Origin of the sequence: Streptomyces hygroscopicus subsp. hygroscopicus (genome assembly GCF_030269125.1) — a bacterium.
GTDB lineage: Bacteria > Actinomycetota > Actinomycetes > Streptomycetales > Streptomycetaceae > Streptomyces > Streptomyces hygroscopicus_C.
The window spans coordinates 228,390-285,478 of the sequence record NZ_BSSM01000011.1 but is presented as its reverse complement, the minus strand read 5'-3'; the positions used below and the strand labels follow the sequence as shown (position 1 = coordinate 285,478).

The following is a 57,089-nucleotide window of genomic DNA, read 5'->3' as shown; positions in this document are numbered from 1 at the left end:
GAGGGTGCCGGCGTGGCCGACGCGGCGGGTCCTGGCGATCCCGCGCATCTTGGCGACCACGTCGTGCGAAGTGAAGCCCGACGGCTTGTCGACGATGACAAGGCCGTCGGGCGTGGTGTGCTTCTGGGTCATTCCGCGGCGTCGCCGTCCGTCTCGTCGTCGCCCGGCTTGCGGTACGGGTCCGCCTCGCCGGCGTACGTGGCACCGGTGGCGCTCTCGCGCACCTTGGCGTCCGACTGCCGTGCCTTGTCGAGGAGGTCCTCGATGGTCCGGGCGGTGTCCGGCAGGGCGTCCGCGACGAAGGTCAGGGTCGGGGTGAACTTCACCCCGGCCGCACGGCCCACCTCGGAGCGCAGGATGCCCTTGGCGCTCTCCAGGCCCGCCGCGGCGGCCTTGCGCTCCTCGTCGTCCCCGTACACCGTGTAGAAGACGGTCGCCTCCCGCAGGTCACCCGTGACCCGGGTGTCCGTGATGGTGACGTGCGAGCCGAGCCGCGGGTCCTTGATCCCGCGCTGCAGCTTCTGGGCCACCACCTCTCGGATGAGGTCCGCCAGCCTTTTCGCCCGCGCGTTGTCGGCCACTGGTCCAGCTCCCGTTCTTTCCTTGTTCCTGGGTCTTTGTCTCTATGGTCCGCGGTTCCACGGTCTGGGGTCCGTGGTCCGTGTCAGTCCTCGTCGCCGTGGAAGCGGCGCCGTACGGACAGCAGCTCCACCTCGGGGCGGGCGGCGACCAGCCGCTCGCACCGGTCCAGTACGTCCGTGAGGTGCGCCGCGTCGCCGGAGACCACGGCCAGGCCGATGATCGTGCGTCGGTGGAGGTTCATGTGGTCCACCTCGGCCGCGCTCACGGCGTACTTCCGCTGGAGTTCGGCGACGATCGGGCGGACGACGGAACGCTTCTCCTTCAGCGAGTGGACGTCGCCGAGGAGGAGGTCGAAGGACAGAGTCCCCACGTACATGTGTGTATGCCGGTTCACCCGCCGGTACGGGATCGATGGCCCCTGGGCCGGGTGGCCGGGGACATCAAGAAACGGTACCGCGTAGCCGGTGGTGCCTCGACAGGGTTTCGGCACGGACACCCCCGACGACGACCACCGCCCTCGCCCACCGGCCGACGGCCACCCGGGAGTCGGGACTCACGGTGCCGGCCGAGGAGCGGAAGCCCGCTGCCCGGACCGGCCGCGGCCGTTCTTCCGACCGGCTCCGAGCCCGCCGTCCGGTCCGCCCGCCGGCCGAGCCGGGTGGGTGAACCGGAAGGGCGGGGTGGGGCCCCGGACGGTCCGGGAACGGCACGCTGGCCGACGGGAACACGTCCCGTCGGCCAGCGTGCACCGCGGCCGGATTACGCCCGCGGCTTCTCGCGCATCTCGTACGTCGCGATGACGTCGTCGACCTTGATGTCGTTGAAGTTTCCGAGGTTGATACCACCCTCGAAGCCTTCGCGGATCTCGGTGACGTCGTCCTTGAAGCGACGCAGACCCTCGATGGTGAGGTTCTCCGCGACCACCTTGCCGTCCCGGATGAGGCGGGCCTTGGTGTTGCGGCGCACCTCGCCGGAGCGGATGAGGACACCGGCGATGTTGCCCAGCTTGGACGACTTGAAGACCTCGCGGATCTCCGCCGTACCGAGCTCGACCTCTTCGTACTCCGGCTTGAGCATGCCCTTGAGGGCCGCCTCGATCTCCTCGATCGCCTGGTAGATGACCGAGTAGTACCGGACGTCGACGCCCTCGCGCTCCGCCATCTGCGCGGCACGGCCGGCCGCACGGACGTTGAAGCCGATGACGATGGCGTCGGAGCCCATGGCCAGGTCGATGTCGGACTCCGTGACCGCACCGACACCGCGGTGCAGGACGCGGATGTCGACCTCTTCGCCGACGTCCAGCTGGAGCAGCGAGGACTCGAGGGCCTCGACCGAACCGGAAGCGTCACCCTTGATGATCAGGTTCAGCTGCTGGACCTCGCCGGCCTTGAGCACCTTGTCCAGGTCCTCCAGGGAGACGCGGCGCGTGCGCTTCGCGAAGGCCGCGTTGCGCTCACGGGCGGCACGCTTCTCCGCGATCTGGCGGGCCGTACGGTCCTCCTCGACCACGATGAAGTTGTCGCCGGCACCCGGGACGTTGGTCAGACCCAGGACCTGGACCGGCGTCGACGGGCCGGCCTCGGCGACGGTGTTGCCGCTGTCGTCCAGCATCGCGCGGACACGGCCGTACGCGTCGCCGACCACCATGGTGTCGCCGACCCGCAGGGTGCCTCGCTGCACCAGGACCGTCGCGACCGCACCGCGACCGCGGTCCAGGCGGGACTCGATCGCGATACCCTGCGCGTCCTGGTGGGGGTTGGCACGGAGGTCCAGCGCCGCGTCCGCGGTGAGGACGACCGCCTCCAGCAGGCTGTCGATGTGCAGACCCTGCTTGGCGGAGATGTCGACGAACATGGTGTCGCCGCCGTACTCCTCGGCCACCAGGCCGTACTCGGTCAGCTGACCGCGCACCTTGGTCGGGTCGGCGCCCTCGACGTCGATCTTGTTGACCGCGACCACGATCGGCACGTCGGCCGCCTTGGCGTGGTTCAGGGCCTCGACCGTCTGCGGCATGACGCCGTCGTTGGCCGCGACGACCAGGATGGCGATGTCCGTCGACCGGGCACCACGGGCACGCATGGCGGTGAACGCCTCGTGACCCGGGGTGTCGATGAAGGTGATCGCCCGGTCCTCGCCGTTGACCTCGGTCGCGACCTGGTAGGCACCGATGTGCTGGGTGATGCCGCCGGCCTCGCCCGCGATGACGTTCGTCTTGCGGATGGCGTCGAGCAGCCGGGTCTTACCGTGGTCGACGTGACCCATGACGGTCACGACCGGCGGACGGACGACCAGGTCTTCCTCGGTGCCCTCGTTCTCGCCGAACTCCAGGTCGAAGGACTCGAGCAGCTCGCGGTCCTCCTCCTCGGGGCTGACGATCTGAACCGTGTAGTTCATCTCGCCGGCGAGGAGCTGCAGCGTCTCGTCGGAGACGGACTGCGTGGCGGTGACCATCTCGCCGAGGTTCATCATGACCGCGACGAGCGACGCCGGGTTGGCGTTGATCTTCTCCGCGAAGTCGGTGAGCGACGCGCCGCGGGAGAGACGGATGGTCTCGCCGCTGCCGCGCGGCAGCATCACGCCGCCGACGCTCGGGGCCTGCATGGCCTCGTACTCCTGGCGACGCTGCCGCTTCGACTTGCGGCCACGACGCGCCGGACCACCGGGACGACCGAAGGCGCCCTGCGTGCCACCACGGCCACCGGGACCGCCGGGACGGCCACCGAAGCCGGGACGACCGCCGCCACCGGGGCCGCCGCCGAAGCCGCCGCCACCACCGGGACGACCGGCGAAACCGCCGCCACCGCCCGGACGGGCACCGCCGCCACCGCCACCGGGACGACCCGCGAAGCCGGGACGACCGCCGCCGCCACCGCCACCGGGACGACCGGCACCGGCCGGACCGCGGCCGCCGGGGCCGGGACGCGGGCCGGCAGCGGGGCGCTGCGGCATCATGCCGGGGTTCGGACGCGGACCGCCCGGACGGGGACCGCCCTGCGGACGGGGCATCGAGCCCGGAGTCGGACGCGGACCACCGGGAGCCTGCGGACGCGGACCGCCGCCCTGGGCGCCGGGCGCCTGCGGACGGGGACCGGCGCCGGGAGCGCCGCCGGGACGCGGGCCACCCTGCGGGCGGGGCGCCTGCGGGCGTGCCATGCCGGTGGAGCCGCCGGAAGTGAACGGGTTGTTGCCCGGACGCGGGCCGGACGGACGGGCACCCGGACGCGGGGCCTGACCACCGGGACGCGGCGCACCCTGGCCCGGACGGGCCTGACCCTGACCGGAGGCCGGACGGCCACCGGGCTTGGGGGCACCGGGACGGGCGCCACCGGGACGCGGACCCTGCGCGGCCGGGGCCTGCGGAGTCTGGGCGGCCGGGGCCGGCGGAGCGGTGAACTCCGGGGCGGCCGGAGCCGGACGCGGCGCGGGCTTGGGGCCCGGGACCGGACGCGGACCCTGGGCCGGCGCGGGCGCCGCCGGAGCCGCCGGCGGCTGCGCGGCGGGCGTCGGGGGCTTGGGGGCCCCGGGCTTCGGGGCAGCCGGACGTGCCGCCTGCGCCGGAGAGGGCGCGGCGGGCTTGGGGGAAGCCTTGCGCGGGGCGGGCTTGGCGGACTTGCCGCTGCCACCGCCCTGGAAGGCGTCGGTCAGCTTACGTACAACCGGCGCTTCGATGGTCGAAGACGCCGAACGGACGAATTCACCGAGTTCCTGGAGCTTGGCCATGACGACCTTGCTCTCGACACCGAACTCCTTGGCGAGTTCGTAGACCCGGACCTTAGCCACTTCGCTCCTTTGAGGTCCGGGTTGAAGCCGGACCGTCGCTAGTTCATGGGCGTACTCATCGCGTACTCATCGAGTGCTCATCGCAATCTCGACCTGCTTTCGACTCGCGAGGTACCAGACCGCACGGGGTTCCGTACGGCATGTCTTACGGCGTTGCCTCCTCGGCAACTGTTGCCTGCTCGACGTATCGGCGCAACGCCTTTGTGTCGAGCGCTCCCGGGGCGCGCAGTGCCCGCGGCAACGCCCGGCGGCGTACCGCCTGGTCGAGACAGACCAGGGCGGGGTGCACATACGCACCCCGGCCGGGCAGCGTACCGCGCGGATCAGGGACACATTCGTCCTCGCTCCGCACGATCCGCAGGAGGTCGTTCTTGGCCGCCCGCTCCCGGCACCCCACACAGGTGCGTTCAGGGCATGCTCCGGCATGCGTCCGGCCAGACACGGCTAAGTCTACCTCCCCGCACCGACCTCACCCCGTCGGGGGAAAGATCGAACGGCTGTTGTCGTAATCCAAGCCACCAGCGGCCTGGATTCATTCCCTCGCTGCGGCGCGCCTACTCCGCCGGCTGCTCGGTGTCGGGCCGGATGTCGATGCGCCAGCCGGTGAGCCGGGCGGCGAGACGGGCGTTCTGCCCCTCCTTGCCGATCGCCAGCGACAGCTGGTAGTCCGGCACGGTCACCCGGGCGGAGCGGGAGGCGAGGTCCACGACCTCGACCTTGCTCACCCGAGCGGGTGACAGGGCGTTCGCCACCATCTCGGCCGGGTCGTCCGACCAGTCGACGATGTCGATCTTCTCGCCGTTCAGCTCGCCCATCACGTTGCGCACCCGGCCGCCCATGGGGCCGATGCAGGCACCCTTGGCGTTCAGACCCGAGCGGGTGGAGCGGACGGCGATCTTGGTGCGGTGGCCGGCCTCGCGGGCGATGGCCGCGATCTCCACCGAGCCGTCGGCGATCTCCGGCACCTCGAGGGCGAAGAGCTTCTTGACCAGGTTCGGGTGGGTGCGCGAGAGGGTCACGGACGGTCCGCGGACACCCTTGGCGACCCGGACGACGTACGACCGCAGGCGCTGGCCGTGCGGGTAGGTCTCGCCGGGCACCTGCTCCTGCACCGGCAGGATGGCCTCCAGCTTGCCGATGTCGACCAGCACGTTCTTCGGGTCGCGGCCCTGCTGGACCACGCCGGTGACGATGTCGCCCTCACGTCCCGCGTACTCGCCGAGCGTCGCGTCGTCCTCGGCGTCGCGCAGGCGCTGCAGGATCACCTGCTTGGCGGTGGTGGCGGCGATCCTGCCGAAGCCCGAGGGGGTGTCGTCGAACTCGCGCGGCTCCTGCCCCTCCTCCAGGTCCTCGGGGTCCTCCTTCGCCCACACGGTCACATGCCCGGTCTCCCGGTTGAGCTCCACGCGCGCGTGTCGGCGGCTTCCCTCGGTGCGGTGGTAGGCGATGAGGAGGGCCGACTCGATCGCCTCGACCAGCAGGTCGAAGGAGATCTCCTTCTCCCTGACCAAGCCCCGCAGGGCGCTCATGTCGATGTCCACGGCTACGCCTCCTCCTCTTCCTTGTCCTTCTTGTCCTTGCGGTTGAACTCGACCTGCACGCGCGCCTTCGCGATCTCCGGGAAGGCGATCCGGCGGCCGGTGGCCTTGCGGCCCTTGACGCCGGGCACCTCGACGTCGAGTCCCTCCTCGTCCACGGCCAGGATCCGCGCGACCAGCTCGCCGTCCTCGGCCAGCTGGAACTTCACGAGCCGGTCCACGGCGCGCACGAAGTGCCGGTGTTCGGTGAGGGAGCGCTCCGCGCCGGGGGTTCCGACCTCCAGGTCGTACGCGTCCTCGCCCATCGCGTTGGTCTCGTCCAGCTTCGCCGAGAGCGCGCGGCTCACATCGGCGATCGCGTCCAGGTCCGCCCCGGCGTCGGAGTCGACGACCACGCGCAGCACCCGCTTGCGTCCGACGGAGTCGACAGCGATCTCTTCGAGATCCAGCCCCTGGGAGGTGACGAGCGGTTCCAGCAGCTCTCGCAGCCTCTCGCTCTGGGTGGTGCTCATCCGGGTGACTCCTCGGCCGCGTGTGCTGTTGTGGGATGGGTCGCGTGTCTGGTGAAAGGGTATCCGGTCGCGGGGTGTGTTGCCGTCCACCTGTGGACAACCCGGCGCGGGACGGGTAAGCGGGCGGTGCCGGTGAGTGGTGTCGGACACGTGCGCGGGTACGGTGATCACGGGCGTGCCGTCGGTCGCCGCTCTTCTTCTTGTCGTACGAGTTCCCCGAGGACGTCTGCCGTGCCGTACCCCTCGCCACCGCGCATCCCCTCGGGGCCGCGCAGAAGAACCCTGCTCGCCTCGGCCGCCGGCGCCGCCCTGCTCGCGGGCTGCACGGCCGGTCCGGACTCCGGCGGCGACGGCCCCTCGGCCACCGCGCGGGCACGGGCGCGGGCCGCCGGTGACAGCAGGGCGCTGCTGGCGCGCTACGACGCCGTGCTCGCGGCGTTCCCTGGCCTCGCGCAGCGGCTGCGCCCGCTGCGCACGGAGGTCGCGGCGCACGTCACCGCCTTCACGGACGGTACGGCCCCCACGGCGTCCCCCTCGGGCTCCGCCTCCCCCTCCGCCCCACCGGCTCCCGTGCCGGCGACCGAGAAGGACGCCCTCGCCTCGCTGGCCGCCGCCGAGCGGGCCCTCGCCGACCAGCGGGCCGGGGCGCTGCTGGACCTGCCGGGCGAGCCGGCGCGGCTGCTGGCCTCGGCGGCGGCGGCCGGGGCCGCGCACGCGTACCTGCTGACGACGGGGGAGGCGAAGTGAGCGGCGGGGACAAGAAGGCCGAACTGACCGCGCTCCAGGCCGCGTTGGCGGCGGAGCACGCGGCGGTGTACGGGTACGGCGTCGTCGGCGGCCGCGTCGACGACCGGCGCAGGACCGAGGCGAAGGCGGCGTACGACGCCCATCGGGCCCGCCGGGACGCGCTGGCGCGCGAGGTACGGGACCTGGGCGGCCGGCCGGTGGCGGCGAGCGCGGCCTACGCGCTGCCGTTCGCGGTGCGCGGTCCGGCCGACGCGGTACGGCTCGCCGCCCGGCTGGAGGAGGGGGTGGCCGGTGTCTACGCGGACCTGGTGCGCTCCTCGACCGGCGCGCGCCGGGCCTCGGCCGCGGCGGCGCTGCGGGAGGCGGCGGTGCGGGCGGTGGGCTGGAGCGGACGGAGCGTAGCCTTCCCGGGACTCGCCGAACGGGCGGGCGAGGGGACGGGCACCGGTACGGGCACGGGCGCGGCGGGTCCGGCGGACACGTCGGGTGCGGCACCGTCGGGATCGGCGTCGGCGGGCCGCTGAGCGTCGTACGAGAGGATCTGCGGCTCACGGGACCCGCGCGTCGCACGGGATGGACGAGGAAGGGAACGGCTCGCGCATGGCTTTCGAACCGCCGCGGCGCCTGGTGCGGGCGCTCGGGGAGACGGCACCGGCCGGGGACGACTGGCTGGCCCGGTTGCCCGGGATCGCCGAACGGGCCGTGGCGCGGCTGGAGTTGACCGTCGAGCGGGTGCAGGTGCCGGGCGGGCGCAGCAGCCTGGTGGTGCTGGTGCGGCGTGCGGACGGCACGCCCGCGGTGCTGAAGCTGGCCCCGCCGCGGGCCCGCCCGGAGGGCGAGCGGGCGGCGCTGGCGCACTGGGGCGGACGGGGTGCCGTACAGCTGCTGTCGTCGGACGCGCAGGACCGTGCGGAGGGTGTGCTGCTGCTCGAACGGCTGCACCCCGATGTCTCCGTGCGGTCGCTGCCGGAGGCGAAGGCGCTGCTGGAGGCGGCGGGCACCTTGCGGCGGCTGTGGGTGGAGCCGCCCGCGGACCACGCCTTCGAGACCGTCGCGGAGCGCACGGGGCGGCAGGCGGTGGCGATGCGGGCCGGGGCGGAGCGGGAGCCGGAGGTGGCGCCGCTGGTGGACGCGGCGCTCACGGCACGGGACGCGTTGCTGGTGGCACCGCCGGAGGAGCGGTTGCTGCACGGCACGTTCCGGCAGAGCAAGGTGCTGGCCGGGGAGCGGATGCCATGGCTCGCGGTGGGTCCCGACCCGGTCGTCGGGGAGAACGCGTTCGATCTGGCGCGGCTGGTGCGGGACCGGGTGGAGGACCTGATCGCCTCGCCCGCCGGGGCGTCGATCACCCGGCGGCGGATCAAGCGGCTCGCTCAGTCGCTGGAGGTGGACCAGGAGCGGTTGCGGGGGTGGACGCTGTTCCGGGCGGTGGAGTCCGGGGTCCGCGCGGTGCGGGTGGGACGGCCGAAGGACGGCGAGCTGCTGCTGGAATTCGCCGGGTGGCTCTAGCCGCGCCGGCGCGGGCCGCACGCGAGGACGCCCCCGGGGAAACCCCCGGGGGCGTCGCTTCGGCGGTCCGGTGTCACGCGGTCAGGCGGGCGAGCGCGTCCTCGACGGACAGCTCCTCGCGCTCGCCGGTCTTGCGGTCCTTCAGCTCCAGGACGCCCTCGGCCGAGCGGCGGCCGGCGACGAGGATCTGGGGGACGCCGATCAGTTCGGCGTCGGTGAACTTGACGCCCGGGGAGACGCCGGCGCGGTCGTCGACGAGGACGCGCACGCCCGCGGCGGCCAGCTTGCCGGCGACGTCGAGGGCCAGCTCGGTCTGCAGGGCCTTGCCCGCGGCGACCACGTGGACGTCGGCCGGGGCGATCTCCTTGGGCCAGCACAGGCCCTGCTCGTCGGCGGTCTGCTCGGCGAGCGCGGCGACGGCGCGCGAGACGCCGATGCCGTAGGAGCCCATGGTGACGCGGACCGGCTTGCCGTTCTGGCCGAGGACGTCGAGCTTGAGAGCGTCGGCGTACTTGCGGCCCAGCTGGAAGATGTGGCCGATCTCGATGGCGCGGTCCAGCTTCAGGCCGGTGCCGCACCGGGGGCAGGGGTCGCCCTCCTGGACCACCACGACGTCCACGTACTCGTCGACCTCGAAGTCACGGCCGGCGACGACGTTCCTGGCGTGCGTGTGCTCCTTGTTGGCGCCGGTGATCCAGGCGGTGCCGGGGGCCACGCGCGGGTCGGCGATGTACTTGACCTTCTCGCCGAGGCCCTGGGGGCCGACGTAGCCGCGCACCAGGTCGGGGCGGCCCGCGAAGTCCGTCTCGGTCACCATCTCGACGGTGGCCGGGGCGAAGTGCTCCTCCACCTTGCCGAGGTCCACCTCGCGGTCGCCGGGCACACCCACCGCGACGATCTCGCCGTCCACCTTGACCAGCAGGTTCTTCAGCGCGTCGGAGGCCTGGACGCCGAGCGAGGCGGCCAGGGTCTCGATGGTCGGGGTGTCCGGGGTGGGGATCTCCTCCAGCGCGGGCACGGCGGAGCCGTCGACGGGCTGGAGCGTGTAGTTGATCGCCTCGGTGTTGGCGGCGAAGTCGCAGTTCGGGCAGTCCGCGAAGGTGTCCTCGCCGGCCTCGGCGGGGGCCAGGAACTCCTCCGACTTGGAGCCGCCCATGGCGCCGGCGGTGGCCGCGACGATGCGGTAGTCGAGGCCGAGGCGCGCGAAGATCCGCTGGTAGGCCTCGCGGTGCAGGGCGTAGGACTCGGCGAGGCCCTCGTCGGCGAGGTCGAAGGAGTACGAGTCCTTCATCAGGAACTCGCGGCCGCGCAGGATGCCGGCGCGGGGGCGGGCCTCGTCGCGGTACTTGTTCTGGATCTGGTAGAGGATCACCGGCAGGTCCTTGTAGGACGTGCACTGGTCCTTGACCAGGAGGGTGAAGATCTCCTCGTGCGTGGGGCCGAGGAGGTAGTCGCCGCCCTTGCGGTCCTTGAGCCGGAACAGCTCCTGGCCGTACTCGTCCCAGCGGCCCGTGGCGTCGTAGGGCTCGCGGGGCAGCAGGGCGGGGAGCAGCACCTCCTGGGCGCCGATGGCGTCCATCTCCTCGCGCACGACGCGCTCCACGTTGGCGAGGACCTTCTTGCCCAGCGGCAGCCAGGACCAGACGCCGGCGGCGGTGCGGCGCACGTAGCCGGCGCGGACGAGGAGCTTGTGGCTGAGGACCTCGGCGTCCGCCGGGTCGTCGCGCAGCGTCTTCGCCATCAACTGGGACATGCGCTGGACCTGTGCGTTGGCCATGGTTCTCGTACTCCTACAGATAACCGGTGATGGCATAGGAGGTTAGCCGGGCTTGCCGCGAGGGCGGAAATCGGTTATCGCCTGCGCAGCGGTAGCGGGGCCCCCATGACCGCGTACGGGCGCGCCGCGCTCGGGAAGTGGACACGGCGGGCGAGGTCGACGTAGCCCAGGGAGTGGTAGAGGCCGCGGGCGGGGCTGTCGGTGTCGATCGCGGAGAGGATCGAGCGGGGTTCGGTGGCGGAGTCCGTGATCCTGGTGATCAGCCGGCGGCCGATGCCGCGGTTCTGGTGGTCCGGGTGGACGTGCAGCTCGGTGATCACGAAGGAGTCGTCCAGCCAGAAGTCGTTGCCGGCCGCGCGCAGGTACGGCTCGACGACCGTCGACCACCAGTGGGTGCGCGAGTTCGGCATGCCGTAGACGAAGCCGACGAGGAGCCCGCCGACGGTCGCGCCGAGGGCCCGTGCCCCCGGGAACTGCATGTGGCGCTGGACGATCTGGCGCCGTACGGCGACTTCGTCCGGGCCGAGGCCGAAGGCCACCGCTTGGACCGCCAGGGCCTCGTCCACACGGGCCGACAGGTCCAGGGGGCCGATCGCTAGATCCATGCCGGGAGGGTACCGGGGTTCAGAACAGCACACTCATGAAGGCGCCGATCTCCTGGAAGCCCACCCTGCGGTACGTGCGGCGCGCGGCGGTGTTGAAGTCGTTGACGTACAGGCTGACCACGGGGGCCACGTCGGCCAGGGCGTAGCGCAGGACCGCCGCCATGGCCGGGGCGGCGAGGCCCTTGCCCCGGTGTTCGGGGGCCACCCACACGCCCTGGATCTGGCAGGCCTGGGGGGTCGCGGCGCCGATCTCGGCCTTGAAGACGACCTTTCCGTCCTGGTCGAGGCGCGCGAAGGACCGCCCGGAGCCGACGAGTTCGGCGACCCTGGCCTGGTAGAGCAGGCCGCCGTCGCCGGCGAGCGGGGAGACGCCGACCTCCTCGGTGAACATCGCCACGCAGGCCGGCATGATCGTCTCCATCTCGTCCTTGCGGACGCGGCGGACGTACGGGTCCGGGGCGATGTCCTCGGGCATGCGGTCGGTGACCATCAGCGGCTGGTGGGACCTGACCTCGCGGGCCGGGCCCCAGTGGGGTTCCAGCAGGCGCCACAGGGCGGAGGTGGCGTCCTCGGGACCGACGATGGAGGAGCAGCGGCGGCCCGCCCGGCGGGCGCGGTCGGCGAAGCCGCGTACGGCGCGGGGGGTGGCGCAGATCGGGACCAGGTTGGCGCCCGCGTAGCACAGGGACGTGAGCAGGCCGTCCTCGTACCAGCCCCACATCTCGCCGCCGAGGCGCCAGGGGTCGAGCCCGGCGATCTGGACGCGGGCGGACACGAAGGCGTTCGCGACCGGCTCGCGGTCGAGGACGGCGAGCGCGGCGTCGAGGTCGCTCGGGTCGAGCACCCGGGAGGTGGTCTGGGTCAACAAGTGCGGGGGCCTCACCCTGGGGTTTGCGCTGGTCTTGGCACTATAGCCGCGCCGGCCGGGTGGTGTTGCGTTCCGCTCGGGGCTCGGCTTCCGCCGGCGGGCGCGGGCTCGTCGTGGCTGGTCACGCCCATGCGGCGGAGCACCGTCGAACAGAGCCCCGCGCCCCCTCGGGGCACGGGAGCGCGTGCTCGCTACTGCTGGCCCCCGTTGACCTGGCGGTCCCGCTGGTACGCCTGCTGGGCCCAGCCCGCGATCTTGCGCAGCTCGGCCTTGAGGCCGTCCCAGGTCTTCATCGAGTCCCCGATCAGCCGGATCTCCATCGGGATCACGTCCGCGCCCTCGACCTCGTGCGGCGCGATCTCGTTCATGCCGCCGAACACCCGCTGCTGGGACACCCCCGCCGCGCCGCCCAGGGCCGACTGCGCGTAGGTCTCCAGGGACACCGGCTCCAGACCGGGGAGCACGCGTTCCGCGTTGTCGTAGAAGGTGGCCTGTGCCCCGGTCGCCGTCGTCTCGTGGAACCCGGACAGCCGCTCGATGATGTCGTCGTGGTTCGCCGCCAGGTAGGCCCTGATCTCGGGGTCGAGCAGCCCGTACGCGTCGCTCAGCTGCGAGCGGGAGAGGAACGAGGTCCAGTTCTTGATCTGCCCCTGCGGCGCGGCGAAGCGGTCGCGCTGCCCCTGGGCGACGGCGACGTAGTCCGCCATGGCGGTGACCTGCGTGTAGACGAGCTGGAGGTAGCCGTCGAGCGCCGTGGTGTCGGCCGCCGAGTGGGTCGCCTGCACGAAGTGCGCGACCTCGGCCGCCGCGAACGGCCGGGCCTGCGTCAGCCGGTGCTCGGCGTCCGGCAGCACCGGTGCCTTGCCCTGGGCCTGCCGCTGCTGCGCGTCGGCCCGGTAGAAGTCGAAGAACGCCGGCATGCCGGCCAGCGGCACGCCGACCGAGTAGTGGACGAACAGGCCGTCGCCCTGGCCCGGTCGACCGGCGCTCTCGGTGTAGCCCTCGCTGCTGAGGCTCACGCCCCTGGTCAGCAGCCGCAGGTCCAGCTTCAGGGCCGACAGGCGGGTCCCCTCGGTCGCCGCGTAGAACCCGTCGCTCACCCGCTTGATCTCGTCGGCCATCCGCTCCAGCTCGTCCGGCCCCGCGTCCGCCCGCGTGCCCACCACCTGCACGGCGCCGGTGACGAACTCGATGTTGGAGTAGCTGCCGCCGCCGGGCAGGCCCCGCGAGTCCGAGACGACCTTGAAGTTCGCCCTCTTGCTCTGCGCGATGTCGGTGTCGCCGGGCAGCTTGTCGCCCTTCTGCGACTTGACCCGCTTGTCCCGCTCCGCCTCGAACCCCATCATGCGCTGGACGGGCCGCCCGGCTCCGCCGCCGGCGGCGGACGACTCGGCCGGGGCCGCCGTGTGCTCCCCGGCCGGCCGGGACATCACCCGGGTGGCGACCTGCTCCGCCTCGCGCTCGAACCGGTCCGAGGGATGCGACACGGACAGCCCCGCACCGTTGTCGGTGCCCGTCACCGGGCCGCTGCGCTGCTGGACGACGTGGACCAGCTCGTGGGCGAGCGTGTGCCGGTCCCCGCCGCCCTCGCCGACGACCACGTGGCTGCCCGAGGTGTAGGCGCGGGCGCCGATCTCCCGCGCCGACCGCCCCGCCGCCGCGCCGGTGTGGATCCGGACGTCGGAGAAGTCCGCGCCGAGCCTCGCCTCCATGTCCGCCCGGGTCGCCCCGTCCAGCGGGCGCCCCGGCGAGCGCAGCACCTCGTGCACGGCCGACCGCTGGACACGGCGCTCGCCGGGTTCGGCCGCGTCCTCGCGGTCCTCCCGCCGGGCCAGCATCCCGACCACGGCGGCATTGCCGACGACGCGCTGCAACGCCAGCAGGTCCGCGGGCGCGGGGGCCTTCGCGGTGCCAGCCGTCCGGGCCGCCCGTCCGGCGGGCTCCCGCGACTCCTTGCCTTGCGGTTCGTGACGTGCGTGCATGATCAGCTCCGTCCGTTCGAGGCCGTGTACGGGTGCTGCACCGCGTGCCTATCGCGGTTTCGGCGTCCAGTTCTCCGGTACGAGTGGTGCGGGCATCAGGTATGCGGCGAAGGCGATCTGACACAGGATCTGGAACACCAGCGGCTCGGGTGCGCTCGCCCCCACGAGAGGCCACGCGAAGAACGCCATCGGGAAGGCCAGCGCGGCCCGGAACTTGGTGACGTCCATCCGCGTGTGCGCCGGACCCGCGACGAGGGCGAGGACCAGTGTCGGCGCGCCGACGAAGGCGAACATGCCCAAGCCGAGCCCGGTGTCCTCGGTGAACGAGTACTCCCCGCGCAGGGTGAGGGCGATGACCACCCATGTCACGGCGTACAGGACCACGTACGTCAGGACCAGTCGCCCGATCCGCCCCAGCACCCGGCGCACGCCGGGACCGGCCGAGGGCGGATACCGGCGACTCAACCCCGCACCAGCCCCAGGAATGCCTGCCAGGCGGTGGTCGGCACGGTGAGGGTGGGGGCGGTGGTGGGGTCCTGCTTGGAGTCACGGATGTGGATGGTGGTGGGGCAGGTGGCGATCTCGACGCACTGGCCGCCATCGCCCTGGCTGTAGCTGGACTTGCGCCAGGGGAGGGCGACTTCGAGGCATTCGCCGCCACTGCCAGTGCTGTAGCTGCTCTTGAACCATGTAAGGTTCGACGGCTTCTCGACGCTCATGTCTCTCCCAGCAACTTCTCTACGAGGGCTAGCGACTTGCGCGGCGTGAGGGCCTGGGCACGCAGGATGCCATAACGCTCCTCCATCTCCCTCACCGTCTGCTCGTCAGAGTAGAGACGGCTGCCCTTGTACGCGTCTACGTACGCGATCCTGCGCCCTTTCGCTGTACTGATCAAGGTGAAGGTACCGGAGAGCGCCGGATGCTCCTCACAATCGCTCGGCATGATCTGGATCTCCACGTTACGCCGTTGCCCGGTGAGCAGGATCTGCTCCAACTGGCCCCGCATGACTGCCTGTCCGCCAAGCCCCTTACGCAAGAGGGCTTCCTCCATAACGAAGCTGACGGTAGGCGTGGACTTCCTCTCGAAGATCTCCTGCCGAGCCAGCCGGGCGGCAACCCTCTGCTCCACGGTGTCCACGTCCAGCAGAGGACGCCAGTTGGTGAACACAGCCCGCGCGTACTCCTCCGTCTGCAACAGACCGTTGATCACCAGCGCGTCGTACATGTGCAAACCGACCGCTTCCTTTTCCAGCTTCGCCGCATCCCGGAAGAACGCCGGATACTGCGCCCTCTCCATGTCCTCGACGAAGTCGATCAGCAAACCGCCCGCGTCCAGCACCTCGTCCGCCTGCCGGATGAACTTCGCGTTCGGGATGCGCCTGCCCACCTCGTACGACGTGATGGTCGCGGCCGAGTAACCGGTTCGGCGGCCCAACTCCGCGCGTTCCACGCCCGCTTGGACGCGCAGCCGCTTCAGCACCCGTCCGAAGACGAGCGGAATGCCCGAGCCCGGCGCTTCCTGGTCTTCCTGTGCTTCCTCGCTCACGTACACCCCCAATGCCCTCGCGCCGCCCTCGGTCACGGTGCGCTCGTGTACAGCGGCACCTCGCCCTTGTACAACGCCTGGTGGTCCTGGTGCGGCCGCTGTTCAACGCTACTGAGCGTGCGGGACCGTAACCGCGTGAAATCAGAAATCTCCACCCAGGAATTCGCCCTGCGCTTTACCTCCACCCCGCGCGGCGCACGGCTCGCCCGGCGGCTGGTCTCGCTGCGGCTGGACGAGTGGGGGCATCCGTACGACGGCCGGGTCAACGAGGCCGTCACGCTGATCGCGGCCGAGTTCGCCGCCAACGCGGTACGGCACGGCCGCGTTCCCGGGCGGGACTTCCATCTCCGGCTCACCGGGGACGACGACGTCGTACGCGTGGAGGTCTCGGACACCCTGACGGAGCGGCTGCCCGAGCCCCGGGTGCCGTGCGGGGAGTCCGGCCGGGGGCTGGTCCTGGTCGAGGCGCTCGCCGACAAGTGGGGGGTGGCGCCCCGGCAGCCCGGCAAGACCGTCTGGGCGGAGGTACGCGTGAGTCCCGCCACCGCGGGGTGACGGGACTCACGGAAGGCGGAGGGTCAGCCCGCGACCGAGACCGACGGCTCGCCGGACTCGACGCCCTCGTCCTGCATCTTCTCGGCCAGCTTCATGGCCTCCTCGATGAGGGTCTCGACGATCTTGGACTCGGGGACGGTCTTGATGACCTCGCCCTTGACGAAGATCTGGCCCTTGCCGTTGCCGGAGGCGACGCCGAGGTCGGCCTCACGGGCCTCGCCGGGGCCGTTGACGACGCAGCCCATGACGGCGACGCGGAGCGGGACCTCCATGCCGGTGAGGCCCGCGGTGACCTCTTCGGCGAGCTTGTAGACGTCGACCTGGGCGCGGCCGCAGGAGGGGCAGGAGACGATCTCCAGGCCGCGCTGGCGCAGGTTCAGCGACTCCAGGATCTGGGTGCCGACCTTGACCTCCTCGACGGGCGGCGCGGACAGCGAGACGCGGATGGTGTCGCCGATGCCCTGGGAGAGGAGGGCGCCGAAGGCGACGGCCGACTTGATGGTGCCCTGGAAGGCGGGTCCGGCCTCGGTGACGCCGAGGTGGAGGGGGTAGTCGCACTGCGCGGCGAGCTGGCGGTAGGCCTCGATCATCACGACCGGGTCGTTGTGCTTGACCGAGATCTTGATGTCGCGGAAGTCGTGCTCCTCGAAGAGGGACGCCTCCCACAGGGCGCTCTCGACCAGCGCCTCCGGGGTGGCCTTGCCGTACTTCTGGAGCAGGCGCCGGTCCAGGGAGCCCGCGTTCACGCCGATGCGGATCGGGGTGCCGTGCTCCTTGGCGGCCTCGGCGATCTCCTTGACCTGGTCGTCGAACTTCTTGATGTTGCCCGGGTTCACGCGGACCGCGGCGCAGCCGGCCTCGATGGCGGCGAAGACGTACTTGGGCTGGAAGTGGATGTCCGCGATCACCGGGATCTGCGACTTCCTCGCGATGGTGGCGAGGGCGTCGGCGTCGTCCTGCGTGGGGCAGGCGACACGGACGATCTGGCAGCCGGACGCGGTCAGCTCGGCGATCTGCTGGAGGGTGGCGCCGATGTCGGACGTACGGGTCGTGGTCATCGACTGGACCGAGACGGGCGCGTCTCCGCCGACCGGCACGCTTCCGACCTGGATCTGCCGGCTCTTGCGGCGCTCGGCGAGCTTGGTCGGAACGGACGGCATGCCGAGAGAAATCGCAGTCATCTGCTGTGCAACCCCAAGTCGTGGATCAAGGTCCGGCCCCGTGATACGGCGGGCTCCAGGGTCCGAGATTACGGCACCGGCGCGTGCGCGGGCACATCCCACCCGGGAGACCCACTCATTGGGCGGCGGCCGGGCGCGGCACGGGAAGCGGCCCGGAACCCCAAGGGTCCCGGGCCGCCGTGGACTGCGGACGGCTAGGAGATTTTCACCGGGTTGACCACGTCCGCGATGAGCACCAGGACGGTGAAGCAGACGAAGATCCCGGCCACCACGTACGCCACCGGCATCAGCTTGGCCACGTCGAACGGGCCGGGGTCCGGGCGGCGCAGCACCCGGGCCAGGTTGCGCCGCAGCGCCTCCCACAGGGCGCCGGCGATGTGGCCGCCGTCGAGCGGGAGCAGCGGGAGCATGTTGAACAGGAACAGCGAGAGGTTGAAGCCGGCGAGCAGCATCACGAACATCGCCACCTGCTGGGAGGCCGGGATGTCCAGGGTCGCGATGTCACCGGTGATGCGGGCCGCGCCGACGATGCCCATGGGGGAGTCCGGCTGGCGGGGGCCGTTGTCGAACGCGGCGTTCCACAGGGCCGGGATCTTGCCGGGCAGGGCGGCGAGGGAGTCGACGGCGTCGCCGACCCGGTCGGACATCCAGGTCACCGAGTCGCCGAAGTCCTGCCGGACGACGCCGGTGGCGGGGCTGAAGCCGAGGAAGCCGGCCTTCACGTAGCCGTCGACGTAGTTGCCGCCGGAGTCCTTCCTGGCGACCTGGTTGGTGGCGATCGTCGGGTGCAGGGTCACCTGCTCGCCCTTGCGGTCGACGACGACCGTGACGCTCTTGCCGGCGCTGGTCCGGATGAGGTCCGAAAGGGTGTTCCAGTCCTTGGTCGCGTGGCCGTCGAAGGAGACGATCCGGTCGCCCGCCTTCATGCCCGCCTGCGCGGCGGGGGACGACGGGTCGGACTTCTTGCAGCTGTCGCGGTGCTGGCTCTGCGCGATGACGCACGGCGAGACGGACTCCACGACGGTGGTTTCCTTCTGGATGCCGAAGCCCATCAGCACGGTGAGGAACAGGGCGATCGCGAGGACCAGGTTCATGAACGGGCCCGCGAACATGACGATGACGCGCTTCCACGGCTTGCGCGTGTAGAACATGCGCGTCTCGTCGCCGGGCTGGAGCTCCTCGTAGGCCGCCGAGCGGGCGTCCTCGATCATCCCGCGCCAGGGCGAGGTGGAGCGGGCGGAGACCCGGCCGGCGTCGTCCGGCGGGAACATGCCGATCATGCGGATGTAGCCGCCGAGCGGGATCGCCTTGATGCCGTACTCGGTGTCGCCCTTCTTGCGCGACCACACGGTGGGGCCGAAGCCCACCATGTACTGCGGGACGCGGATGCCGAAGAGCTTGGCCGTCGACAGGTGCCCCAGCTCGTGCCACGCGATCGAGACGAGCAGACCGAACGCGAAGACCACTATGCCGAGGATGAACATCAAGGTCGTCATGCACGCGCCTCCGCGGTCGCCGTCGTGGCTGTGATCTCACGGGCCCGGGTCCGCGCCCAGGTCTCCGCTTCGAGGACGTCCGACACCGTGAGTGAAGTTCCCGCATCCGGTGTGCCGTGTTCCTCGACGACCCGGGTGACGGTCTCCATGATCCCGTTGAAGGGCAGCGCGCCGTTCAGGAAGGCCGCGACGCACTCCTCGTTGGCGGCATTGAACACCGCCGGCGCCGTCCCCGCGAGCTTTCCGACGTGCCGGGCGAGATTCACCGCGGGGAAGGCCTCGTTGTCCAGCGGGAAGAACTCCCAGGTGGACGCCTTGCTCCAGTCGAAGGCGGGCGCGGCGTCCGGAACCCGTTCGGGCCAGCCGAGACCGATGGCGATCGGGCCCCGCATGTCGGGGGGCGTCGCCTGCGCGATCGTCGACCCGTCGGTGAACTCGACCATCGAGTGGACGTACGACTGCGGGTGCACGACCACCTCGATGCGGTCGAACGGGATGTCGTACAGCAGGTGCGCCTCGATGACCTCCAGCCCCTTGTTGACCAGGGTCGCGGAGTTGATCGTGATCACCGGCCCCATCGCCCAGGTGGGGTGGGCGAGGGCGTCCTCGACGGTGACGCCGGCCAGGTCCGCCCTGGTGCGGCCGCGGAAGGGACCGCCGGAGGCGGTGACGACCAGTTTGCGCACGTCGGCGCGGCTGCCCGAGGCGAGGGCCTGGAAGAGGGCGGCGTGCTCGGAGTCGACCGGGATGATCTGGCCGGGCTTGGCCAGCGCGGTGACCAGCGGGCCGCCGACGATCAGCGACTCCTTGTTGGCGAGCGCGAGGGTGCGGCCCGCCTCCAGGGCGGCGAGGGTCGGCGCGAGGCCGATGGAACCGGTGATGCCGTTCAGCACGGTGTGGCACTCGGAGGCCGCGAGTTCGGTGGCCGCCCCCGGTCCGGCGAGGATCTCGGGCAGCGGCTCCCCCGGTCCGTACGCCGCGGCGACCGCCTCGCGCAGGGCCGGTACGACGTCCTCGCGGGCGACCGCGACGGTGCGCACCCGCAGCCGGCGCGCCTGCTCGGCGAGGAGGGAGACCCGGCCGCCGTTGGCGGACAGCGCGGTGACGCGGAAGCGGTCGGGGTTGCGCAGCACGAGGTCGATGGCCTGGGTGCCGATGGATCCGGTGGAGCCGAGGACCACCACGTCCTTGGGGCCGTCGCCCGCGAGGGGGTCGTAGACGAGGTGGGGGTCGGCGAGGGGTGCCGGATGGGCGGGGCTGTCGGTCATCCCCCCATTGTGGCCGCATGCGCCGGCGGCCAGGACAGGGTGTCCCCCGAGTGAGTGTGTCCGAATGCGGGGGATGCGTGAAGATCATGTGATAGCACTTCGGTCTGCACTTCTGCGTTCCAGTGCCTCCGCACGTCGCGGACGACATCCTTGGGGGGACCTCTCCATGCGGACCATACGGCTGCGCGCCGCCCTGCCCGCCCTCGCCGGCGCCGCCCTGCTCGCCGGCACCCTGCTCGGCACCCCGGCCCAGGCCGCCGGGGGTGTGAAGATCTACCACGTCTGGTTCGACAGCCCCGGCTCGGACGACCGCTCGAACAAGAGCCTGAACGGCGAGTGGGTGCAGATCAAGAACACCGGCGGCTCGGCGGTCTCGCTCAAGGGCTGGGTGCTCAAGGACGCCTCGAACCACCGGTACGTCTTCCCGAACGTCAAGATCGGCGCCGGGAAGTACATGAAGATCCACACCGGGACCGGCTCGGACACCGCGTCCGACAAGTACCAGGACCGCCGCGCCTACGTCTGGAACAACGACAGGGACACCGCCACCCTGACCAGGGCGAGCGGCGCCAAGGTCTGGTCCTGCTCCTGGACGACGCGGGACCCGAGCGACAAGTACTGCTGACCGGCCGCTAAGCGCCGTACGGCCGCCTGGCGTTGTCCACGGTGGACGGTCCGGGGGTCGCGTCGGCGATCCACGGGCCGTCCTCGGACGGGTCCACGATGCCTTCCTCCAGCCAGGTGTAGGCGCCGCCGAGGACGCCCCTGACCACCTTGCGGTCGAGGTCGTCGGTGTTGTTCCACAGCCGTCCGAACAGTTCCTCGACACGGACGCGGGCCTGGTGGCAGAAGGCGTCGGCGAGCTGGTATGCCTCGCGGCCGTGCTCGTCGCGGGTGCGCAGCCGCTCGGCGCGCACACAGGCCGCGCTCATCGCGAACAGTTCCGCGCCGATGTCCACGATCCGGCCGAGGAAGCACTGCTTGGTCTCCATCCGCCCCTGCCAGCGGGACATCCCGTAGAACGTGGCGCGGGCCAGCCTGCGGGCCGCGCGCTCGACGTAGCGCAGATGGGTGGACAGGTCGACACCGTGCCGGAACTCGCCGTACGACGACGGCAGTTGACCGGGCCCGGCGACCAGCCTCGGCAGCCACTTGGCGTAGAAGACGCCCGCGTGCGCGCCCGCCCTCGCCTTGTCGGACAGCGACTTGGCCGGGTCGATGAGGTCGCCGGCGACCGAGAGATGGGCGTCCACGGCCTCCCGGGCGATCAGCAGGTGCATGATCTCCGTGGAGCCCTCGAAGATCCGGTTGATGCGCAGGTCGCGCAGCATCTGCTCGGCGGGTACGGCCCGTTCGCCGCGCGCCTTCAGGGACTCGGCCGTCTCGTAGCCGCGGCCGCCGCGGATCTGGACCAGCTCGTCGGCCATCCTCCACGCCATCTCGGAGCCGTAGAGCTTGGCGAGGGCGGCCTCGATGCGGATGTCGTTGCGGTCCTCGTCGGCCATCTGGGAGGACAGGTCGAGCACCGCCTCCAGGGCGAAGGTGGTCGCGGCGATGAAGCTGATCTTGGTGCCGACGGCCTCGTGCAGCGCGAGGGGCTTGCCCCACTGCTCGCGCTCCGCCGACCATTCACGGGCGATTTTCAGACACCATTTACCCGCACCGGCACACAGCGCGGGCAGCGAGAGGCGGCCGGTGTTGAGGGTGGTGAGCGCGATCTTCAGACCGGCGCCCTCGGGTCCGATCCGGTGCGCGGCCGGCACCCGCACCCGGTGGAAGCGCGTCACGCCGTTCTCGATGCCGCGCAGCCCCATGAAGGCGTTGCGGTGCTCGACGGTGATGCCCTCGGACGCGGCCTCCACGACGAACGCGGTGATCCCACCCTCGTGCCCCTCGGACTTCGGCACCCGCGCCATGACGACCAGCAGGTCGGCGACGACCCCGTTGGTGGTCCACAGCTTCACCCCGTCGAGGACGTACCCGTCCCCCTCGGGCACGGCCGTGGTGGCGAGCCGCGCCGGATCGGAGCCGACGTCCGGCTCGGTGAGCAGGAAGGCGGAGATGTCGGTGCGGGCGCAGCGGGGCAGGAAGGCGTCCTTCTGCTCCTGGGTGCCGAACATCTTCAGCGGCTGGGGCACGCCGATCGACTGGTGCGCGGACAGCAGCGCGCCGACCGCGGGGCTCACGGAGCCGACCAGGGCGAGCGCCTTGTTGTAGTACAGCTGGCTGAGGCCGAGGCCGCCGTACTTCGGGTCGATCTTCATCCCGAGGGCGCCGAGCTCCTTCAGTCCCGCCACGACCTCGTCGGGGATGCGGGCCTCGCGCTCGATGCGGGCCGAGTCGATCCCCGTCTCGCAGAAGGCGCGCAGCTTGGCCAGGAACTCCTCCCCGCGCCGTACGGACTCCTCCTCGGGCAGCGGATGCGGGTGCACGAGATCGAGCCGGAAGCGCCCGAGGAACAGTTCCCTGGCGAAGCCGGGCTTGCGCCAGTCCTGCTCCCGAGCGGCCTCCGCGACCTCGCGGGCCTCGCGCTCGGTGACGGTGCTGCGGTGCTTGGTGGGGGCGGACATGGGATCACCTCGCCGCGAAGAGGGACCGACCGGGGCCGTTCGCTACCGACCGGTGCTACTGGGTCGTTGGTACCCGAAACGGGGCAGCCCCGCCACCCCTCGCGGGGGTGGCGGGGCCGTTCGGGTGGGTTCCGGCGTGCCGCGGTCACTTGTAGGAGCAGAGGTCGAGCATCGCGGTGGTGTCGCCGTCGAGGGCCTTCACGTACTGGTCGATGCCCGCCAGGTCGTGGGCCGTGATCGCGGTGGAGAGGGCGGCGTGGTCGGCGGCCTCCTGCTGGATGCCGGACTTGACCGCCGGGTCGGTCGCCACGTCGGCCGCCGCGGAGAGGTCCTGGGCGGTCTGGCTCTCGTCCGCGGCCCACGCCTCGTCGGCGGCCGGGTTGGTGACCGGCGCCGTCGCCCCCCGCTCGTCGCTCGCCATCTGCGCGTCCTCGTACTCGGTACAGCCCGCCGGGAGTGCGAAGGGGTCGGAGGCGGATGCGGTGGGCGACTCCGTCAGCCCGGCGGGGAGCGAGAACGAGATCGAGTACGACGGCGTCGGCACCGCGCCGCCGCGTGCGTCCCCCGGCCGGTCGTCCCCGGAGGAGCCGGAGCTGATGGCGTAGCCCAGGCCGCCGACGAGCGCGCAGGCGGCGACCAGGGACACGACGGCCGTGACGACCGTGCTCATGCCCGCGGCGGCCGTACCTGCGGTGGCCGCCGTCGCGGAGGCGGACCCGGAGGCGGCGGCGGTGTGCGAGGACGCGGAGCCGAGGGCGCTGTGCGCGTGCCCGGCCCCGGCGTGGGCTCCGCCGCCGCCCGACGGGGAGGCCGCGCCGCTGGAGGCTCCGCCGTCGCCGGTGGGGGGTGCCGCGCTGGTGCCACCGTGGCCGGAGGCGGCGGACGCGCCGGTGCCGCCGTGGCCGGGGGCGCCGACCGAGGAGGCGCCGCCGTCATGGCCGGGGGCACTGCCCCAGGAGCTGCCGCCGCCGTGGCCCGAGGAGCCGCCCCACGACGCACCGCCGTCGTGGGCGGGGATGCCGGGGCCGGTGGGGGCGCCGGGGTGGGCGGCCGGTCCGAGGCCGTTCCCGCCCATGTACTGGTGGACGTCGAAGTGGGGTGGCGCGGCGCCCGTGTGCGCGCCCGCGCCGGCGTGGACGCCTGCTCCCCCGTCGCCCCCCACACCGCCGTGGGTCCCCGCACCGCCGTCGCCCCCCACACCGCCGTGGGCCCCCGCACCGCCGTCGCCCCCCACACCGCCGTGGGCCCCCGCACCCCCGTCGCCCCCCACACCGCCGTGGGCCCCCGCACCCCCGTCGCCCCCCACACCGCCGTGGGCCCCCGCTCCGCCGTCGGCTCCCCCGCCCCCGGCGGAGCCGTGCGCCGCGCCGGCTGAGCCGTGCGCCGACGCCCCGGTGTCGCCCAGTGAGTACCCGAGCCGCGCTGCCTCGGCCAGCAGCGCGGCGTACACGACCCGGCGGCCGATCAGCAGGGCCCGGACCGCCTCCTCGTGCAGGAAGTACCCCTCGGCCCGCCGGTCGCCCGCGGCCCGGGACGCGACCCAGCCGCGGCCGAGCAGCCGCCCCCACACGCCCAGCCGCAGCGAACGGGCGAGTCCCGGCGACGAGGCCCGCGCGAGCGCCACCGCGAGGTCCGGGCGGCCGGCCGCCTCGGCCACCTCGGCCGCCTTCTCCAGAACCGGGCCCTGAGACGCCAGCTCCGGTGGCGTGGTCTCACCGAGTGACGCCCACCGGACGAAGTGGTCGCACAGCCGCTCGGCAGGGAACGGCGCGGGAAAACGCCGGCGCAGCACCGGCACCGTGTCGGCGACGGAGCCGTACCCCTGCTCCCCGTTCCGCGCCAGCCCGAGGCGCACGAGGCGGTCGCACACCGCCTCGGGCTCCGGCACGTCCGTCAGCGCGCCGATGTGCGCGGCCGCCACCTCGGCCCCGTCCAGGGTCGCCAGCAGCCGCAGTACCTCCATCACCGGCGCGTCCTGCGCCAGTGAGTCGAGCAGGGCCGGGAGCAGCGCCGTGACCTGGCCCGCGCGCGGGAGCCTGCCCCCGGCCGCCGGGCCGGAACGCGCCAGGGCGGCCGCCCGGAGCAGCGGGAGCGGCAGTCCGTCCGCTGCCCGCCACAGGTCGGCGGCCGTCTCCCGGTCCGCCTCCGGGACCGGGCCGCCCAACTCCCGTGCCAGCAGCTCCAGTCCGGCGGTCCGCGACAGGCCGCGCAGTTCCAGCGCGGTGCCCTCGCTCCACAACGACCGCTCGACGCCGGCGAGGACGAAGACCGCCTGGGGCGCCGTGTCCATGAGTTCCAGCAGCTGATCGGAGGTCAGGTCGGCGTCGTCGATGTACACCGTCACCCGTACGCCGGTCATCAGCCGTTGCAGCTCGGCCCGGGTCGGCGCGTATCCGGGGGCTTCGTAGCAGGCTTCGAAGACGTCCTGGGCGAGGTCCTCGACACCGCGGTGGGCGCCGCCCAGGAAGACCACCCCGTCCGGGCCGGGCGGCAGTCTCCGCGCGGCGTGCCGTAACAGTGTGGTCTTGCCGGTCCCGGGCGGTCCCCACACCTGCACCGGCCCGCCGGCGCGGACGGCCGCCGCCAGCGCACGTGTCTCGTCCTCCCGGCCCACCGGCTCCGGCATGCTCCGGGGCAGCACCGCGGCCCGCGGCCGGCGTCGGGGCCGGGGGCGTTCCGGGCCCGCCAGGACGGTCACCCGCGAACCGTGCCGCGCGTCGACGACCACGTTGTGGTCGCCCGCGATCACGGGACCGCCCGTGCTCCCGCCGATGTCGATCCGATGCGTCGCCCGCGCGCCGTCGGGCGTCGAGGCGCTGTCGTCCGCGTCCGGCATGGCTCCCCCGTCTCGTCCGGTCCGCCGCCGTCGGCCGACCTGACCGACCGCCACCCTAGTGGCGCGCGGGGCAGCGGAAACCGTCCTGCGACGGTTTCCGCCGCGAAGGCTCCGCCCGGACCGCGGAGACGGCCGCGGCCCCGCGCGGTGGGCCCGCCGCGCCACCGATGATCCGGCACGGCCGGGAAGCCCCAGGAAGGCCGAACGACGGCTCGAAACTTTCGACATGACGACCATTCACCGCACCACCGGATGCGCAACTCCTCGATCCTGCTCGATAGATGACGACGGGCTGATCAGCAAAACTTCCCTCTGACCAGGTGTGATGTTCTCGCCGCCGAGATCCGACGGACAGAAAGATTTCGAAATTCACACCGAAACTGTTGACACCCGTCGGCCGCCGTCCAGACTGTTCGCCATCACCGGTGCCCGTCACCGGCGGTCCGGGCCGCACGCCGACCCGGCCTCCGGCCGCAGCTCTCAGCGGCCGGATACCTGTCATGTTCCTGCCACCTCGACTTTCATCCCGGCCCGGCTCGGCCGGTGACGGCTCGGGGCAGGCGCACAGCAGGCCCTCCACACCCGCACGGGGAGGAAACACATGAGCACGCTGACCCACGAGATGCGCCGCGGACGCGGCCTCGGGGCCGCCATCCGAGGGCTCGTCGCCGCTGCGGCGGCGGTCGTGGTCGCCTTCGCGCTGCCCGGCGCGGCCCAGGCCGACACGACCATCACCTCCAACAGCACGGGCACCAACAACGGCTACTTCTACTCGTTCTGGGAGCAGTCCAGCGGCGCCACCATGACCCTGGGTTCGGGCAGCAACTACAGCCTGACCTGGAACACGGCCTCGCAGAACGTCGTCGCCGGCACCGGCTGGAACCCGGGCACGACCAACACCGTGTCGTACACCGGCACTTGGAACTGCAACGGCAACTGCTACCTGTCGCTGTACGGCTGGACCACCAACCCACTGGTCGAGTGGTACATCGTCGACAACTACGGCGACTACAACCCGAGTTCGGGCGCGACCAAGCTGGGGTCGGTCACCAGCGACGGCAGCACGTACGACCTGTACAAGACGACCCGCACCAACGCGCCGTCCATCGAGGGCACCGCGACGTTCGACCAGTACTGGGCGATCCGTCAGTCGAAGCGCACCGGCGGCACCATCACCGTGGCGAACATCTTCAACGCGTGGAAGAGCCTCGGCCTGAACCTCGGCACCCCGAACTACGAGATCCTGGCCACCGAGGGCTACCAGAGCAGCGGCAGCTCCAACATCACCGTCACCAGCGGAAGCAGCAGCGGCGGCACCACCCCGCCTCCGAGCGGCGGCGGTTGCTCCGCGACCTTCACGAACTCCTCCGACTGGGGCTCCGGCTTCACCGGCTCGGTGGCGGTCAAGAACGACGGCTCCTCCGGCATCAACGGCTGGACCGTCAAGCTGACCTTCCCCGGCAACCAGACGGTCACCAGCCTCTGGAACGGCACCTACACCCAGTCCGGCAACACGGTCACCGTGAAGAACGCGAGCAACAACGGCTCACTGGGCGCCGGCGCGGCCACCTCCTTCGGGTTCAACGCCGACTACTCGGGCGGCAACGGCGCTCCGACGGTGTCCTGCACCGCCGGCTGAACCACCGCCGCACCCGAGCGGGCATCAGCCTCGGAAACGACCAGGTCGGCCACTGCCTGCGGCGAGGCCGCAGGCAGTGGCCGACCTGGTCAGACGGCTGCGGAACGAACCGCGCCGATGCGGGCCATGACCGCTTCGCGGGCCACGCCGGTGCGTCACCGGCCTGGCCCGCGGGCACAGCGACGGCCGGAGACCGTGCCCCGCCGTCCGCGGCCGGGTGGGTCCCGTTGCCCGCCCCCTCCGCGAAGGTTCACCGTCCGAACCGTGCAGCCTGCCGCTGGTCAAGATGCGCATCGCGAGGACATCCCCCAAGAATCGGGGAGGTACTGAGGCCGACTGCAGAAAGGTGCCGATCATGCGCAGCAAGATCGTACGGGCTCTGGTCGCCAGCGTCGCCGCGGGCACACTCGCCGGCGGGGCCGTGATGGCCTCCACCGGGACAGCCCTCGCGGTGCCGGCGAACACCCACGCGACCGCCGCCAAGCATGCATCCACTCCCCGCCCGACGCCGACCCACAAGAAGTGCCCCAAGGGGGAGCACTTCACCAAAGTCAACGGCAAGTGGGGCTGCCACAAGAAGTGACCGGTAGCAGCCGTGCCGGGCGCCGGGAGACCCTCCCGGCGCCCGCGCTGTGGGCCGGCGGCAGGCGGGACTTCGCCGAAGCGCTTCCGTCGTCGCCATTCCACCGGCTGGTACGGTCCGTGACGGTTTCGGAGATGGCATCCGCGATGCCGTTCGCGGCCTGCGTCGCAGGTATTGGCCGCAAACCACGTTTCCGAGACGTCTGATTCGATGACTCCGAAGAGTGCTGTAGTCTCGGAAACAGCTTCCCGCATTACGTGTTCCGTTAACGGCTTCCGTAACAGGTTCCGTTACGGCTTCCACAACGTAATCCGTGGAATGACCAAGGCCCCGCCCTCCCGCAGGTTGCGACCCTGCGGATCGCGAGGACGAGGCCCTGGCCTGGTGGACGTGGGCCCTGGCCGAGTTGTTCGCTCAGCCGGGGCCTACGTGTCTCAGAACCACGGACGGTGCTCGTAGAGCCACGCGAGCACGAGGATGACCTCGCAGCCCGCGCTCACACGTTCCGAGGAGACGTGCGGCCGTACGTGTTCCTGCCACCGATCCTTCAGCCACTTCTGCAGCTTCAAGATCGGCTCCCTTCGGCGAAGCGGGACGTTCCCCGCGTCACAGGGGAACGCGGTCGCGCCCCCACGTGTCGGGTGCGGTCCGTGATCCCCCTGAAGGAGTAAGCAGCAAGATACAGCGCGGGCCGAACAAATCCCCAATTGTCGATCACCACAGGGGGGTTGCCGACCCGGCTGCCCTAAATCCGCGCAGGTCAGCGACATTTACCCGCTCCAAGGAACACTCGTTTCCCTCGTCGGGGATCTGCGGGACGCGAGCCGGCGGCCTCTTCGGGCCTCCGGTGCCGCCGCCTTCGACCGGCGTAGCGGTCGGGCCGGCGAGCCGGCGGCCGGCACGTTCTCGTTCCGGCCGTGTCCGCAGGTGACACGGCTGGACACGGAAACGGCCGCAGCCCCCGCACAGTGGGCCCGCCACACCCACGTTGACCTGGACTTTTCTCTTGACCTGCACTGACACTTCCCGCCCCAGCCCGTACCGGCCAATCCCAGCCCGCCCCAGACCTGTCCAGAGCAGCTTGGTGTTCCCGTGGGAACACACCCTCGGGGCCAGCGATTTCCGGGGCCCGGGGGCTGGCAGACCACGATGGCCGAAAGCCATCTCACCCAGGTACCGAAGCTGCTCAGAACCGTATAAAGCAGTAGGCCCGGCAGCACGTATCGCCGCCGGGCCCACCCACGGCCCACCTGCCAACTTGCGGAGTATGGACGAGGGGTACCGCATCACCGCGCAAGGCGCGGCAGTCTGTTCATCGCGCAGCGGCGTAAACCTGAAGCGCACATGTAACTTAACTGTGGACAGGCCACATTGACCAGGCTGTTGCCCAGGCGGAGACGACCCCCCAGCCAAGAGTCACTCGAAAGAGTGACACGTGCCTGCGGCATAGGCCAGTGGCCCGATAGACGCTAGCCCGGCCATGGTCGGCCAACCCCCAGCGCAGCACCGGGCCCGGTCTCTCATCTCCCAGAGGCCTGGCCCTCAGCTCTGCGGCTCGGGCAGGACGCGGTCCACCAGGTCATCGAGGCGCTGTTCCAACGCCTTCCGGGCATCCGGCGTGATCGTGGCGAGGGCCACCATGGCGGTCCGGTCAGGTTCAGTGGGCTCGTCGGCCTACGGTCCACCGAGGTCGTGAGGGCGGACTGGTCCTGCCGCTGCCCTGGGAGACCCCGCCGCCCGTAGAGGCAGACGAGGTTCTCACCTGGGTGCGCGCAGCACTGGACGCAGCGCCGCCCGACGCCTGCGAGGACCTGATCCCGCCAGGCGACGGACATCCTCCGCGCCGCCGACCCGGCGACCGACACCAGGCAGTGCTGCGCGCCGCGCTCAGCTAGGCCACCGCGCGCACCAGAACCGTGCCGATCTTCCGTGGCCCCGGCGGCGCCGGAATGACCTGCGCCCTCACACCATGGAACCCGACGCCGGTCAGCAGGCCGCGCCATTCATCGAGTTCGTAGTCCCAGCGTCGGACGACGAGCGGGTCTTCGTTCTCGGACCGGTTGATGTACGACGCCTGGCAGCCGTAGCAGCCCTCGACCGGCGGACGCTGCGAGAAAGCAAGCACGCCGCCCGGCCGCAGCCGGGCCCGGATCGCGGGCAGCAGCCGAACCGGATCGGTGAACCAGACGGCACCGAATACCGAGTACACGGCATCGAAGTCCGCGCCGGCGTCCGCGGTAAGGAACTCCAGCGCCTCCCGCCGGTACAGCACCAGACCAGCATCCGACCAGCGCTCACGCGCGGCGCTGAGCTGGGCCGGGGAGACGTCGACGCCGACCGCGCGGGCGCCGAGGGCCGCGAGGTGCGCGAGGTTCCCGCCCTTGCCGCAGCCGAGGTCGAGCACCCTCTGCCCCGGCCGGACACCCAACACTTCAGCGCCGGGACCGTGGTCCGGGTACTGCGTCCAGTTGAACCAGGTCCGCTCACCGGCCGCGTTCACCGGCCTGCGCTCTGGCCGCTGCCGCGCGTACGTGTCCCACGCCACGGTGCTCGCCCTACTGCGAAGGCCCGCGCGACGTCGCCGAGTTCATCGACCACTACCAGGTGCACACCCGCCGCCCGGCCATGCGCCTTGTCATCGCCCAAGACGGGCACGAGACGGTCGGCTTCACGTACGGCTACTTCCTACTGCCGGAAACCCGCTGGTGGCACAACCTCCAGGACGTCACACTTCCCGAGGAGTACATACGGGAGGACGGCCACCGGTCCTTCGCGATCATCGAACTGGCCGTGCGCAAAGCGTGGCGCCGCCGCGGTATCGCAGCCGGTCTGCATACCCAGCTCCTGGACGGCGTAGACGCGGAACGGGTCACCCTCACCGTCCGGCCGGAACCGGAAGCGGACCCCGCCAGGAACGCCTACCTGGCGTGGGGGTACCGGATGATCGGCACCTCCCACCCGTGGAAGGACGCCCCGCTGTACGAATGCATGGTGCGGGAGCTACCGAAGCCTTACCGGGCGCTCACGTAGCGGACGGAGCTGCCGTATCGAGCCACCACGGGGCCCATGCACCACTGGCACACTGCTCCTCACCGTGTCCCGACATCCTGCACCACTCCGCTGGGGGACACCTACATGGCCCGGTCCCGGGGGGCCCGCAAACCCTCGCAGGGCGACGCCTGGACCCCTGCGCAGCGGGCGGCCCTCCGGGAACGCGGGGGGCCGCCCGCACTCTCGGTGTGCGCGCCCTGCTGACCGTTCAGTAGCGGGTCAGGTCTACGACCACATCGCACAGGGGATCGTCGGTCGGCTTCTGGTCATACTCGTTTTCGAGGTAGCCGGCTGTGATTCCGCCGAGCAGACCGGGGCCGGTGTGGCTGATGATCACGTCGGCGCCGTAGGTGAGACTTCCATCGGGTGCCGTGAGGTACAGCCGCATGCGGTCCCTGCCGGTGATCACCAGCCCCTTGAAGACAGGGAGGTCGGGCGTGTGGTCGGCGACAAGGGCGCGGACGATCCCGGGCAGATCTTCGAAGACCGCTTGGTGGCCGCCCTGGCCCGGAGCCGTCACAGCTTCGCCCAGGCCGGGCACTTGTTCCCCGGCTGGTTCTTGCAGAACGCGTTGATGACGCCGATGGTCTGCCCGCTACCGGCGTCGTATTTTCCGTCTTTAGTCTTGCGTGAGTACTGAACGATGACCACGATTTTCACCATCCTGGGCCGAGGTACGCCGGTCTCGAACGCTACCCCGCCGTACGTGAGGCGTCCGTGATGGTCGTCGGTCTCGGGGTGTTCCTTGACGACGGCCGCGATCGTTCCGCACTTCTTGATGTTGTGGCGGCCGGTGAAGTGCTGCCAGCCGAAATCGGCGTTCCCGTACCGGGTGACGATCTTCCGACCCTGGGGGTCCTTAGCCCGGCACTTGATGCGGCGGTCCCAGGGATGCGGCTGTACGGCCGCGGGAGCCGCAGAAGCGACAGACCCCGCCGACAGGGAGGCCACGGCTGATAACGCTGCTACGACTATTTCGATCTTCCTCATGCCGGGATCACATCATCGACTCTTCCGCGAGAACGATGACAAATCCGGTCGATGCTGCCGAGGCCGCGCGAGGGACTTGGCAAGCGCCGCGCAGCTCCTACCGGGCGCTCACGTAGCGGACGGTGCTGCCGTACCGCGCGACCACCGGGTCCATGCACCACTGGCACAGCGGGCGCCCACCGGCGCCATACTTTTGGGCAGTCCGCTGGCATCCGGCGCACGGGCCGGCCAGGCCGGGCGCTCGCGCGGTCGAGGGGTCCGGCTCCGTCACCGGGGGCGGGGGACTGGTCACGTCGCTCATTGTGTCCTCGTTCTCGGTAGCAGGACGACCGCCACCGGTCGAACGAAGAATAGAACATCACCAGGTCGTGGCGAGTGTCAGACCTGGCCCCTAACGTGGCGGTATGCCCACGCTCTCCCCGTGCTGCGGGCGCGCCCGCATGTCCGCAGACGCTATCAACGACGCGATCCGGCGCCTCATGTCCCGTCCTGCCGACAAGGCCCGGACGAAGGAGTACCAGCGGCTGCTGGAGCAGTGGGCCGACACCTGCCCCCGGGAAGCCCACTGCTGGACCACCGCCGCCCGAAGATGGGTGCGCCCCGCCCCGGTTTTCCACGCCGGGACGGGGCGCTTCACATGCGTCCGAGCGCATCGGCAGCGTGGACACCCTCACCATAGGAGCGGGCACTGACACTGCCTCCCAGCCGGGGGCCTACGACTGCCGGGCGGCGTCCTGCTCCCCCTGCTGGACCCCATGGCACAAAGACGCCCGCCCCCTACCGGACACAGAGCAAGGGGCGGGCGTCCGCCTTGGGTGCAGCGCAGGCGTGGACAGGGCTGCGATACCCGACTCGGTACGGGCCGCGCCGGGAGCGGTCAGTGCACGAACAGGGACACCACCGCGGTGAGGGTGCCGACGACGCCGGCGACCGCGCCGAGTACGCCCAGTGGCCAGCGCCGCGCTTTGAGCGCCTCCAGCTCCGCCCTGAGCGCGTCCAGTTCCTTGCCCGTGTCCTCACGGAGCCGCACCAGGTCCTGCTCAGGTCGGGTTGAGGTAGACCTCGATCGCGCGTAGCCGCTGGTCCTTGTAGCGCTTGCTCGCGGTGCGATTCGTGATGCATTCCCGGGCCCAGTTGTCGAACCGGTAGCGCAACTCGTTGCCGACCGACGGGTCGATGTAGCCCTGGCCCTTCACCCAGCCCGGGGGCCAGTTCTGGCCGGCCTCATCGACGGCTTGCTTGAACAGGTCGGCCGCATCTTTGCCGTCCTCATCGCCGTCGAAACGCTCGTGCTGCCAGCCTCCGGTACGTCGGCCGCCAGCCCTCCACTTCACCTGGTAGCTGAGGATGTCCCCGGCCTTGTTCTTGCGTGGAACGACGCTCGCCATGGGTCGGAACAGTAGCCCTGTGTTCCCGTGGTGTTCCCGCAAGTCTGTGGACGGCGACCGCATTTCGGCCGTTTCCGCAGGTGACACGGCTGGACACGGAAACGGCCGCAGCCCCCGCACAGTGGGCTGCGACCGTTCCGTTCCGACCTGTCCGTGGCAGGCCGGGTCCCAGGGGATCGCGCCGCGGCAGATCAGCTCTGTCGGACCTGTCCGGCGGACCGGTTCCGCCGGACGGGTCCCGGTGGGTCAGAGCGCGAGGCCGGTCAGGACCAGGACGCGCTCGTAGGTGTAGTCCTCCATCGCGGAGCGGACGCCCTCGCGGCCGACGCCGGACTGCTTGGCACCGCCGTAGGGCATCTGGTCGGCGCGGTAGGACGGGACGTCGCCGATCACGACGCCGCCGACCTCGAGGGCGCGGTGGGCGCGGAAGGCGGCCTGGAGGTCGTGGGTGAACACGCCCGCCTGGAGGCCGTACTTGGAGTCGTTGACCGCGGCGAACGCCTCGGCCTCGCCGTCCACCTTCTGCACGCTGAGGACCGGTCCGAAGACCTCCTCGCGGGCGAGGGTGACGTCCGCCGGCAGGTCGGTGAGCACGGTCGGCGCGTACGAGGCGCCGTCGCGGTCGCCACCGGTGAGCAGCGCGGCACCGGCCTCGACGGCCTCCTTGACCCAGGACTCCACGCGCTTGGCGGCGTCCTCGCTGACCAGCGGGCCGACATCGGTCTTGTCGTCGTTCGGGTCGCCGGTGACCTGGGCCTCGACGGCGGCCACGATGCGCGGCAGCAGCCGGTCGTACACGGACGCGTCCGCGATCACCCGCTGCACGGAGATGCAGGACTGGCCGGCCTGGTAGTTGGAGAAGGTCGCGATGCGGTTCGCGGCCCAGTCCAGGTCGGCGTCGGAGGCGAAGTCGCCGAGGACGACGGCCGCACCGTTGCCGCCCAGCTCCAGCGTGCAGTGCTTGCGCGGCACCGAGTCCATGATCGCGTAGCCGACCTTCTCGGAACCGGTGAACGAGATGACCGGCAGGCGCTCGTCCTGGACGAGGGCGGGCATCTTGTCGTTGGCGACCGGCAGGATCGACCAGGAGCCGGCCGGCAGGTCGGTCTCGGCGAGCAGCTCGCCGATGACGAGGCCGGACAGCGGGGTGGCCGGGGCCGGCTTGAGGATGATCGGGGCGCCGGCCGCGATCGCCGGGGCGACCTTGTGGGCGCACAGGTTCAGCGGGAAGTTGAACGGCGCGATGCCGAGCACGACGCCCCGCGGGAAGCGGCGGACGAGCGCGAGGCGGCCCTCGCCGCCGCCGTCGGTGTCGAGACGCTGGGCCTCGCCGCCGTTGAACCGGCGGGCCTCCTCCGCGGCCCAGCGGAACACCGAGGCGGCGCGGCCGACCTCGCCGCGGGCCCACTTGATGGGCTTGCCGTTCTCGGCGGAGATCAGCCGACCGATCTCCTCGGTGCGCTCGATCAGGCGCTTGGCCACGTGGTCGAGGGCGGCGGCCCGCACGTGCGCCGGGGTGGCGGCGAACTCGTCCCGGGCGGCGTACGCGGCAGCCACGGCCTCCTCGACCTGGGCGTCGGTCGGCACGCTGACGGTGCCGACGAGCCGGCCGTCCCACGACGAGGTGACGTCGAGGGTCTCGTCGCCGGTGGCCTGGCGGCCGGCGAGCCAGAAGGCATGGGTGGAAGTCATGTGCGATTCCCGGCCTTTCCGCGTTTGGGGGCGTCCTTGGCTTTCGTGCTCCACGGTAGGGCGGCGAGGGCCGGGGAGCGCTTGTCCGTGCCGTAGCAGTAGCCGCCCCGGGCACTACTGATTGGACTACTACCTCGCCGTCGGACTCCCGCCTCGCCCGCCGCCCGGACTACTGGTCGGACTACTGGTCGGACTACTGGTCGGACTACTGGTCGGACTACTGGTCGGAGGAGGTGGCCTTCAACGCGAGCCACAGCTCCATGCGGACGTCCGCGTCGTCCAGCGAACGCCCAAGGATCTCCTCGACCCGGCGCATCCGGTAACGCAGCGTGTGTCGGTGCACGCCCAGGTCGGCGGCGGCGGCGTCCCACTGCCCGTGCCGGGAGAGCCAGGCGCGCAGCGAGGCGACCAGGTCGCCCCGGCCGGTGGCGTCGTGCTCGTACAGGGCCCGCAGCAGCCCGTCGGCGAACGCCTTCACCGCGTCGTCGGCGAGCAGCGGGAGTACGGACCCGGCGGCCAGCTGCTCGTGCTCGACCAGCACCCGCCCACGGCGCCGGGCCACCGACAGCGACTGCTCGGCCTGCTTGTAGGCGGCCGCGGCGGCGATCGGCCCGGCCGGCGCGGACAGTCCCACGACGATTTCGTCGTCCTCGGCGACCGGGTGCTCGGGCAGCGCCCGCGCCGCCTCCAGCTCGGCCGCCCAGCCGACGCAGGCCGCGACCGCGGCACCGCCGTCCGCGGCCAGCACGACCAGTCGCTCGCCCTCGGGCACCACCAGTAGGGCCTCGCCGGAGCGGGCGGCGGCGGCCTCGACGGTCTCCGTGAGGGTGCCGAGCCGGTCGCCGGTGGCCGCTCCGCGTGGTCCGGGGACCGACTCGGCGACGATCATCCGGAACGGCGCGTCCAGCAGCCCGCCGTACAGGTCGCCGGCGACGGCGCGGGCGTGGTCGGGCTCGCCGGCGAGCAGCATGCGCAGGACGGCGGTGCCGATGCGCTGTTCGGCGGCGTGCAGGGAGCGGGAGCGCTCGGTGGTGAGGGTGAGCAGGGCGATGGCGGAATGCACGGCGTACCGCTCGGCGGTGCCTAGGGCGGCGGCGGTGCCGACGGCGAGGGCGGCGCGGGGGCGGCGGCCGGTGCCGAGGGAGTGCAGTTCGACGCGGTCCTCGTGCTCGGGGCCGCCGACGACGGAGGAGGCGGGGGCGGGCCGCTCCCTGAGCCGCTCCACGTCGGCGGTGAGCCGGGCGGCGCGGCGGCCGGCCCACTCGGGGGCCGCGGCGACGACGGTGCCCGAGGCGTCGTACAGCGCGGCCCATCCGTCGACCTGGGCGGCGAGCGCGGTGAGCAGGCCCTCTGGACCGGAGTTCAGGGCCTGCTTGGTCAGCTCGCGCTGGGCGGCGAAGCCGGCGGTGACGGCGCGGTACTGGTCGGCCGCGATGGCGGCGGAGACGGCCTTGCTGATGGCGAGGAAGGGGGTGCGGCGGGGGACCTCGAGCAGCGGCAGCGCCGCTTCTTCGCAGGCGTCGACGAGGGCCTTGGGGATCTCCTCGTAGTTGACCCCGACGGCGAACCCGAGGCCGACGACGCCGGCGCCTTCGAGCCGACGCACGTACCGCCGCATGGCCTCCGGGTCCTCCGCGTCCAGCTTGAGCGCGGTGATCAGGAGCAGCTCGCCGCCCTCCATGTACGGCACGGGGTCGGCCAGCTCGCTGACGTGCGCCCAGCGCACGGGCACGTCGAGGCGGCCCTCACCGGCGCGGACGGTCAGCTTCAGCGCCGAGTGGTGGACGAGCGAGGCGAGCGTCGGGGGCATGTGGCCTTCACGGTGACGAAGATCTGTCTTGGCCGCCACGTACCAACGGCCTGCCTCAATTCTGCCTCACCGTACGATCGCCCGCTGGCCCCTTCACGCCCTCAGATCCACCAGCAACGGCGGCGCGTGCTCCCCCCGCACACTGGTCAACGACAACACGGCGTGCCCGGCCGGCACCGCGTGCGCCAACTCGGAGGCGGACCAGCGTTCGCGTTCCACTTGGCGGACGGTGACGGCACGGGCGGTGGGCGCCTTCCCGGTGATGACCCGGCGCACCATGTGCACGGCCTTGCCGGCCGGGGTCTCGGCGATGATCTGCCGATCGGTGACGTCCCGGGTCTCCGTCCACTCCTTGCCCCACACCTCGGCGAAGTCCTGTCCGTCCCAGGGGGTGAGTCCGGACAGCGCCATCCGGCAGCCGACGGTGCCGAGCAGCGGGCCACGCAGCGGTCGGGGCACGTCGTCCAGGGTGCGCAGGGTGAGCACGGCGCCGGCGTTCGCCGACCGCAGCCGCTGGATGCCGCGCACCGCCTCCGGGGTGACGACACCGGTGGCGTCGTCGAGGATCAGACAGGCGAACAGCGACCGGTCCTCCCGTACCGCCACGGCGGCCGTGAACTGGGCGAGCACCAGCCGCGCCAGGATCCGGGAGGCGTCGGCGTGGCCCCGCTGGGGCAGGTCTATGCGGACCCGGACCGGATGGTCGAGCGCCTTGAGCGAGAACGGCCGGGTGTGCCCGGAGGTGTCGAAGAAGGCGGCGAAGGCGGGCCGGTCGAGCAGGGCGATCCGGTCGGCGAGCACACTGCCGACATCGCCGGGGTGGGACATCTGCCGCTCCCTGGCGTCCAGTTCGCGCAGCAGAGACTCATGGCTGGTGCCCATAAGCGCCTTGCGGAGGGCGTTCAGCGGGCCGGGTCCGCCGTCGAGGAGCCCGCGCAGTTCGGGCACGGAGGGGAAGCGGCCGTGGACGGCGCGGAAGGGGCCGAGCAACTGGGCGAGGACGGTGGTGGAACGGCGGCTGTCGCTGCCCGGGTGCGGGTCGGCCAGGTCTCCGACGAGTGCCTCGGCCAGTATGACGGCGGCCTCGTCGGGGTCGGTCGTGCCGCCGTACAGATCGAGATCGTACGCGGACTCCGGTCGGCCGATACTGATCACGACGTCGTACGACTCCGCGGGTCCGAGGCCGGCCCCGGCCGCGCCGACCACCACGACCGACGCGCGGCCGGCGAGGGCGTGCAGGCACAGGGACTCGGCGAGCGGCCGGACCAGGGTGCCGGTCTTGCCCGAGCCCGCCGGGCCTACGGCCAGCAGGGAGGTGCCGAGCAGGTCGGTGTCGAGCCCCAGGCCGACGCCCCGGTACTGATAGGGGTTGCGGGGGTCGTCCGCGGTGGTGCCGAGCCGGACCTGGCCGGTGACCAGGTCGTGCCTCGCCTGCCGCACCGGAAGGTCGCGTTGGCCGGAGGGGTGTGCACAGGCGGCTGAGCCGTCCTTCAGCACGGCGCCGGTGAAGGTGGCCAGGCTGTGCCGCCCCGACCGCACCCCGTGCCAGGCCCGGCTGATCCGTGCGTGATCCACATCCCGCATCAACCCCGCCTTCGCCTCCCGCGCCAACCGCTCCGCCGCCTCCTGCGCCCCGGCGGCCCTCAGGTGGGGGAACTCGGCGGGGTCCTGGTCGGGGGTGGGTGGGCGCTCGGTCACGGGCACCGTGGACCGCCAGGCGGGCGGACCGTACCGGCGCCAGACCTCGGCCCACCGGCCGAGACGGCCGACGACGATCAGGATGAGGAGGACGACGAGGACGGAGTAGCCGTCCCAGAGGAGGGCCTGTGCGATCGCGCTGTCACTGTTCTGCCAGGAGTCAGGGACGAGCAGACGTACCGGCAGCACCCACCAGCTGCCGAGGTAGCCGTGCGACAGCAGGGACCACACCAGCCAGCCGACGAGGAACGCGATCAGCGCGCCGCCGATGAGCTGGTGCCCCGGGGTCCGCTCGGGCTCCTGGCGGGGGCGGCTCCGGTGCCCGAAGCGCCACACCCCGGGCGCGGCTTCGGGGCGAGGCGTGCGCAGCCAGGTCAGGAAGCCCGTGCCGTCGGGCCGCGGCGGGGCGCCAGGTGGTGTCGTCGGCCTAGGTGGTACCGCCGGGGCCTCTGGGGGGCGGGTTGGGCGGGGGACCTGGCCCGGGTGGGTTTTGGGTGTGTTGTGGGTTTCGTCGCTCTGCATCCGCCCTGCCCCCTGACCAGCCGTTCCGTCCACCGTCAGCGAGTAATTTAGTGCCTGCGGAGGGGAGTTCGGCGGTTACGGCGCCGGAGCGGGTCCCGCGGGCCCCTCCTGGCCGTACGCTCGCTATGGCCACCGCGGACAACCGCGGCCCCGGACAACGCCCACATGGAGCATGCCCACCTCCCCGTAGCCGTCCTAGCCTGCGAGAAAAGAAGGCAAGCGTCCGTAATACCCCAGGAGCCCCGCATGACCGCACTTCCGCAGGAGCGCCGCGTCGTCACCGCCATCCCCGGCCCGAAGTCGCAGGAGCTGCAGTCCCGCCGTACCGCCGTGGTCGCCCAGGGCGTGGGCTCCACGCTGCCGGTCTTCGTCACGCGCGCCGGCGGCGGTGTCATCGAGGACGTGGACGGCAACAGCCTGATCGACTTCGGCTCCGGCATCGCCGTGACCAGCGTCGGCGCCTCCGCCGAGGCCGTCGTCCGCCGCGCCTCCGCCCAGCTCGCGGACTTCACCCACACCTGTTTCATGGTCACCCCGTACGAGGGCTACGTGGCCGTCGCCGAGGCGCTGGCCGAGCTGACGCCGGGTGACCACGCCAAGAAGTCCGCGCTCTTCAACTCCGGGGCCGAGGCCGTCGAGAACGCCGTCAAGATCGCGCGTGCCTACACCAAGCGGCAGGCCGTGGTCGTGTTCGACCACGGGTACCACGGGCGCACCAACCTCACCATGGCGCTGACGGCGAAGAACATGCCGTACAAGCACGGCTTCGGCCCGTTCGCGCCCGAGGTCTACCGTGTCCCGGTCGCCTACGGCTACCGCTGGCCGACCGGCCCGGAGAACGCCGGCGCCGAGGCCGCCCAGCAGGCCATCGAGCAGATCACCAAGCAGGTCGGCCCGGACAACGTCGCCGCGATCATCATCGAGCCGGTCCTCGGCGAGGGCGGCTTCATCGAGCCGGCCAAGGGCTTCCTGCCGGCCATCCGCCAGTTCGCCGCCGACAACGGGATCGTGTTCGTCGCGGACGAGATCCAGTCCGGTTTCTGCCGGACCGGCCAGTGGTTCGCCTGCGAGGACGAGGGCATCGTCCCGGACCTGATCACCACCGCCAAGGGCATCGCCGGCGGTCTCCCGCTCGCCGCCGTGACCGGCCGCGCCGAGATCATGGACGCCGCGCACGCCGGTGGCCTCGGTGGTACGTACGGCGGCAACCCCGTCGCCTGCGCCGCCGCGATCGGCGCCATCGAGACCATGAAGGAGCTGGACCTCAACGGCAAGGCCAAGCGCATCGAGGAGGTCATGAAGGGCCGCCTCGCCGCCATGGCCGAGAAGTTCGACGTCATCGGCGATGTGCGTGGCCGCGGCGCGATGATCGCCATCGAGCTGGTCAAGGACCGCACCACCAAGGAGCCGAACCCCGAGGCCACCGCCGCGCTGGCCAAGGCCTGCCACGCCGAGGGCGTGCTCATCCTGACCTGCGGCACCTACGGCAACGTGGTCCGCTTCCTGCCCCCGCTGGTCATCGGCGAGGACCTGCTCAACGAGGGTCTCGACGTCGTCGAGCAGGCGCTGGCCCGCATCTGAGGCACCGGGAGCCGGCTGCGGCAGGCCGTGTGAAGAAGGTGTGCGGGGTGCATGACGGGACGGGAATCCGTCTGCCCAAGCGCCCCGGCCTGCCGTAGGTTCTTCTCAGATGAGAGATACACCCCGTCCACGGGGGACCGTGGACGACCTCAGGCCGGGGCCTCCCCAGCTTCGACCTGGTCGTGCCTTCGCGCACAGAACCGGCGCCTGACGCCGGGATCTCCTCACCGATCGGACGGTCGCCGCCCCAAACCCCCCGGGGCGTGCGACGTTCCGGTCCGGACGGCCGCCCCGTGACCACCCCCCCGTTCCGGGGCGGCCGACCTCCTCCCTCCGGACTCCGGCCGACGAGCTTCCCGCGGACGCCGGCCCACGAGCACCCGGACCCCGGGCACCCGGACAACACCCGCACCGCGAGCGCCCTGGCGAACGGGTCCCGGACGTCCTCCGGACGCGATCCCCGGACCTTCCCTCGGCGTCCCCCGTGAGCGGCCCGACGCGGCCCCGGTACGTCCCCCGCGGCACCCGCCTGCCAAGCTGGCACCCGTGTCGAAACCCGCCCGCCGCGCCCTCCTCCTCTGCGTACCGGCCGTCCTCTTCCTCCTGCTGACCTGGCAGGTCGTCGGCCACGGCCCGCTGCTGCGCGCGGACGCCCGCCTCAGCCGGGACCTCGTCCACCCGGACGAGTTCTCGCAGGTCCTCTCCGACCTGGGCGACATCCGGGTCGCCGTCCCGGTTCTCGCCCTCGCCGTCGCCCACGCCCTGTGGCGCGGCCGCGGCGCCGGGGACGCCCGCTGGTGGCTGCCGCCGGTCGCGGCCGCCGTCCTGATGGCGCTGCTCCCGGCGCTGGTGGTCCCGTTGAAGGACTGGACCGCCCGGCCGGGGACCCCCGTGATGCCCCCGGCCGTCGGCTACTTCCCCTCCGGGCACACGGCGACGGCCGCCGTCGCCTACGGCTCCGCGACCCTCCTCGTGCTGCCCTGGCTCCGCTCCCCCGCCGCCCGGCGCACCGCCCTCGCGCTCTGCGCGGCCCTGGTCCTCGGCGTGTCCTACGGCCTGGTCCGGCACGGCTACCACTGGCCCCTGGACGTGCTGGCCAGTTGGTGTCTCGGCGCGGTCCTGCTGACCGCGCTCAGCGCACTGCCCGGGTTCGGCCGAAGCAGCCGTCGAACGTCCTCTGGAACTCCCCGTTCCCAGAGCGGTCCCCGTTGATCGACCGGGTCATCGGACCGTGGGCCGTCGCGCGGGGCATGGACCACCGGAGGTGGGCGCCGCGGCGCGGGTCCTGGCCGCCTCGCCCGGCGGCGCCGAGGTACTGGTGGCCGCTCGGCACGAAGAAGGTCTGCGGCGCCGTGGTGAGCACGAACAGGGAAGCCATACTCGGCCCTTCGGTGACTTCGGTGACTCAGTGGCTGAATGGCCTGAAGGGCCCTCAAGGGCGCGCAGGGATCCGGCGCCGTCCACGAAGACCTCCGCACCACGGCGGGGCGGAGGCCGGAGCGGCACCCCGTCGGGCCCGGAGCGATCACGGCGGCAGGGCATCGGCGCTACCCCTCCTCCCACGGCCCCAGCACCAGGCGCGCCGCCGCCTCGTGCATCGCGAGTTCCAGCAGTGCCGCGTCGGTCAGCGTGCCCGAGCCGTCCGGCGGCACCAGCCACCGCATCCCCCGGGCCGCCCGGCCCGGATGCGGTACGACGATCCAGGTGCCGGCGCCCGCGGTGCGGATGCCGGTGCCGAGCCAGCGGTCCGCGGTGCCCGGCGGCACGAGGAACCCGACCCGGTTGTCGCCGAAGTCGGCGAGCACCGGGCCGGGCCGGCCGAGCACACGGGTCAGCACCCCCAGCGTCGGACGGCCCAGCCGGCCCGGCAGGATCAGCACGTCCCAGGCCCGCCCCGCGGGCAGCAGCGCGACCCCGTGCGGACTGCGTTCCCAGTCCCGGCGGCAGCCCTCGGGGTCCGGCGCCACGGACGCCAGCCACTCCACCGCCGTCTTCGTCCCGCTCATCGAAGGGCCTCCCGCTCTCCTCGCCGGGCGACGCGGTCGCGTCGCCTCGGCAGGAGAGAGGGAGGCCGTCCGGGAGCGTTACGCGGGTTCCACGACCCCGGCGAAGTGACCTGGGTCACGCGAACTAGCTGTCGAAACCCAGGCCCAGCTTGTCCATCGTGCGCAGCCACAGGTTCCGGCGTCCGCCGTGGGCGTCCGCACGGGCCAGCGACCACTTGGTGAGCGCGATGCCGGTCCAGGCGAACGGCTCGGGCGGGAAGGGCAGCGGCCGCTTGCGCACCATCTCCAGCTCGGTGCGCTCGGTGCGCTCCCCGTCCAGCAGGTCGAGCATCACGTCCGCGCCGAAGCGGGTGGCGCCGACGCCGAGGCCGGTGAAGCCCGCCGCGTACGCCACCTTGTCCTGGTGGGCGGTGCCGAAGAACGCCGAGAAGCGGGAGCAGGTGTCGATCGCGCCGCCCCAGGCGTGGGTGAAGCGGACGCCCTCCAGCTGCGGGAAGCAGGTGAAGAAGTGCCCCGCGAGCTTGGCGTAGGTCTCGGGGCGGTCGTCGTACTCCGCGCGGACCCGGCCGCCGTAGTGGTGGACCGCGTCGTAACCGCCCCACAGGATCCGGTTGTCGGCGGACAGCCGGAAGTAGTGGAACTGGTTGGCGCTGTCGCCGAGCCCCTGCCGGCCCCGCCAGCCGATCTCCGCGAGTCGCTCTTCGCCGAGGGGCTCGGTCATCAGCGCGTAGTCGTAGACCGGGACGGTGTACGAGCGCACGCGGCGCAGCAGGCTCGGGAAGATGTTGGTGCCGAGCGCGACCTTGCGGGCGCGCACGGCGCCGTACGGGGTGCGGACGGCCATCCCGGCGCCGTACTGCTTGAGGGTGAGCGCGGGCGTGTGCTCGTACACCCGCACGCCGAGCCGGAGGCACGCCTGCTTCAGGCCCCAGGCGAGCTTCGCCGGGTGCAGCATGGCCACTCCCTGGTGGTCCCACAGGCCCGCCTTGAAGGTCGGCGAGTTCACCTGGGCGCGCACGGCCTCCTCGTCCAGGAAGTCGATCCCGTCGGCGAGGCCCTGCTCCTGGAGTTCCCGGTGCCAGTCGCGCAGCTCCCGGGCCTGGTAGGTCTCGGTGGCCACGTCGATCTCGCCGGTGCGCTCGAACTCGCAGTCGATGCCGTGCCGGGCGACGGCCGCCTCGATCTCGTCCAGGTTGCGCCGGCCCAGCCTCTCCAGCTCGTGGATCTCGTCGGGCCAGCGGGTCAGCCCGTTGGGCAGGCCGTGGGTGAGGGAGGCGGCGCAGAAGCCGCCGTTGCGGCCGGAGGCGGCCCAGCCCACCTCGCGGCCCTCCAGCAGGACCACATCCCGCCGCGGATCGCGCTCCTTGGCGTTGAGCGCGGTCCACAGCCCGCTGTAGCCACCGCCGACGACCAGCAGGTCGCAGGTCTCGGCCCCGGTGAGGGCGGGCTCGGGCCCCGGCTTGCCGGGGTCTTCCAGCCAGTACGGGACCGGCTGGGCTTCGGAGAGAGAGGCGATCCAGTTGTCTCGGCCACGACTCATGGCGCTTGGGGCCATGATTTCAACTCCCTACAGAGCTTTGCGTTTTTCGGCTTTACGCCTTTTGACTGTTACGGCGATTGTTGATCAGCATCGACACCAGGACCAGCACCACGGCGAGAAGGAACATGGCCGTACCGATCACGTTGATCTGAACGGGCGTTCCGCGCTGCGCCGAGCCCCACACGAACATGGGGAAGGTGACGGTCGAGCCGGCGTTGAAATTGGTGATGATGAAATCGTCGAAGGACAGCGCGAAGGACAGCAGCGCGCCCGCGGCGATTCCGGGTGCCGCGATCGGCAGGGTGACCCGCAGGAAGGTCTGCACGGGCCCGGCGTACAGGTCCCGGGCGGCCTCCTCCAGCCGCGGGTCCATCGACATCACTCGGGCCTTGACCGCGGTGACGACGAAGCTGAGACAGAACATGACGTGGGCGATCAGGATCGTCCAGAAGCCGAGCTGCGCGCCCATGTTGAGGAACAGGGTGAGCAGCGAGGCGGCCATGACGACCTCGGGCATCGCCATCGGCAGGAAGATCAGCGAGTTGATGGCGCCGCGGGCGCGGAAGCGGTAGCGGACCAGCGCGAAGGAGATCATCGTGCCGAGAACGGTGGCGCCCAGGGTCGCCCAGACGGCGATCTGGAGGCTGATCGACAGCGAGTTGCACATGTCGGCGACGCCGCACGGCTGCTTCCAGGCGTCCAGCGAGAACTGCTGCCACTGGTAGTTGAAGCGCCCCTTCGGCTTGTTGAAGGAGAACACGGTGACGATGACGTTCGGCAGCAGCAGATACGCGAGGGTGAGGACTCCCGCGATGACGACGAGATGGCGCTTGAGCCAGTTGACGACGGGCATTTAGACCAGGTCCTCCGTCCCGGACCGGCGGATGTAGATCGTCACCATGGCCAGGATCGCGGCCATGAGGATGAAGGAGAGGGCCGCCGCCGTCGGATAGTCCAGGATCCGCAGGAACTGCGTCTGGATCACGTTGCCGATCATCCGGGTGTCGGTCGAGCCGAGGAGTTCGGAGTTGACGTAGTCACCGGCCGCCGGGATGAAGGTCAGCAGCGTTCCGGAGACCACGCCCGGCATCGACAGCGGGAAGGTCACCTTGCGGAAGGTGGTCCACGGCTTGGCGTACAGATCGCCGGCCGCCTCGTGCAGCCGTCCGTCGATCCGCTCCAGCGAGGTGTACAGCGGCAGGATCATGAACGGCAGGAAGTTGTACGTCAGCCCGCACACCACCGCGAGCGGGGTGGCCAGCACCCGGTCGCCGGCCGTCCAGCCGAGCCAGTTGGTGAGATCGAGGATGTGCAGCGAGCCCAGCGTGTGCACCACGACGCCGTTGTCGGCGAGGATCGTCTTCCAGGCCAGGGTGCGGATCAGGAAGCTGGTGAAGAACGGCGCGATCACCAGGATCATGATCAGGTTGCGCCAGCGGCCCGCGCGGAAGGCGATCAGGTAGGCCAGCGGATAGCCGAGCAGCAGGCACAGCACGGTGGCGCCGGCCGCGTAGCACAGGGAGCGCACGAACTGCGGCCAGTACTCGGACAGCGCGTCCCAGTAGGTCGCGAAGTGCCAGGTGACCTTGTAGCCCTGCTCCAGGGAGCCCGTCTGCACGGACGTGGAGGCCTGGTACACCAGGGGCAGCGCGAAGAAGACGACCAGCCACAGGATGCCGGGCAGCAGCAGCCAGTAAGGGGTGAACCGGCCGCGCCTGCGCGGGGGTTCGGCCGCCGGTTCGGCGGGGGCGAGCGGCGGGGGCGCCTCGGTGAGTGTCGACATCAGGCGGCTACCTCTTCCTCGGTGCCCGCGTCGATGTCCTGGGCCGCGTCCAGGCCGAAGGTGTGCGCCGGGCTCCAGTGGAGGACGACATCGGCGCCGGGGACCAGGCGGGCGTCCCGCTCGACGTTCTGGACGTAGACCGAGAGTTCGGCGCAGGCCCGGCTTTCGACGACGTACTGCGTGGAGACGCCGATGAAACTGGCGTCGACGATCCTGCCCGTGAGGCGGTTGCGGCCCTCGGGTACGGCGCCCGCGTCGTCGGCGTGGGCGAGCGAGATCTTCTCGGGGCGTATGCCGACCAGCACCCTGCCGCCGGCCGGAGTGGGCGCGCTGCATCGCGCGGCGGGCAGCACCAGCTTGTCGCCGCCGGCCTTGAGCACGATGTCGTCGCCGCTCCTGGCGTCGATCTCGGCCTCGATCAGGTTGGAGGTGCCGAGGAAGTTGGCGACGAAGGTGGTCCCCGGGTTCTCGTACAGATCGGTGGGCGAGCCGAGTTGCTCGACGCGGCCGCCGTTCATCACGGCGACCGTGTCGGCCATGGTCATGGCCTCCTCCTGGTCGTGCGTGACGTGGATGAAGGTGATGCCGACCTCGGTCTGGATGCGCTTGAGCTCCAGCTGCATCTGGCGGCGCAGCTTGAGGTCGAGGGCGCCGAGCGGCTCGTCGAGCAGCAGCACCTTGGGGTGGTTGATCAGCGCGCGGGCCACGGCGACGCGCTGCTGCTGGCCGCCGGAGAGCTGGTGCGGCTTCTTGCGGGCCTGCTCGCCGAGCTGGACCAGGTCCAGCATCTCCTCGACCTGCTTCTTGACGCTCTTGATGCCGCGCCGGCGCAGACCGAAGGCGACGTTCTCGAAGATGTCGAGGTGCGGGAAGAGGGCGTAGGACTGGAAGACCGTGTTCACGGGCCTCTTGTACGGCGGCAGGTGGGTGACGTTCTGGTCGCCGAGGTGCACGGTGCCGCAGGTCGGCTCCTCCAGGCCGGCGATCATGCGCAGCGTGGTGGTCTTGCCGCAGCCGGAGGCGCCGAGCAGCGCGAAGAAGGAGCCCTGGGGCACGGTCAGGTCCAGCGGGTGCACGGCGGTGAAGGCGCCGTAGGTCTTGCCGATACCGGAGAGGCGGACGTCGCCGCTGTTGTCTGTCGTCATCGTGGTCGTCACGCCCCTGTGAGCTTGGAGAACTTCTGCTGGTAGGCGGTCTCTTCCTTCTGCGTCAGCGCGCGGAAGGCGTGGGACCTCGCCTGCATGGCCTTGTCGGGGAGGATCAGCGGGTTGCTCGCCGCCGACTTGTCGATCTTGGCCAGGTAGGGGGCCACTCCCGCGACGGGGCTCACATAGTTGATGTAGGCGGCGAGTTCGGCCGCGGGCTCGGGCTCGTAGTAGTAGTCGATGAGCCGTTCCGCGTTCGTCTTGTGGCGCGCCTTGTTGGGGATCAGCAGGTTGTCGGTCGACGTCATGTAGCCGCTGTCCGGGATGACGTAGCCGATGTCCGGGTTGTCCGCCTGGAGCTGGACGATGTCACCGCCCCAGGCGACACAGGCGGCGAGGTCGCCCTTGGCCAGGTCGGAGGTGTAGTCGTTGCCGGTGAACCGGCGGATCTGGCCCTTGTCGACGCCCTTCTGGAGCCGGGCGATGGCCGCGTCGTAGTCGTCGGCGGTGACCTTGGCGGGGTCCTTGCCGAGGTCGAGCAGGGTCATGCCGATGCTGTCGCGCATCTCCGTCAGGAAGCCGACACGCCCCTTGAGCTTGGGGTTGTCCAGGAGGTCGGAGACCGACTTCACCTCGACGCCGTCGAGGGCCTTCTTGTTGAAGGCGATGACCGTGGAAATGCCCTGCCAGGGGTAGGAGTAGGCGCGGCCGGGATCCCAGTCGGGGGCGCGGAACTGGTCCGAGAGGTTGGCGAAGGCGTGCGGCAGGTTGGCCGGGTCCAGCTTCTGGACGTAGCCGAGCCGGATCATGCGGGCGGCCAGCCAGTCGGTCAGGACGATCAGGTCGCGGCCGGTGTCCTGGCCCGCGGCGAGTTCCGGCTGGATCTTGCCGAAGAACTCGTCGTTGTCGTTGATGTCCTCGGTGTACTTGACCCGGATGCCGGTCCGTTTGCCGAACGCGTCGAGAGTGGGGTGGCGTTTGCCTTTGTCGTCGACGTCGATGTACTCGGGCCAGTTGGAGAAGTTCACGACCTTCTCCGTGGCCGAGTGGTCGTCGGCCGACACGCCGCCCTGGGTCTTGTTCGCGGCGGGGATGCCGCAGGCGCTCAGCGTTCCGAGGCCGCCGATCGCGAGCGCGCCCCCGGCGGAGGCGCGCAGCAGCGAACGACGGGTCAGCGCTGCCCTGCCGTCTCGGTGACTGCGGCGTAGGGCGGCCGTTTCAACCGGCGTCAGGCGGTCGGGCTCGTAACTCTCCATGCGCGTCATGGCCTTTCGGGAGGGGAGGGGATGCCCGGTCGAGGGCCGGGGCGTCGTGCCCGGTGGGAAACGGACCGCGGGTGGGGGTTCCGCGGCCGGGGGGCGGTTCCTACCGGGCCCCGAAGATCGTGCGGTGCCAGTCCTTGCGGACCGCCGCCGTGTTGTCGAACATTACGTGCTTGACCTGCGTGTACTCCTCGAAGGAGTACACGGACATGTCCTTGCCGAAGCCGGAGGCCTTGTAGCCGCCGTGCGGCATCTCGCTGATGATCGGGATGTGATCGTTGATCCAGACGCAGCCCGCCTTGATGTCGCGGGTGGCGCGGTTGGCCCGGTAGACGCTGCCGCTCCAGGCGGAGGCGGCGAGGCCGTAAGGAGTGTCGTTGGCGAGCCGGATGCCCTCGTCGTCGGTGTCGAAGGGGAGGACGACGAGGACGGGACCGAAGATCTCCGACTGGACGATCTCGCTGTCCTGGGCGGCGTCGGCGATGAGGGTGGGCCGGTAGTAGGCGCCGCCTGCCAGGTCGCCGCCAGGGGCCTCGCCGCCGGTGACCACGCGGGCGTAGGAGCGGGCGCGGTCCACGAAGCCGGCGACGCGGTCGCGCTGCGCGTGCGAGATGAGCGGCCCGAGGTCGGTGCCGGGGGCGAACGGGTCGCCGAGCCGCACGGTCTCCATCAGGGCGGCGGTGCGCTCCACGAACGCCTCGTACAGCGGCCGTTGGACATAGGCGCGGGTGGCGGCGGTGCAGTCCTGGCCGGTGTTGATGAGCGCGCCGGCCACGGCCCCGTTGACGGCGGCGTCCAGGTCGGCGTCGTCGAACACGACGAACGGGGCCTTGCCGCCCAGCTCCAGGTGGAGCCGCTTGACGGTCGAGGTGGCGACCTCGGCGACGCGCTTGCCGACGCCGGTGGACCCGGTGAACGAGGTCATGGCGACGTCGGGGTGCCCGACCAGGTGCTCACCGGCCTCCTTGCCGGCGCCGGTGACGATGTTGATCACGCCGTCCGGGATGCCCGCGGCGGTCGCGGCCTCGGCGAACAGGAGCGAGGTCAGCGGGGTCAGCTCGGCGGGCTTCAGCACGATGGTGTTGCCCGCGGCGATCGCCGGGAGCACCTTCCACGCGGCCATCTGGAGCGGGTAGTTCCAGGGCGCGATCGACCCGACGACACCGATCGGCTCGCGCCGGACGTACGACGTGTGGTCGCCGGAGTACTCGCCGGCGGCCTGCCCTTGCAGATGCCGTGCGGCGCCCGCGAAGAAGGCGGTGTTGTCGATGGTCCCGGGGACATCGAACTCACGGGTGAGCTTGAGCGGTTTGCCGCACTGGAGCGACTCCGCGCGGGCGAGGTCCTCGGCGCGGTCGGCGAGCACGGCGGCGAAGCGGTGCAGGGCGTCCGAGCGCTCGCCCGGGGTGGCCGAGGCCCAGCCGGGGAACGCCTCGCGCGCTGCCGCGACGGCCGCGTCGACGTCGTCGGCGCCGGCCAGCTCGTAGGTGTACACCTCGGCGCCGGTGGCCGGGTCGACCACGGCGTGGGTGCGCCCCGAGGTGCCCTTGGCCGAACGGCCTGCGATGAACTGCGCGCCGTCCGCGAAACGGTCCGCTGCGGGAAATCGTTCCTGGGTGGCGGTGCCCGGGTTGTGCATGTCGCTCTCCTCCGCCGATCGCCCCGTTCCAGGGGCGGGTGGCGTAGCTCCAGCTCGATTTGAGTGCCGATCCTGACAGAGCCATTAGCCTCCAACAAGTGATTCCGTTGTTGCCTTTTGGTTACGCGACGGAATCTGTCGACCAGGTGTCGAGTCGGGCATGGAAAAGCCGGACGGAGTGTCAGTGGTGCGTGCCAGACTCGCGTGCATGGGGACGATCAATGGCCTGGAATCCCTGGTCAACGAGGTCCGGGCGGGGTCCCGGATCAAATATCTGCACTTCTGGGGCCACCGGCCGCGGCCGGACGGCAGTATCGGCGCGAGCTGTCTGAGCCAGTGGTGGCCCTCGCCCTTCGTGGTCGGGGGCATCCGGTACGCGACGGCGGAGCACTGGATGATGGCGGCCAAGGCCAGGCTGTTCGGCGACCCCGAGGCCGAGCGCCGCGTCCTCGCCGCGGCGCATCCCGCGCAGGCCAAGAAGGCGGGGCGCCTGGTCCGCGACTTCGACGAGGCGATATGGGAGCGGGAGCGGTTCCGGATCGTGGTCGAGGGCAGCGTCCACAAGTTCGCCGCGGACGAGGCGCTGCGCGCGTATCTGCTGGGCACGGGTGAGCGGGTGCTGGTCGAGGCGAGCCCGGTGGACTCGGTGTGGGGCATCGGCCTCACGGCGGACGACGAGGCGGCGGGCGACCCGGAGCGCTGGCGGGGGCTGAACCTGCTGGGTTTCGCGCTGATGGCCGCCCGGTCGGAGCTGGCGGGGGGTCAGGTACGGCGATGCCCGCCGGGCCGCGTCCTGCGGTCCGGCGGGCAGGGATCGGAGCGTCCGCCCCGGAGGGGGAGCGGGGCCCGACTGCGCGGCCCCGGGTGAGATCAGCGCTCCGCCGCCACCGACGGGACGGCGTGGAGGGAGCCGTAGTACGGGTCGTCGTTGGTCGAGTCGTCGTTGATCGCGGCGGTGATGCCGATCGCGAGCAGCACCATCACGGCGACGCCGACGATGATCCCGATGACGCCCATGATCAGGCCGGCCTGGGCCTGCCCGTGGTTCGTCGCCTCGCCGCGCTCGGCGCGGCGCCGGCCCTTGACGCCGAAGACCACCGCGAGGATGCCCAGGATCAGGGAGGCGATGCCGTACAGGCAGAACAGGCAGATGGACAGGATGCCCAGCACCATCGCGGCGGTGCCCATGCCGTTCTGCGGGGCTATGGGCATGCCGGTCCAGCCGTAGCTGCCCGTCGGGTAGCCGGGGTAGCCGTATCCGCCGGCGGGCGGCGCGGACACCGGGGGTACGCCGGGCCCGGTGGGCGCGATCGGCGGGGGCGGCACCGGGTCACCCGTGCCGGGGGCGCCGAAGGCGGGCGGGGCCGGGACCGGCGCGCCGAAGCCCGGGGTGCCCCCGGCGGGCGGGGCGGGCGGGGCGAAGCCGGGCTGGGCGAACCCGCCGGTCGGCAGGTCGGTCACGGTGGCCTGGTCGTGCACGGACGGCGGCTGGACCGGGGGCTGCCCCACGCCCGGTGCGGTGGGCTGGTTCTTGTCCAGCGACAGCCGCTGCTCGGGCGGCGCCCACGGGTCGTGGCCGCCGCCGGCCGCCCCACTCGACTGCGTTCCGTCTGACACGCGTACTTCCCCCTCGGTCGTTCGTGCCGCCATGCTACGGCCTTCCCGCTCCGCCCCGACCGGCCGGTCCCGCCACCCCGCCACCGGGCCCCGCGACCACCTCCTCCCCCCCACCACCCCGTGAACGAGGCCGCCCCGGCCACCCCTCCCCCCGAGGGGCGGAGCAGGGTCCGGCCGGGCGGCCTCCGGCGGGGCGGTGGCACATGACCCCGAGGCAGACCTCGGTCCGGGATGCTGCCGCGGGAGGTGACGGCCGGCCGCTGAAGCCCCGACCGGCCGGTGCCGGCCCTGGTGCCCGCCACCCGGTCCGCCGCCTCCCGGGGGCCATGGCTCGGCGAACGCGTCCGGCGGGTGGCGCCCCGCGAGCATGTCGGGAACCGCGGTGTACGCCGGCTCCGGGAGCGAGGCCAGGAGGGCGCGCGGCGCATCCCCGGCCGGCAGGCCGTCGGGCGGGACCCGCCACGCCCGCCACCCGGCCACCGCGGCCCGCCGCTTCTCCCCTCCCGCACCACCGCCCGCGCGGGCCCCCTCGCGCACCACCGTGCCGCCAGGACCCACCCCTCCCACGCCACCGGTCCCACCACGGAGCGGCCGGGGCGGAAGGGACACCGGGGACGGCGGGCCCTGGTGGGACGGCGGTCTGGGAGGGGTGCGGCCGGGGCGGGTCCGGGGCGACGCGGGCGAGAGGTGACGTGGCGGGCCCGGTGGAGCGGTGCGGTCGTGACGGGTTCCGGTGGCGGGGCGGCGCGGAACAGGGCGGCGACGTCGGCGGGCCGCGGCCACTCCGCGCCCCTCTTTCCCGCCCAGGCCCGCCACCCGCCGAAGACCCCGCCGGCCCCGCGGCTGCCCTCGCCGCCTCCGCTGTTCCCGCCCGCCTACGATGGCCTGTGACGATCAGCCGATCACCCGCGCCGCGCCCCCGAGGGCCCGTCGGCGCCCTTTCCGGGGAGGACCCCTTGACCGACAGCTCCGTACCCGCCGCCGGCACAGCCGACCGCGACCTGCGCTCCTTCATCGCCGGACTGCCCAAGGCCGAACTGCACGTCCACCACGTGGGCTCCGCCTCCCCCCGGATCGTCTCCGAGCTGGCCGCGCGCCACCGCGACTCCAAGGTGCCCACCGATCCCGAGGCCCTCGCCGAGTACTTCACCTTCACCGACTTCGCACACTTCATCGAGGTGTACCTGTCGGTGGTCGACCTGATCCGCACCCCGGAGGACGTCCGGCTGCTCACCTACGAGGTGGCCCGCGACCTGGCCCGCCAGCAGGTCCGCTACGCCGAGCTGACCCTCACGCCGTTCTCCTCCACCCGGCGCGGCATCGACGAGCACGCCTTCATGGCCGCGATCGAGGACGCCCGCAAGTGCGCCGAGGCCGAGTTCGGCACCGTACTGCGCTGGTGCTTCGACATCCCCGGGGAGGCCGGCCTGCGGTCCGCGGAGGAGACCGTACGGCTCGCCACCGACGACCGGATCCGCCCGGAGGGCCTGGTGTCGTTCGGGCTCGGCGGGCCCGAGATCGGCGTGCCGCGCCCGCAGTTCAAGCCGTTCTTCGACCAGGCCATCGCGGCCGGCCTGCACTCCGTGCCGCACTCCGGCGAGACCACGGGGCCGCAGTCGGTGTGGGACGCCCTCGAAGAGCTGGGCGCCGAACGCATCGGGCACGGCACCAGCTCCGCGCAGGACCCGGCGCTGCTCGCCCACCTCGCCGAACGGCGCATCCCGCTGGAGGTCTGCCCGACCTCCAACATCGCCACCCGCGCCGTCCGCACCCTGAACGAGCACCCGATCAAGGAGTTCGCACGGGCCGGGGTGCTGATCACGATCAACTCCGACGACCCGCCGATGTTCGGCACCGACCTCAACAACGAGTACGCGGTGGCCGCCCGCCTCCTCGACCTGGACGAGCGCGGCATCGCGGACCTCGCCAAGAACGCCGTGGAGGCGTCCTTCCTGGACCCGGCGGGCAAGGCACGGATCACGGCGGAGATCGACGCGTACACCGCCGGCCGACTGGACGGCTGAGCCGCGTCACGAGGGGGTACCACAATGGGGGCCATGCAGACCGTGACCGCCGTGGCCCACCGCGGCGACCCCTACCGCTTCCGCGAGAACACCCTCGACTCGCTGCGTTCCGCGCTCGACCGGGGCGCGGACGCGGTCGAGTTCGACGTTCGGCTCACCCGCGACGGCGTGCCCGTGCTGCTGCACGACGACACGCTCGAACGGCTGTGGGGCGTCGAACGGCCGCTGAGCCGGCTGTCCGCCGAGGAGGTGCGCGGGCTCACCGACGGCCGGGTGCCGACGCTGGCGCAGGCGCTTTCGGCGACGGGTGACAGCCGGGTGATGGTGGACCTGTGCGGGCCGGTGACCCGGCGGACGATGGTACGGATCCTGGACGTGGTCCGGCAGAGCGGCGCCGGGGACCGGGTGTACTACAGCGCGGGCGCGGAGGCGATGCTCACCGTGCGCGCCGCCGACCCGGCCGCGGAGATCGCCCTCACCTGGACGACGCTGGCCCCGCCCCGCCCCGCGCTGCTGGCCGCGATCGCCCCCCGCTGGCTCAACTACCGCTTCCCCCTGGTCGACCGGGACCTGATCGCCCGTGTCCACCGCGACGGTCAGCTGGTCTCCGTCTGGACGCCGGACACCCGGCGCTCGCTGCGCCGGCTGCTGGAGCTGGGTGTCGACTCGATCACGACGAACCGCATCGACGTCCTGCACGGCCTGCGCTCCCTCTAGGGGCGGACGCGGTGAGTGCGGCGGCGCGGCACGGGGACGCGCGCGGGCTCCCCGCCCCCGCCCGGCCGCGCCGGCCCTGCCCGGAAGACCGGGGACGCCCCACCGCACGGCGGGTCCCGGCACGGCCGCCACGAGGGCCTCGCTCACCGGGGTCCCCCACCGACGGGCGACGGGTGACGGGCGACGGGCGACGGGCGACGGGCGACGGGCGACGGGCGACGGGCGACGGGCGGATCGTCCTCGACCGGCCGGTCCGGAACTGCCTGCCGGGATCGCCGCGCACGGCATCGAGTCCTGCGCGTACCCTCGCTTCCCGGTCGGAGCCACGGACGCCGACGGCGAGTCGAGCGGACCGACGATCGCCGTCAGCCCCGCTGATCGTGCTCACGGCCCTCAGACGGCCGTGGCGGCAAGGACGTCGGAACGGGTCAGCGCCTCCAGACGCTTGATCTTCTCGCGGACGACGTACAGCGGGATCACCCCGAAGACGCCGAACGACATGTCGATCAGGCTCCACCAGAACGGTATGCCCCGGACCGGGCCGCAGACGAGGGCGAGCGGGATGATGCCGGCGCAGGCGATCATGCCGAACTCGATCACCCAGATGTTGCGCACCGGGTCGCGGTACGGGCCGTAGAAGGCGACCGCGATGACGAGATGGGCGAACGCCAGCCAGTCGGTGCCGTACAGCACGAACGGGTACTTCTCGTCGACGGCGTCGAGCCCGTCCCGCACCCGCACGATCCACCCCATCAACCCGGGCAGCCGGTCCGGTACCCCCATCGCCCTCAACGTGCTTTCCGTCCAGTGCAGTTCATGGACCAGCGGAAAGGCCGTGGCCCCGCTGAGCACGAGGCACACCACGAAGAAGACCAGCCAGCCGCGAATGCCCTTCAGGAGGGCGGCTCTGTCGCTCATGCGAAGAGCGTACGCTTAATTGAACGCGTTCAAAACCCACTCCTCCGCGACCGCCGCCGACCTCGACCGCCCGCCAATGACACCAAACTCCCCTATATGCCTGTACATTTCGGACCACCGTTTCGAGAGGTCGCCGGCAGACGGGCAAGGGATGAACGCGGACGGACGTGGCGCGGTGCGGACCGGGGTCGCGCGGCTGTGCGCGACGCCGGGTCTCGTCGGGGCCGGGCGGGTCGGGCTGGTCGGCAATCACACCGGCGTGCTGCCCGATCTGCGGCCGTCCGCGCCCGCGTTGGCGGCGGCGGGCGTGCGGCTGGTCGCGTTGTTCGCGCCCGAGCACGGGGTGGACGGGAGCGGGCAGGCCGGAGAGGGCGGGGGCGCGGAAGCCGGAACCGGGCTGCCGGTGTACGACACGTACCGCTGCGACGGGGAGCGTCTCGACAAGCTGCTGACCGACAGTGGGGTCGACGTCCTCGTGTACGACCTCCAGGACGTCGGGGCCAGGTTCTACACGTACGTCTGGACCATGTTCGACCTGATGGTCTCCGCGGCCCGTACCGGTGTGCGGTTCGTGGTCGCCGACCGGCCGAACCCCCTCGGCGGCCTCGTCAGTGAGGGTCCGCTGCTCGACCCGGCGTGGGCGAGCTTCGTCGGGCGGGTCCCGGTCCCCGTCCGGCACGGCCTCACCGCCGGCGAACTCGCCCTGTACTTCAATGTCGAGGCCGTGCCGCGACGCGCGGGCTCCCCGGCCGAGTTGGTGGTGATCGAGGCGCGGGGCTGGCGGCGCGCCATGGACGCGGGGGCCACCGGCCTGCCCTGGGTCGCGCCCTCCCCGAACATGCCGACCCCCGCCACCGCCCTCGTCTACCCCGGCACCTGCCTCTTCGAGGGCACGAACCTGTCCGAGGGCCGTGGCACCACCCAGCCCTTCGAGATCGTCGGCGCCCCCTACCTCGACGCCCGGTTCGCGCCCTCGCTCACCGAACTCGCCCTGCCCGGAGTGCACTTCCGTGATCTGCACTATGTCCCGACCTTCCACGAGCACGCCGGAAAGCGGCTGCGCGGGGTCCAGCTCCATGTCAGCGACCGCACCGCGTTCCGGCCCGTGCGCACCGCCGTCGCCATGCTCGCCACACTGCGGCGGCTGTATCCGGACGACTTCGCCTGGCACCGCACCGCGGGCGGCGGGCACTTCATCGACCTGCTCTGGGGCTCCGACCGGCTCCGGCGCGTCGTCGACGCGGGCGGGGACCCGCTGCCGCTGTGCGACCCGCCCGCGCCGCCGGGCGCGTGGGCGGGCGAGGACGTGCTGCTGTACCCCTGAGCCGGCCCGCCGGGAAGGACGACCCCGTCGATGACATCAACTCCCGTCTCGGGAACGGAGATCCGCGGCTTCAGAGCGGGTGACGGGCCGCCGCTCGTGGCCGCCTGGTGCCGGAGCGCGCCCGCCGATCCGATCACCCCGGACCGTTTCCGCTCCCTCGTGCTGCTCGACGCCAACTTCGACCCGGAGGGCCTGCGCGTCGCGGTGACCGACGGGCGCCTGACCGGCGCCGCCTACGCGGTGCGTCGGCTGACCCCGATGAGCGGCACCGACCTGGAACCGGAGCAGGGATGGATCCCGTTCTTCTTCGTCGACCCGGCCGCGCGCGGACAGGGGCTCGGCCGGCTGCTGCTGACCGACGCCCTCGGCTGGCTGGGCGCGCACGGCCGTACCACCGTGGACTTCTCCTCGTACACCCCGAACTACCTCCTTCCCGGACTGGACGCCGAGACCTACCCGGAGGCGGCGGAGCTCCTCGGCTCGCTCGGCTTCCGGACGCTGTACGAGGCGGCGGCGATGGACCGGTCCCTCGTCGGCCACCGCATGCCGGAGGCCGTGGCCCGGCGCCGGGACGAACTGACCTACCGGGGCTTCCGGTTCACCACCCCGGCCGACGACGACCTGGTGGAGCTGATCGCGCTCGCCGGGAACCGCTTCAACCCGGACTGGGCGCGCGCGATCCGGGAGTGCCTGGCCGCGGGCACCCCGTTGGACCGGATCGTGGTCGCCCGGGAGCCCGCGGGGCGGCTGGTGGGCTGGGCGATGCACGGGGCGTACGAGTCGAGGGCCGAGCGGTTCGGGCCGTTCG

At 71.8% G+C, this 57,089-nt stretch carries 50 protein-coding genes and 3 pseudogenes (2 of these 53 cut by a window edge); 15 read left to right on the top strand and 38 right to left on the bottom strand.

The features are described from left to right. The 7 genes from truB to rimP form a co-directional block, all read right to left on the bottom strand. A protein-coding gene (gene truB, locus QSK45_RS24670) for a tRNA pseudouridine(55) synthase TruB (RefSeq protein WP_285560418.1) crosses the window boundary here: on the bottom strand, positions 1 to 132 show its start. It extends 774 nt beyond the left edge of the window; only the first 132 of its 906 coding nucleotides appear in the window; it begins with the start codon at positions 130 to 132; the stop codon falls past the left edge of the window. Further along, entirely contained in the window at positions 129 to 581 is a 453-nt protein-coding gene (rbfA, locus tag QSK45_RS24665; RefSeq protein WP_285560413.1) for a 30S ribosome-binding factor RbfA, read from the bottom strand. The genes truB and rbfA overlap by 4 nt, the downstream gene beginning before the upstream one ends. Positions 582 to 664: 83 nt before the next feature. After that, positions 665 to 958 carry a DUF503 domain-containing protein gene (locus tag QSK45_RS24660; RefSeq protein WP_285560412.1) on the bottom strand — a complete coding sequence of 98 codons (294 nt, stop codon included), beginning with the start codon at positions 956 to 958 and terminating at the stop codon, positions 665 to 667. Positions 959 to 1,341: 383 nt separating this feature from the next. Continuing rightward, the gene (gene infB / locus QSK45_RS24655) at positions 1,342 to 4,362 is read right to left on the bottom strand and encodes a translation initiation factor IF-2 (protein WP_285560409.1); all 3,021 of its coding nucleotides are present in this window, start codon (positions 4,360 to 4,362) and stop codon (positions 1,342 to 1,344) included. Between the two features lie 145 nt (positions 4,363 to 4,507). Continuing rightward, positions 4,508 to 4,804 carry a YlxR family protein gene (locus QSK45_RS24650; protein ID WP_285560408.1) on the bottom strand — a complete coding sequence of 99 codons (297 nt, stop codon included), beginning with the start codon at positions 4,802 to 4,804 and terminating at the stop codon, positions 4,508 to 4,510. A 112-nt stretch (positions 4,805 to 4,916) separates the two neighbouring features. Beyond that, on the bottom strand, positions 4,917 to 5,903 hold the full coding sequence (gene nusA / locus QSK45_RS24645; protein ID WP_285560406.1) for a transcription termination factor NusA: 987 nt from the start codon (positions 5,901 to 5,903) through the stop codon (positions 4,917 to 4,919). Between the two features lie 2 nt (positions 5,904 to 5,905). After that, positions 5,906 to 6,412, bottom strand: coding sequence for a ribosome maturation factor RimP (rimP, locus tag QSK45_RS24640; protein WP_285560404.1), 507 nt, complete (start codon positions 6,410 to 6,412; stop codon positions 5,906 to 5,908). 231 nt (positions 6,413 to 6,643) lie between these two features. Here rimP and QSK45_RS24635 point away from each other — a divergent pair, with 231 nt between their 5' ends. The 3 genes from QSK45_RS24635 to QSK45_RS24625 all read left to right on the top strand — a co-directional run bounded on the left by QSK45_RS24635 (position 6,644) and on the right by QSK45_RS24625 (position 8,668). Further along, positions 6,644 to 7,159 (top strand): hypothetical protein, encoded by a 516-nt coding sequence (locus tag QSK45_RS24635; protein ID WP_285560403.1) that lies wholly within the window; start codon positions 6,644 to 6,646, stop codon positions 7,157 to 7,159. Further along, positions 7,156 to 7,683, top strand: a complete 528-nt coding sequence (locus QSK45_RS24630) for a ferritin-like domain-containing protein (protein WP_285560402.1) — start codon at positions 7,156 to 7,158, stop codon at positions 7,681 to 7,683. Before QSK45_RS24635 ends, QSK45_RS24630 begins: the two co-directional genes overlap by 4 nt. 76 nt (positions 7,684 to 7,759) lie before the next feature. Further along, complete coding sequence (locus tag QSK45_RS24625; RefSeq protein ID WP_285560400.1) at positions 7,760 to 8,668, top strand: aminoglycoside phosphotransferase family protein; 909 nt, start codon at positions 7,760 to 7,762, stop codon at positions 8,666 to 8,668. Positions 8,669 to 8,741: 73 nt separating this feature from the next. On the opposite strand, the gene QSK45_RS24620 is transcribed toward QSK45_RS24625, so the two are convergent. From QSK45_RS24620 to QSK45_RS24590, 7 genes are all read right to left on the bottom strand, one after another. Continuing rightward, on the bottom strand, positions 8,742 to 10,445 hold the full coding sequence (locus tag QSK45_RS24620) for a proline--tRNA ligase (protein ID WP_285560398.1): 1,704 nt from the start codon (positions 10,443 to 10,445) through the stop codon (positions 8,742 to 8,744). A gap of 74 nt (positions 10,446 to 10,519) precedes the next feature. Then, on the bottom strand, positions 10,520 to 11,050 hold the full coding sequence (locus QSK45_RS24615; RefSeq protein ID WP_285560397.1) for a GNAT family N-acetyltransferase: 531 nt from the start codon (positions 11,048 to 11,050) through the stop codon (positions 10,520 to 10,522). Positions 11,051 to 11,069: 19 nt separating this feature from the next. Beyond that, a complete protein-coding gene (locus QSK45_RS24610; protein WP_285560395.1) occupies positions 11,070 to 11,918 on the bottom strand; it encodes a GNAT family N-acetyltransferase in 849 nt (282 codons plus the stop codon). Positions 11,919 to 12,109: 191 nt separating this feature from the next. Then, the gene (locus tag QSK45_RS24605) at positions 12,110 to 13,900 is read right to left on the bottom strand and encodes an eCIS core domain-containing protein (RefSeq protein ID WP_285560394.1); all 1,791 of its coding nucleotides are present in this window, start codon (positions 13,898 to 13,900) and stop codon (positions 12,110 to 12,112) included. Between the two features lie 48 nt (positions 13,901 to 13,948). Further along, the gene (locus QSK45_RS24600; RefSeq protein WP_285560391.1) at positions 13,949 to 14,365 is read right to left on the bottom strand and encodes a hypothetical protein; all 417 of its coding nucleotides are present in this window, start codon (positions 14,363 to 14,365) and stop codon (positions 13,949 to 13,951) included. After that, entirely contained in the window at positions 14,362 to 14,619 is a 258-nt protein-coding gene (locus tag QSK45_RS24595; RefSeq protein WP_285560390.1) for a DUF397 domain-containing protein, read from the bottom strand. Before QSK45_RS24595 ends, QSK45_RS24600 begins: the two co-directional genes overlap by 4 nt. Beyond that, positions 14,616 to 15,446 carry a helix-turn-helix domain-containing protein gene (locus QSK45_RS24590; protein WP_285560504.1) on the bottom strand — a complete coding sequence of 277 codons (831 nt, stop codon included), beginning with the start codon at positions 15,444 to 15,446 and terminating at the stop codon, positions 14,616 to 14,618. Before QSK45_RS24590 ends, QSK45_RS24595 begins: the two co-directional genes overlap by 4 nt. A 135-nt stretch (positions 15,447 to 15,581) precedes the next feature. On the opposite strand from QSK45_RS24590, the gene QSK45_RS24585 reads away from it, so the two are divergent. Beyond that, positions 15,582 to 16,001, top strand: coding sequence for an ATP-binding protein (locus tag QSK45_RS24585; RefSeq protein WP_285560388.1), 420 nt, complete (start codon positions 15,582 to 15,584; stop codon positions 15,999 to 16,001). A gap of 23 nt (positions 16,002 to 16,024) precedes the next feature. Here QSK45_RS24585 and ispG read toward each other — a convergent pair whose 3' ends face one another. From ispG to dxr, 3 genes are all read right to left on the bottom strand, one after another. After that, a complete protein-coding gene (gene ispG, locus QSK45_RS24580; RefSeq protein ID WP_285560387.1) occupies positions 16,025 to 17,182 on the bottom strand; it encodes a flavodoxin-dependent (E)-4-hydroxy-3-methylbut-2-enyl-diphosphate synthase in 1,158 nt (385 codons plus the stop codon). 194 nt (positions 17,183 to 17,376) lie between these two features. After that, the gene (locus tag QSK45_RS24575; protein WP_285560386.1) at positions 17,377 to 18,678 is read right to left on the bottom strand and encodes a M50 family metallopeptidase; all 1,302 of its coding nucleotides are present in this window, start codon (positions 18,676 to 18,678) and stop codon (positions 17,377 to 17,379) included. Next, positions 18,675 to 19,946, bottom strand: a complete 1,272-nt coding sequence (gene dxr, locus QSK45_RS24570; protein WP_285560381.1) for a 1-deoxy-D-xylulose-5-phosphate reductoisomerase — start codon at positions 19,944 to 19,946, stop codon at positions 18,675 to 18,677. Before dxr ends, QSK45_RS24575 begins: the two co-directional genes overlap by 4 nt. A gap of 166 nt (positions 19,947 to 20,112) precedes the next feature. Here dxr and QSK45_RS24565 point away from each other — a divergent pair, with 166 nt between their 5' ends. Next, positions 20,113 to 20,571, top strand: coding sequence for a lamin tail domain-containing protein (locus QSK45_RS24565; RefSeq protein WP_285560380.1), 459 nt, complete (start codon positions 20,113 to 20,115; stop codon positions 20,569 to 20,571). Between the two features lie 7 nt (positions 20,572 to 20,578). Here QSK45_RS24565 and QSK45_RS24560 read toward each other — a convergent pair whose 3' ends face one another. Next, positions 20,579 to 22,516: an acyl-CoA dehydrogenase family protein gene (locus tag QSK45_RS24560; RefSeq protein WP_285560378.1), complete on the bottom strand. Its 1,938-nt coding sequence runs from the start codon at positions 22,514 to 22,516 to the stop codon at positions 20,579 to 20,581. Between the two features lie 145 nt (positions 22,517 to 22,661). Further along, the gene (locus tag QSK45_RS24555) at positions 22,662 to 25,352 is read right to left on the bottom strand and encodes an ATP-binding protein (protein WP_285560376.1); all 2,691 of its coding nucleotides are present in this window, start codon (positions 25,350 to 25,352) and stop codon (positions 22,662 to 22,664) included. 601 nt (positions 25,353 to 25,953) lie between these two features. Between QSK45_RS24555 and QSK45_RS24550 the strand changes: the two genes are divergently transcribed. Both QSK45_RS24550 and QSK45_RS24545 read left to right on the top strand, forming a co-directional pair. Beyond that, complete coding sequence (locus QSK45_RS24550) at positions 25,954 to 26,991, top strand: glycoside hydrolase family 11 protein (RefSeq protein ID WP_285560374.1); 1,038 nt, start codon at positions 25,954 to 25,956, stop codon at positions 26,989 to 26,991. A gap of 355 nt (positions 26,992 to 27,346) precedes the next feature. Continuing rightward, a complete protein-coding gene (locus QSK45_RS24545; RefSeq protein WP_285560373.1) occupies positions 27,347 to 27,574 on the top strand; it encodes a hypothetical protein in 228 nt (75 codons plus the stop codon). A gap of 434 nt (positions 27,575 to 28,008) precedes the next feature. Here QSK45_RS24545 and QSK45_RS24540 read toward each other — a convergent pair whose 3' ends face one another. After that, complete coding sequence (locus tag QSK45_RS24540) at positions 28,009 to 28,143, bottom strand: hypothetical protein (RefSeq protein WP_285560371.1); 135 nt, start codon at positions 28,141 to 28,143, stop codon at positions 28,009 to 28,011. Positions 28,144 to 29,465: 1,322 nt separating this feature from the next. After that, positions 29,466 to 30,119, bottom strand: a complete 654-nt coding sequence (locus tag QSK45_RS24535; RefSeq protein ID WP_285560369.1) for a class I SAM-dependent methyltransferase — start codon at positions 30,117 to 30,119, stop codon at positions 29,466 to 29,468. Between QSK45_RS24535 and QSK45_RS24530 the strand changes: the two genes are divergently transcribed. Further along, entirely contained in the window at positions 30,086 to 30,604 is a 519-nt protein-coding gene (locus QSK45_RS24530) for a GNAT family N-acetyltransferase (protein ID WP_490993613.1), read from the top strand. The genes QSK45_RS24535 and QSK45_RS24530 overlap by 34 nt on opposite strands. Positions 30,605 to 30,833: 229 nt before the next feature. On the opposite strand, the gene QSK45_RS24525 is transcribed toward QSK45_RS24530, so the two are convergent. From QSK45_RS24525 to QSK45_RS24495, 7 genes are all read right to left on the bottom strand, one after another. Then, the gene (locus tag QSK45_RS24525) at positions 30,834 to 31,166 is read right to left on the bottom strand and encodes a hypothetical protein (protein WP_285560367.1); all 333 of its coding nucleotides are present in this window, start codon (positions 31,164 to 31,166) and stop codon (positions 30,834 to 30,836) included. After that, the gene (locus QSK45_RS24520) at positions 31,142 to 31,615 is read right to left on the bottom strand and encodes a hypothetical protein (RefSeq protein WP_285560366.1); all 474 of its coding nucleotides are present in this window, start codon (positions 31,613 to 31,615) and stop codon (positions 31,142 to 31,144) included. Before QSK45_RS24520 ends, QSK45_RS24525 begins: the two co-directional genes overlap by 25 nt. An 877-nt stretch (positions 31,616 to 32,492) precedes the next feature. Then, positions 32,493 to 32,645: a hypothetical protein gene (locus tag QSK45_RS24515; protein WP_285560364.1), complete on the bottom strand. Its 153-nt coding sequence runs from the start codon at positions 32,643 to 32,645 to the stop codon at positions 32,493 to 32,495. 10 nt (positions 32,646 to 32,655) lie between these two features. Continuing rightward, a complete protein-coding gene (locus QSK45_RS24510; protein ID WP_285560362.1) occupies positions 32,656 to 33,003 on the bottom strand; it encodes a hypothetical protein in 348 nt (115 codons plus the stop codon). Positions 33,004 to 33,249: 246 nt separating this feature from the next. Then, positions 33,250 to 34,695, bottom strand: a complete 1,446-nt coding sequence (locus tag QSK45_RS24505; protein ID WP_285560360.1) for an aldehyde dehydrogenase family protein — start codon at positions 34,693 to 34,695, stop codon at positions 33,250 to 33,252. 217 nt (positions 34,696 to 34,912) lie between these two features. After that, a complete protein-coding gene (locus tag QSK45_RS24500) occupies positions 34,913 to 36,505 on the bottom strand; it encodes a PucR family transcriptional regulator (protein WP_285560358.1) in 1,593 nt (530 codons plus the stop codon). 93 nt (positions 36,506 to 36,598) lie between these two features. Continuing rightward, positions 36,599 to 38,725 carry an ATP-binding protein gene (locus tag QSK45_RS24495; RefSeq protein ID WP_285560357.1) on the bottom strand — a complete coding sequence of 709 codons (2,127 nt, stop codon included), beginning with the start codon at positions 38,723 to 38,725 and terminating at the stop codon, positions 36,599 to 36,601. Between the two features lie 246 nt (positions 38,726 to 38,971). Between QSK45_RS24495 and gabT the strand changes: the two genes are divergently transcribed. Together gabT and QSK45_RS24480 are read left to right on the top strand one after the other, a co-directional pair. Further along, positions 38,972 to 40,306: a 4-aminobutyrate--2-oxoglutarate transaminase gene (gene gabT, locus QSK45_RS24490; protein ID WP_285560355.1), complete on the top strand. Its 1,335-nt coding sequence runs from the start codon at positions 38,972 to 38,974 to the stop codon at positions 40,304 to 40,306. Between the two features lie 546 nt (positions 40,307 to 40,852). Then, the gene (locus tag QSK45_RS24480; protein ID WP_490993610.1) at positions 40,853 to 41,518 is read left to right on the top strand and encodes a phosphatase PAP2 family protein; all 666 of its coding nucleotides are present in this window, start codon (positions 40,853 to 40,855) and stop codon (positions 41,516 to 41,518) included. 26 nt (positions 41,519 to 41,544) lie between these two features. Here QSK45_RS24480 and QSK45_RS38605 read toward each other — a convergent pair. The 8 genes and pseudogenes from QSK45_RS38605 to QSK45_RS24445 all read right to left on the bottom strand — a co-directional run. Further along, positions 41,545 to 41,672: pseudogene (locus QSK45_RS38605) on the bottom strand (chitinase); the annotation flags it as partial. Between the two features lie 181 nt (positions 41,673 to 41,853). Then, a complete protein-coding gene (locus QSK45_RS24475; RefSeq protein WP_285560353.1) occupies positions 41,854 to 42,312 on the bottom strand; it encodes a hypothetical protein in 459 nt (152 codons plus the stop codon). 124 nt (positions 42,313 to 42,436) lie between these two features. Next, a complete protein-coding gene (locus tag QSK45_RS24470) occupies positions 42,437 to 43,867 on the bottom strand; it encodes an NAD(P)/FAD-dependent oxidoreductase (protein WP_285560351.1) in 1,431 nt (476 codons plus the stop codon). A 37-nt stretch (positions 43,868 to 43,904) separates the two neighbouring features. Continuing rightward, positions 43,905 to 44,705 carry an ABC transporter permease gene (locus QSK45_RS24465; RefSeq protein ID WP_285560349.1) on the bottom strand — a complete coding sequence of 267 codons (801 nt, stop codon included), beginning with the start codon at positions 44,703 to 44,705 and terminating at the stop codon, positions 43,905 to 43,907. Then, complete coding sequence (locus QSK45_RS24460; protein ID WP_285560347.1) at positions 44,706 to 45,635, bottom strand: ABC transporter permease; 930 nt, start codon at positions 45,633 to 45,635, stop codon at positions 44,706 to 44,708. Continuing rightward, positions 45,635 to 46,780: an ABC transporter ATP-binding protein gene (locus QSK45_RS24455; RefSeq protein WP_285560500.1), complete on the bottom strand. Its 1,146-nt coding sequence runs from the start codon at positions 46,778 to 46,780 to the stop codon at positions 45,635 to 45,637. Before QSK45_RS24455 ends, QSK45_RS24460 begins: the two co-directional genes overlap by 1 nt. An 8-nt stretch (positions 46,781 to 46,788) precedes the next feature. Further along, positions 46,789 to 48,036, bottom strand: a complete 1,248-nt coding sequence (locus tag QSK45_RS24450) for a polyamine ABC transporter substrate-binding protein (protein WP_285560345.1) — start codon at positions 48,034 to 48,036, stop codon at positions 46,789 to 46,791. Between the two features lie 109 nt (positions 48,037 to 48,145). Then, positions 48,146 to 49,681: a gamma-aminobutyraldehyde dehydrogenase gene (locus QSK45_RS24445; RefSeq protein ID WP_285560344.1), complete on the bottom strand. Its 1,536-nt coding sequence runs from the start codon at positions 49,679 to 49,681 to the stop codon at positions 48,146 to 48,148. Between the two features lie 208 nt (positions 49,682 to 49,889). Here QSK45_RS24445 and ybiA point away from each other — a divergent pair. Next, a pseudogene (gene ybiA, locus QSK45_RS24440) lies at positions 49,890 to 50,447 on the top strand (riboflavin biosynthesis intermediates N-glycosidase); the annotation flags it as partial. Positions 50,448 to 50,551: 104 nt separating this feature from the next. Here the strand turns inward: ybiA and QSK45_RS24435 are convergent. After that, on the bottom strand, positions 50,552 to 51,298 hold the full coding sequence (locus QSK45_RS24435) for a DUF4190 domain-containing protein (protein ID WP_285560342.1): 747 nt from the start codon (positions 51,296 to 51,298) through the stop codon (positions 50,552 to 50,554). 880 nt (positions 51,299 to 52,178) lie between these two features. Between QSK45_RS24435 and QSK45_RS24430 the strand changes: the two are divergent. Together QSK45_RS24430 and QSK45_RS24425 are read left to right on the top strand one after the other, a co-directional pair. Next, positions 52,179 to 53,322: pseudogene (locus tag QSK45_RS24430) on the top strand (adenosine deaminase). A 33-nt stretch (positions 53,323 to 53,355) separates the two neighbouring features. Then, positions 53,356 to 54,039 (top strand): glycerophosphodiester phosphodiesterase, encoded by a 684-nt coding sequence (locus QSK45_RS24425; RefSeq protein WP_285560339.1) that lies wholly within the window; start codon positions 53,356 to 53,358, stop codon positions 54,037 to 54,039. Between the two features lie 393 nt (positions 54,040 to 54,432). Here the strand turns inward: QSK45_RS24425 and QSK45_RS24420 are convergent, their stop codons facing one another. Next, positions 54,433 to 54,957, bottom strand: coding sequence for a hypothetical protein (locus QSK45_RS24420; protein WP_285560337.1), 525 nt, complete (start codon positions 54,955 to 54,957; stop codon positions 54,433 to 54,435). A gap of 151 nt (positions 54,958 to 55,108) precedes the next feature. On the opposite strand from QSK45_RS24420, the gene QSK45_RS24415 reads away from it, so the two are divergent. Then, entirely contained in the window at positions 55,109 to 56,281 is a 1,173-nt protein-coding gene (locus QSK45_RS24415) for an exo-beta-N-acetylmuramidase NamZ family protein (protein ID WP_285560335.1), read from the top strand. A gap of 30 nt (positions 56,282 to 56,311) precedes the next feature. Further along, positions 56,312 to 57,089: the 5' portion of a GNAT family N-acetyltransferase gene (locus tag QSK45_RS24410; protein WP_285560333.1), read on the top strand. It continues 200 nt past the right edge of the window; only the first 778 of its 978 coding nucleotides appear in the window; it begins with the start codon at positions 56,312 to 56,314; its stop codon lies off the right edge, out of view.

Coding starts and splice junctions, on each gene's coding strand:
- QSK45_RS24660 (WP_285560412.1), bottom strand. CDS start 958: ATGTACGTGGGGACTCTGTCCTTCGACCTCCTCCTCGGCGACGTCCAC.
- rimP (WP_285560404.1), bottom strand. CDS start 6,412: ATGAGCACCACCCAGAGCGAGAGGCTGCGAGAGCTGCTGGAACCGCTC.
- QSK45_RS24625 (WP_285560400.1), top strand. CDS start 7,760: ATGGCTTTCGAACCGCCGCGGCGCCTGGTGCGGGCGCTCGGGGAGACG.
- QSK45_RS24620 (WP_285560398.1), bottom strand. CDS start 10,445: ATGGCCAACGCACAGGTCCAGCGCATGTCCCAGTTGATGGCGAAGACG.
- QSK45_RS24615 (WP_285560397.1), bottom strand. CDS start 11,050: ATGGATCTAGCGATCGGCCCCCTGGACCTGTCGGCCCGTGTGGACGAG.
- QSK45_RS24605 (WP_285560394.1), bottom strand. CDS start 13,900: ATGCACGCACGTCACGAACCGCAAGGCAAGGAGTCGCGGGAGCCCGCC.
- QSK45_RS24595 (WP_285560390.1), bottom strand. CDS start 14,619: ATGAGCGTCGAGAAGCCGTCGAACCTTACATGGTTCAAGAGCAGCTAC.
- ispG (WP_285560387.1), bottom strand. CDS start 17,182: ATGACTGCGATTTCTCTCGGCATGCCGTCCGTTCCGACCAAGCTCGCC.
- QSK45_RS24575 (WP_285560386.1), bottom strand. CDS start 18,678: ATGACGACCTTGATGTTCATCCTCGGCATAGTGGTCTTCGCGTTCGGT.
- dxr (WP_285560381.1), bottom strand. CDS start 19,946: ATGACCGACAGCCCCGCCCATCCGGCACCCCTCGCCGACCCCCACCTC.
- QSK45_RS24565 (WP_285560380.1), top strand. CDS start 20,113: ATGCGGACCATACGGCTGCGCGCCGCCCTGCCCGCCCTCGCCGGCGCC.
- QSK45_RS24560 (WP_285560378.1), bottom strand. CDS start 22,516: ATGTCCGCCCCCACCAAGCACCGCAGCACCGTCACCGAGCGCGAGGCC.
- QSK45_RS24555 (WP_285560376.1), bottom strand. CDS start 25,352: ATGCCGGACGCGGACGACAGCGCCTCGACGCCCGACGGCGCGCGGGCG.
- QSK45_RS24550 (WP_285560374.1), top strand. CDS start 25,954: ATGAGCACGCTGACCCACGAGATGCGCCGCGGACGCGGCCTCGGGGCC.
- QSK45_RS24545 (WP_285560373.1), top strand. CDS start 27,347: ATGCGCAGCAAGATCGTACGGGCTCTGGTCGCCAGCGTCGCCGCGGGC.
- QSK45_RS24520 (WP_285560366.1), bottom strand. CDS start 31,615: ATGAGGAAGATCGAAATAGTCGTAGCAGCGTTATCAGCCGTGGCCTCC.
- QSK45_RS24510 (WP_285560362.1), bottom strand. CDS start 33,003: ATGGCGAGCGTCGTTCCACGCAAGAACAAGGCCGGGGACATCCTCAGC.
- QSK45_RS24505 (WP_285560360.1), bottom strand. CDS start 34,695: ATGACTTCCACCCATGCCTTCTGGCTCGCCGGCCGCCAGGCCACCGGC.
- QSK45_RS24500 (WP_285560358.1), bottom strand. CDS start 36,505: ATGCCCCCGACGCTCGCCTCGCTCGTCCACCACTCGGCGCTGAAGCTG.
- QSK45_RS24495 (WP_285560357.1), bottom strand. CDS start 38,725: ATGCAGAGCGACGAAACCCACAACACACCCAAAACCCACCCGGGCCAG.
- gabT (WP_285560355.1), top strand. CDS start 38,972: ATGACCGCACTTCCGCAGGAGCGCCGCGTCGTCACCGCCATCCCCGGC.
- QSK45_RS24475 (WP_285560353.1), bottom strand. CDS start 42,312: ATGAGCGGGACGAAGACGGCGGTGGAGTGGCTGGCGTCCGTGGCGCCG.
- QSK45_RS24470 (WP_285560351.1), bottom strand. CDS start 43,867: ATGGCCCCAAGCGCCATGAGTCGTGGCCGAGACAACTGGATCGCCTCT.
- QSK45_RS24465 (WP_285560349.1), bottom strand. CDS start 44,705: ATGCCCGTCGTCAACTGGCTCAAGCGCCATCTCGTCGTCATCGCGGGA.
- QSK45_RS24460 (WP_285560347.1), bottom strand. CDS start 45,635: ATGTCGACACTCACCGAGGCGCCCCCGCCGCTCGCCCCCGCCGAACCG.
- QSK45_RS24455 (WP_285560500.1), bottom strand. CDS start 46,780: ATGACGACAGACAACAGCGGCGACGTCCGCCTCTCCGGTATCGGCAAG.
- QSK45_RS24450 (WP_285560345.1), bottom strand. CDS start 48,036: ATGGAGAGTTACGAGCCCGACCGCCTGACGCCGGTTGAAACGGCCGCC.
- QSK45_RS24445 (WP_285560344.1), bottom strand. CDS start 49,681: ATGCACAACCCGGGCACCGCCACCCAGGAACGATTTCCCGCAGCGGAC.
- QSK45_RS24425 (WP_285560339.1), top strand. CDS start 53,356: ATGCAGACCGTGACCGCCGTGGCCCACCGCGGCGACCCCTACCGCTTC.
- QSK45_RS24420 (WP_285560337.1), bottom strand. CDS start 54,957: ATGAGCGACAGAGCCGCCCTCCTGAAGGGCATTCGCGGCTGGCTGGTC.
- QSK45_RS24415 (WP_285560335.1), top strand. CDS start 55,109: ATGAACGCGGACGGACGTGGCGCGGTGCGGACCGGGGTCGCGCGGCTG.